Origin of the sequence: Desulfosporosinus meridiei DSM 13257, from assembly GCF_000231385.2 — a bacterium.
Taxonomy (GTDB): domain Bacteria; phylum Bacillota; class Desulfitobacteriia; order Desulfitobacteriales; family Desulfitobacteriaceae; genus Desulfosporosinus; species Desulfosporosinus meridiei.
Map to the genome: position 1 here is coordinate 892,229 of NC_018515.1, position 57,671 is coordinate 949,899.

44 protein-coding genes, 2 rRNA genes, 1 pseudogene and 1 other annotated feature (2 of these 48 running past the window's edge) are annotated in these 57,671 nt (G+C 42.0%); of the genes and pseudogenes, 44 read left to right on the top strand and 3 right to left on the bottom strand.

Annotation, left to right across the window (positions count from 1 at the left end):
* The 20 genes and pseudogenes from DESMER_RS04120 to DESMER_RS04215 all read left to right on the top strand — a co-directional run.
* Positions 1–780, top strand: partial view of an MBL fold metallo-hydrolase gene (locus tag DESMER_RS04120; RefSeq protein ID WP_014901807.1) — the 3' portion only. Its footprint begins 114 nt before the window's first position; the window shows 780 of its 894 coding nt (coding positions 115–894); its start codon lies off the left edge, out of view; its stop codon occupies positions 778–780.
* A 9-nt stretch (positions 781–789) separates the two neighbouring features.
* Positions 790–1,410 (top strand): nitroreductase family protein, encoded by a 621-nt coding sequence (locus DESMER_RS04125; RefSeq protein ID WP_242831048.1) that lies wholly within the window; start codon positions 790–792, stop codon positions 1,408–1,410.
* 21 nt (positions 1,411–1,431) lie between these two features.
* A pseudogene (locus DESMER_RS22835) lies at positions 1,432–1,554 on the top strand (3-hydroxyacyl-CoA dehydrogenase NAD-binding domain-containing protein); the annotation flags it as partial.
* Positions 1,555–2,092: 538 nt separating this feature from the next.
* Positions 2,093–3,241: an acyl-CoA dehydrogenase family protein gene (locus DESMER_RS04135; protein ID WP_014901809.1), complete on the top strand. Its 1,149-nt coding sequence runs from the start codon at positions 2,093–2,095 to the stop codon at positions 3,239–3,241.
* Between the two features lie 16 nt (positions 3,242–3,257).
* Positions 3,258–4,451, top strand: a complete 1,194-nt coding sequence (locus tag DESMER_RS04140) for a thiolase family protein (RefSeq protein WP_014901810.1) — start codon at positions 3,258–3,260, stop codon at positions 4,449–4,451.
* A gap of 684 nt (positions 4,452–5,135) precedes the next feature.
* Positions 5,136–5,789 (top strand): DUF6282 family protein, encoded by a 654-nt coding sequence (locus tag DESMER_RS04145; protein WP_014901811.1) that lies wholly within the window; start codon positions 5,136–5,138, stop codon positions 5,787–5,789.
* Positions 5,789–6,622, top strand: coding sequence for an ATP-binding protein (locus tag DESMER_RS04150; protein WP_014901812.1), 834 nt, complete (start codon positions 5,789–5,791; stop codon positions 6,620–6,622). Before DESMER_RS04145 ends, DESMER_RS04150 begins: the two co-directional genes overlap by 1 nt.
* Before the next feature lie 16 nt (positions 6,623–6,638).
* Entirely contained in the window at positions 6,639–6,941 is a 303-nt protein-coding gene (locus tag DESMER_RS04155; RefSeq protein ID WP_014901813.1) for a 4Fe-4S dicluster domain-containing protein, read from the top strand.
* 44 nt (positions 6,942–6,985) lie between these two features.
* Complete coding sequence (locus DESMER_RS04160) at positions 6,986–7,576, top strand: hypothetical protein (RefSeq protein ID WP_014901814.1); 591 nt, start codon at positions 6,986–6,988, stop codon at positions 7,574–7,576.
* A 12-nt stretch (positions 7,577–7,588) separates the two neighbouring features.
* On the top strand, positions 7,589–7,786 hold the full coding sequence (locus DESMER_RS04165) for a hypothetical protein (protein WP_014901815.1): 198 nt from the start codon (positions 7,589–7,591) through the stop codon (positions 7,784–7,786).
* 43 nt (positions 7,787–7,829) lie between these two features.
* The gene (locus tag DESMER_RS04170) at positions 7,830–8,228 is read left to right on the top strand and encodes an FAS1-like dehydratase domain-containing protein (protein WP_014901816.1); all 399 of its coding nucleotides are present in this window, start codon (positions 7,830–7,832) and stop codon (positions 8,226–8,228) included.
* On the top strand, positions 8,225–8,629 hold the full coding sequence (locus tag DESMER_RS04175) for a MaoC/PaaZ C-terminal domain-containing protein (RefSeq protein WP_014901817.1): 405 nt from the start codon (positions 8,225–8,227) through the stop codon (positions 8,627–8,629). The genes DESMER_RS04170 and DESMER_RS04175 overlap by 4 nt, the downstream gene beginning before the upstream one ends.
* A gap of 217 nt (positions 8,630–8,846) precedes the next feature.
* Positions 8,847–10,241, top strand: a complete 1,395-nt coding sequence (locus DESMER_RS04180; protein WP_014901818.1) for a sigma-54 interaction domain-containing protein — start codon at positions 8,847–8,849, stop codon at positions 10,239–10,241.
* Between the two features lie 374 nt (positions 10,242–10,615).
* Complete coding sequence (locus DESMER_RS04185; protein ID WP_014901819.1) at positions 10,616–11,395, top strand: enoyl-CoA hydratase/isomerase family protein; 780 nt, start codon at positions 10,616–10,618, stop codon at positions 11,393–11,395.
* 88 nt (positions 11,396–11,483) lie between these two features.
* Complete coding sequence (locus tag DESMER_RS04190) at positions 11,484–12,962, top strand: 4-hydroxyphenylacetate 3-hydroxylase family protein (protein ID WP_014901820.1); 1,479 nt, start codon at positions 11,484–11,486, stop codon at positions 12,960–12,962.
* A gap of 87 nt (positions 12,963–13,049) precedes the next feature.
* The gene (locus tag DESMER_RS04195) at positions 13,050–14,864 is read left to right on the top strand and encodes an acyl-CoA dehydrogenase family protein (RefSeq protein ID WP_014901821.1); all 1,815 of its coding nucleotides are present in this window, start codon (positions 13,050–13,052) and stop codon (positions 14,862–14,864) included.
* Positions 14,865–14,866: 2 nt separating this feature from the next.
* Complete coding sequence (locus DESMER_RS04200) at positions 14,867–15,733, top strand: 3-hydroxyacyl-CoA dehydrogenase family protein (RefSeq protein WP_014901822.1); 867 nt, start codon at positions 14,867–14,869, stop codon at positions 15,731–15,733.
* Between the two features lie 47 nt (positions 15,734–15,780).
* Positions 15,781–17,082, top strand: coding sequence for a DUF362 domain-containing protein (locus DESMER_RS04205; RefSeq protein WP_014901823.1), 1,302 nt, complete (start codon positions 15,781–15,783; stop codon positions 17,080–17,082).
* A gap of 65 nt (positions 17,083–17,147) precedes the next feature.
* A complete protein-coding gene (locus DESMER_RS04210) occupies positions 17,148–19,535 on the top strand; it encodes a 3-hydroxyacyl-CoA dehydrogenase/enoyl-CoA hydratase family protein (protein ID WP_014901824.1) in 2,388 nt (795 codons plus the stop codon).
* A 12-nt stretch (positions 19,536–19,547) separates the two neighbouring features.
* Positions 19,548–20,705 (top strand): acetyl-CoA C-acyltransferase, encoded by a 1,158-nt coding sequence (locus tag DESMER_RS04215; RefSeq protein ID WP_014901825.1) that lies wholly within the window; start codon positions 19,548–19,550, stop codon positions 20,703–20,705.
* Positions 20,706–21,080: 375 nt separating this feature from the next.
* Here the strand turns inward: DESMER_RS04215 and DESMER_RS22525 are convergent, their stop codons facing one another.
* Positions 21,081–21,488 (bottom strand): hypothetical protein, encoded by a 408-nt coding sequence (locus DESMER_RS22525; protein ID WP_148275256.1) that lies wholly within the window; start codon positions 21,486–21,488, stop codon positions 21,081–21,083.
* 20 nt (positions 21,489–21,508) lie between these two features.
* Positions 21,509–22,687, bottom strand: a complete 1,179-nt coding sequence (locus tag DESMER_RS04225; RefSeq protein ID WP_014901826.1) for a cell wall-binding repeat-containing protein — start codon at positions 22,685–22,687, stop codon at positions 21,509–21,511.
* 534 nt (positions 22,688–23,221) lie between these two features.
* On the opposite strand from DESMER_RS04225, the gene gltB reads away from it, so the two are divergent.
* From gltB to DESMER_RS04245, 4 genes are all read left to right on the top strand, one after another.
* Positions 23,222–27,796: a glutamate synthase large subunit gene (gene gltB, locus DESMER_RS04230; RefSeq protein ID WP_014901827.1), complete on the top strand. Its 4,575-nt coding sequence runs from the start codon at positions 23,222–23,224 to the stop codon at positions 27,794–27,796.
* An 18-nt stretch (positions 27,797–27,814) separates the two neighbouring features.
* A complete protein-coding gene (locus DESMER_RS04235) occupies positions 27,815–29,299 on the top strand; it encodes a glutamate synthase subunit beta (RefSeq protein ID WP_014901828.1) in 1,485 nt (494 codons plus the stop codon).
* 369 nt (positions 29,300–29,668) lie between these two features.
* On the top strand, positions 29,669–30,601 hold the full coding sequence (locus DESMER_RS04240; protein WP_014901829.1) for a magnesium transporter CorA family protein: 933 nt from the start codon (positions 29,669–29,671) through the stop codon (positions 30,599–30,601).
* 27 nt (positions 30,602–30,628) lie between these two features.
* Positions 30,629–33,013 (top strand): ATP-dependent DNA helicase, encoded by a 2,385-nt coding sequence (locus DESMER_RS04245; protein ID WP_014901830.1) that lies wholly within the window; start codon positions 30,629–30,631, stop codon positions 33,011–33,013.
* 22 nt (positions 33,014–33,035) lie between these two features.
* On the opposite strand, the gene DESMER_RS04250 is transcribed toward DESMER_RS04245, so the two are convergent.
* Positions 33,036–33,407, bottom strand: coding sequence for a hypothetical protein (locus DESMER_RS04250; protein WP_014901831.1), 372 nt, complete (start codon positions 33,405–33,407; stop codon positions 33,036–33,038).
* 194 nt (positions 33,408–33,601) lie between these two features.
* On the opposite strand from DESMER_RS04250, the gene DESMER_RS04255 reads away from it, so the two are divergent.
* The 20 genes from DESMER_RS04255 to DESMER_RS04350 form a co-directional block, all read left to right on the top strand.
* Positions 33,602–34,027 (top strand): EamA family transporter, encoded by a 426-nt coding sequence (locus DESMER_RS04255; RefSeq protein WP_014901832.1) that lies wholly within the window; start codon positions 33,602–33,604, stop codon positions 34,025–34,027.
* 35 nt (positions 34,028–34,062) lie between these two features.
* Positions 34,063–35,262: an A/G-specific adenine glycosylase gene (gene mutY, locus DESMER_RS04260; RefSeq protein ID WP_014901833.1), complete on the top strand. Its 1,200-nt coding sequence runs from the start codon at positions 34,063–34,065 to the stop codon at positions 35,260–35,262.
* A 390-nt stretch (positions 35,263–35,652) separates the two neighbouring features.
* Positions 35,653–36,981 carry a type I glutamate--ammonia ligase gene (gene glnA, locus DESMER_RS04265; RefSeq protein WP_014901834.1) on the top strand — a complete coding sequence of 443 codons (1,329 nt, stop codon included), beginning with the start codon at positions 35,653–35,655 and terminating at the stop codon, positions 36,979–36,981.
* Positions 36,982–37,013: 32 nt separating this feature from the next.
* Positions 37,014–37,586 (top strand): ANTAR domain-containing response regulator, encoded by a 573-nt coding sequence (locus tag DESMER_RS04270; protein WP_014901835.1) that lies wholly within the window; start codon positions 37,014–37,016, stop codon positions 37,584–37,586.
* 175 nt (positions 37,587–37,761) lie between these two features.
* Positions 37,762–38,319, top strand: a complete 558-nt coding sequence (locus tag DESMER_RS04275) for a UbiX family flavin prenyltransferase (RefSeq protein ID WP_014901836.1) — start codon at positions 37,762–37,764, stop codon at positions 38,317–38,319.
* 679 nt (positions 38,320–38,998) lie between these two features.
* Complete coding sequence (serC, locus tag DESMER_RS04280) at positions 38,999–40,081, top strand: 3-phosphoserine/phosphohydroxythreonine transaminase (RefSeq protein WP_014901837.1); 1,083 nt, start codon at positions 38,999–39,001, stop codon at positions 40,079–40,081.
* 48 nt (positions 40,082–40,129) lie between these two features.
* A complete protein-coding gene (locus DESMER_RS04285; RefSeq protein WP_014901838.1) occupies positions 40,130–41,293 on the top strand; it encodes a phosphoglycerate dehydrogenase in 1,164 nt (387 codons plus the stop codon).
* A gap of 238 nt (positions 41,294–41,531) precedes the next feature.
* Positions 41,532–42,770 (top strand): DUF1015 domain-containing protein, encoded by a 1,239-nt coding sequence (locus tag DESMER_RS04290; protein WP_014901840.1) that lies wholly within the window; start codon positions 41,532–41,534, stop codon positions 42,768–42,770.
* Between the two features lie 284 nt (positions 42,771–43,054).
* Positions 43,055–43,312, top strand: a binding site (T-box leader).
* A 198-nt stretch (positions 43,313–43,510) separates the two neighbouring features.
* Positions 43,511–44,659, top strand: coding sequence for a bifunctional 3-deoxy-7-phosphoheptulonate synthase/chorismate mutase (locus DESMER_RS04295; protein ID WP_014901841.1), 1,149 nt, complete (start codon positions 43,511–43,513; stop codon positions 44,657–44,659).
* Positions 44,660–44,899: 240 nt separating this feature from the next.
* Positions 44,900–45,205, top strand: coding sequence for a DNA-directed RNA polymerase subunit alpha C-terminal domain-containing protein (locus tag DESMER_RS04300; RefSeq protein ID WP_034598316.1), 306 nt, complete (start codon positions 44,900–44,902; stop codon positions 45,203–45,205).
* Between the two features lie 149 nt (positions 45,206–45,354).
* The gene (locus tag DESMER_RS04305) at positions 45,355–45,564 is read left to right on the top strand and encodes a hypothetical protein (protein ID WP_014901842.1); all 210 of its coding nucleotides are present in this window, start codon (positions 45,355–45,357) and stop codon (positions 45,562–45,564) included.
* 201 nt (positions 45,565–45,765) lie between these two features.
* Positions 45,766–46,446, top strand: a complete 681-nt coding sequence (locus DESMER_RS04310; RefSeq protein ID WP_014901843.1) for a GntR family transcriptional regulator — start codon at positions 45,766–45,768, stop codon at positions 46,444–46,446.
* 227 nt (positions 46,447–46,673) lie between these two features.
* Positions 46,674–47,201, top strand: a complete 528-nt coding sequence (locus DESMER_RS04315) for a chromate transporter (RefSeq protein WP_014901844.1) — start codon at positions 46,674–46,676, stop codon at positions 47,199–47,201.
* An 84-nt stretch (positions 47,202–47,285) separates the two neighbouring features.
* A complete protein-coding gene (locus DESMER_RS04320; RefSeq protein WP_014901845.1) occupies positions 47,286–47,831 on the top strand; it encodes a chromate transporter in 546 nt (181 codons plus the stop codon).
* Positions 47,832–47,979: 148 nt separating this feature from the next.
* Positions 47,980–48,321 (top strand): HIT family protein, encoded by a 342-nt coding sequence (locus DESMER_RS04325; RefSeq protein WP_014901846.1) that lies wholly within the window; start codon positions 47,980–47,982, stop codon positions 48,319–48,321.
* Between the two features lies 1 nt (position 48,322).
* Positions 48,323–49,453, top strand: a complete 1,131-nt coding sequence (locus DESMER_RS04330) for a M20/M25/M40 family metallo-hydrolase (protein ID WP_014901847.1) — start codon at positions 48,323–48,325, stop codon at positions 49,451–49,453.
* A gap of 282 nt (positions 49,454–49,735) precedes the next feature.
* Positions 49,736–50,434, top strand: a complete 699-nt coding sequence (locus tag DESMER_RS04335; RefSeq protein WP_242831049.1) for a protein-L-isoaspartate(D-aspartate) O-methyltransferase — start codon at positions 49,736–49,738, stop codon at positions 50,432–50,434.
* A gap of 78 nt (positions 50,435–50,512) precedes the next feature.
* Positions 50,513–52,693, top strand: coding sequence for a DNA helicase RecQ (gene recQ, locus DESMER_RS04340; RefSeq protein ID WP_014901849.1), 2,181 nt, complete (start codon positions 50,513–50,515; stop codon positions 52,691–52,693).
* Between the two features lie 457 nt (positions 52,694–53,150).
* Positions 53,151–54,717 (top strand): 16S ribosomal RNA (locus DESMER_RS04345).
* 363 nt (positions 54,718–55,080) lie between these two features.
* Positions 55,081–57,671 (top strand): 23S ribosomal RNA (locus DESMER_RS04350) (it continues 321 nt past the right edge of the window).
* Together the 16S and 23S rRNA genes form the textbook arrangement of a ribosomal RNA operon.

Here is a 57,671-nt window from a genome sequence, read left to right on the forward strand (position 1 = left end):
CTTGTTGATGCTGGGTTTGGACTTAGCCGCAGAGAGGAAATACTTAGAAACGGCGATGTGGATGTAATCATAAATACACACTTTCATCTGGATCATGCTTTTGGCAACAAATATTTCCCCAAAGCAGAAATATGGGCTCACGTCCTGGATGCACCTGCCCTGCGAAGTACAAAAGAATTTTTGGCCTATTCAGGACTAGATCATACACCGGATTTCCCAGAGGGATATCCCTTTCCCCATGGCATGCCAGGTCGAGCGGTAGGAAGAGAACTTGCAGAAGGGGAGATCTTGGACTTTGGAAATGTAGTCTTACAAGTGCTTCATACCCCGGGCCATACACCCGGGCATATCTCCCTCTATGAACCAAAGGAAGGCATATTGTTTTCCGGGGATATTGATTTGTCTCCGTTTGGGCCGTTTTATGGAAATACAAGTTCGAGTTTGGAGGAGTTTTCCAAGTCGATTAGACGACTAATTGATTTAAATCCCAAAGTACTGGTGACAAGTCATTCCCCGATCATTTCAGACAATATCCCCGAACGACTTAAAGAATACGCTGAGATAATTGACTTTCGAGCAACCAAAATATTACAAGCCTTGCGTGTTCCCAGGTCAAAACAAGAATTAATGGAGATGAAAATTATATATGATCACTATCCTGAACCTCAAAGCCTTTATAGATATTTTGAAGAGGTCATGATTGGAAAACACCTTCGGCACTTAATGGGGCTTGGAGAGGTCAAATTAATACCGAATCAAAAGTATAAGGCTTATGCCTGAAAGGTGGTAATGGGTTTGGATGTAAAAACAGCACTCATAGAGCGAAGAAGTATCCGTAAATACAAATCAGATCCTGTTCCAGAGGATTTACTGCAAGAATTGTTTGAGGCAGCTCGCTTGGCTCCTTCGGGTACCAATCATCAACCATGGCGTTTTGTTGTGGTTAAGAATCAGACGATTAAAGAACAAATCAGAGAGGCTGCCTTTAACCAAAAGTTTCTAAGTGAAGCTCCAATTTTGCTTGTTTGTTGTGCAGATCTTTCTTCCTATGCCAAGAACACCAGAAAAAGGGTACAAGAATTAGTTGATGCTGGAGTATTTGGACCTGAGGCTTTTGACAATTATCCGGGCATTGATCAAGAACTGGATGCTAACGCACTGAAGGGATTTATTCCACATGCCATGCTGAATGTTGCCCTTGCAATAGAGCATATTGCTCTGCGAGCTGTGTCCCTGGGTCTGGGTACCTGCTGGGTGCAATTAATGAAAGCAAAGAAAATTGCTCAGATTCTGGAATTGCCCGATAATTTGGTGATCACTGCCTTGATGCCGGTAGGTTTTCCTGATCAAAGCCCCCCTTTACGTCCAAGGATAAATATAGAAGAGATTGTATATAGAGTACTTGAATAATATTTTTGGAGGTGCTCACTACTGAAGGTTGAAGATATTAAGAAAATATGTATTATTGGGGCCGGCAACATGGGCCATCAAATATCTGTGTGTTGTGCTTTGGCAGGGTATAAAGTATCCTGCACAGATATTTGTCGAGAAATGTAATAAATTGGTGGTGGGCAAGGAATTGCCACTTTCTTGGAAAGAGTATAATGGTTTAGTAAGTATTAAAAAAAATCCCCTGATCTTAGAAAGATCAGGGGCCTTGCCTTGCTTGTTAGCAAAGACCAAAAAACATTAAGTTAGAAAATTACAGAAGAAAATGAATTCTGATTTGACAGTTCGGAATATTCTTGAATATATGCAGAAAATTATTATGCCAGATACTTTTTGGCAAGTGTGCCTGTCAAAATAATAAAGATAACCCCAATATTAAGAAATCAATTTATCTATGGGGTTGTCCTCCCAATTTAGGAATGAGTGCTGAAGAGCCGGCTAAAGAGGAGATGGAGTGCGATTATCAAGAATATGTCCACTTTCGTAACTACTTGTTCGATAGATATAAAATCGATGAAAGCTTTCGACTAAGTGATTGGACAATCGAATAGGAGCACAAAGAAAGTGTGCATCCGATAGTTGCACTTTCTTTGTGCTCTTATAGAAATTCATCATCTGCCAGTACACATGAGGAGGAGTAGCTTTGAAAATCACTGACGAAGAGCTAAATATTATTAAGCAGACTATTCGAAATTTCATCAAGAAAGAGGTAGAGCCTTTAGGTGAGCAGATGGAAGAAGAGAACCATGTTCCACGCACTTTGTTAGATAAAGCAGCTGGTATTGGTTTATTCGGCTTGAGCACGCCTGAAAAGTATGGTGGCTTAGGGGCTGGAATGGTCGGAAAAGTTATGGTTTACGAAGAGTTAGGTAAAGGCCCGAATTGTTTCTGTTCGATTATAGGCTGTCATAATGGGATTGGCAGTGTCGGTATTGTTGAGTGTGGCAATGCAGAACAAAAAGAGCGTTATCTGCCAAAAATAGCAAGCGGTGAACTGATCGGAGCTTTTGCACTAACGGAAGCATCTGCCGGCTCAGACCCAGGCAGTTTAAAGACGACGGCAGTGCTTAAGGGTGATCGTTATATTCTCAACGGTACTAAGCAGTTCATCACTAACAGTGACGTTGCAGGTGTTTTTACGGTGATGGCAGTAACTGATAAAAGCAAAGGAAGTAAAGGGATTACTTCTTTTATCGTAGAGCGGAACTTTAAAGGTTTTAATGTGGGGAAATTCGAGAAAAAAATGGGCTTGCATGGTTCTCAAACAGCAGAGCTAATCCTTGAGGATTGTGAAGTGCCGGTTGAAAATGTATTAGGCGAGTTGGGGCAAGGTTATGTTAATGCCTTGAAGATCTTAGCTAACGGGCGAGCCGGACTGGCAGCCAGGAACTTGGGTTCCTGTGAAAAACTATTGGAATTGAGTATGCAATACGCGTTACAGCGTGTGCAATTTGGTAAGCCAATTTTCGAGAACCAAATTATCCAGCATTATTTGGCTAACATGGCTATAGAAATAGAGGCCCTGCGAAGTTTGACTTATGACGTTGCCCGAAGAATAGATCAAGGTGAAAAGATCATAAAAGAGGCTGCTATTGTAAAAGCCTTTGGTTCGGAAGTCTTCGGTCGGGTAGCTGATTTGGCTGTTCAAATTCATGGCGGTATGGGGTATATGCGGGAATGTCAAGTGGAAAGATTCTATCGTGATGCAAGGATTGCCCGCATTTATGAAGGTACCTCGGAAATTCAACGTAATATTATTGCAGCCCAGCTGAAAAAGGAATATGCGTTATAGTTAAGGAGGTTACGAGATGCAGGAGGCAGTCATAGTATCAGGGGTGCGTACAGCGGTCGGAAGAGTAGGTGGTACTCTTAAGAATGTAGATGTAGACTATCTTGCAGCCCATGTGATCAGGGAAGTGCTCAAACGCAGCGGAATTCCAGACCCAGCGGTCGATGAAGTTATCTTTGGACATACCAAACAAAGTGCTGACAATCCCAACCTTGCTCGTTTAGCCCTTTTAAGGGCAGAGATGCCGGAAGAAATACCTGCTTACACGGTACACCGACAGTGTGGCTCAGCTCTGACAGCTTTAAATAATGCTGTCCAATCTATCTGGGCAGGCACTTCTGAAACGGTTATGGCCGGTGGAGCAGAAAGCATGAGTACAGCTCCTTACTATCTAAGGAACGCTCGGTACGGATATCGTATGGGAAATGCGGAGATTATTGATTCTAATACAGAGAGTCAGCCGCGCTGTCAGCCTCAGGAACGTTATGGATATCTGACAATGGGATTAACAGCGGAAAATTTGGCTGAGAAATATGAGATCAGCCGCCAGGAGCAGGATGAATTTGCCCTCTTAAGTCAAGAACGAGCCTTAAAGGCTATTGAGAAGGGATTGTTTAAAGAAGAGGTAGTTCCCTATGAAATCAAAGATAAAAAGAATACCGTGATCTTTGATAAGGATGAACATCCAAAGGGAACCAGCATGACTCAGTTGAGTAAATTAAAGCCAGTGTTTAAAGAGAATGGATCAGTAACCGCAGGGAATTCAAGTGGTCGAAATGATGGGGCAGCGGTATTGATGGTGACCACCCCAGACAAGGCCATAGAATTTGGATTAAAACCCTTGGCCCGAGTTGTTGGGATAGGGGCCAAGGGAGTTCCTCCCCAAATTATGGGTATCGGGCCAGTGCCAGCAACTCAAGCGGCTCTTAAGATGGCCGGGTTGTCCTTGAATCAGATCGACCTAATAGAATTAAATGAAGCTTTTGCCGCTCAGTCATTGGCAGTGATCAAAGAGCTTGGACTGGACCTCAACAAAACAAATGTTAATGGAGGAGCCATTGCGCTTGGGCATCCTTTAGGCGCAACAGGTGGAATTATTATGATAAAATTACTCAATCAATTAAGGCGTACGGGTAAGAGATATGGCTTAGCAACTATGTGCATAGGAGGAGGTCAGGGTATCTCTACAATCGTTGAAAACCTTTCAGTTTAAATCTTAACTAATGGAATCAGATATTTTCAGGAGATACTTATAAGTGAGTATCTATTATTCAACTGAGTTTTTACGTCAACTCTTAAGCTAAGCTATACATTGAGTTTCAGAACCAAGATTGCTGTCTCATAATGATGTCCGAGGACATCATTATGAGACAGATTTGTTCGGGGGATTCCAGCTAAAGACAATTAAGCATGTCCAACAATTCGACAGCGCTGTCGAATTGTTGGACATGCCTGGATTAGGTTTATTATTGTCAGCTTAACAAGAGTTATCATTGTAAAATTACTCCTAGGTTATAAACATCAAAGGTCGTCTCATAATGAATGTCTGAGGACACTCATTATAAGACGGCCCTTCTTTTTTGCACTTCTAAAGCTGATAGTACAAAAAAGGAAACATTGAATTAATAAAATGTACGTTAATAAAACATCTCAGGACATTAATAACCTTCTGGGAAAAATTATTTCAGAATTTTTAGATTTAATTAGGTAATATAAAATTCTATTAAAACGAACCAAGAAGGTGCATGGGGATTAGCAACTTTTATTAAGATAATATTCTCGGAATAGCCTATGCAAAACGTTGAGACTCGTCAGAGTTAAGATTGGCATGAAACTTGCTTATTGAGATGTAAAACCTTTCATTTAATTAAAAAGGGAGGATTTGAAGGAATCTAGTATGGAGTTTGATTTGCATACTCATACCAGTCAAGGTTCAGCTTGCAGTCGTATGAACATTTGGGACTTGATTCAAGCAGCGTGTCAGAAGGGTCTAGACGGCATTTGCGTTACAGAGCATGATTATTGTTGGGATTCAAGAGAATTGGCCAAATTTAGTGCTGAAAGTGGTATACAAATTTATGGTGGAATAGAACTAAGTACCTCAGTAGGGGAAATATTGGTATACGGAGTTCACCAATCATTATTAAATCTTCGCGATGACTTACCCAGGTTAGCACAATTTGTGCATGACTCGAAAGGCGTGATGGTTGCTGCTCATCCCTTTAGAGCTGATTTTGCCTATTCCGTATTTTCAAGGGAAGAACGTGGCTTGGAGTCAATCGAAGTGGAGGTGATGTGCCGGAGGCCAATATTTGACTTTGTAGATGCTTTAGAAGTTTACAATGGTAGAAGCAATTGGCAGGAAATCCGCGCCGCAAGAAATGCTGTGAGCATCTTAGGTAAGATTGGAACCGGAGGAAGCGACGCACACAATATCCTCAGTGTGGGATCTTGTATAAGCGTGTTTGAAGATTCAATTCGTAATGAGGCCCAATTGATAGCTCAGTTGCGAAAAGGACGTATTCGAGCAAAGAAAAAGGAGGTTACGTAATGTGTTGGGTATGTGATAAATATGGTAATGGGGAAAAGTGGTATCTTAACCCGGAAAACTATGCGCGGCGCCTGTATAAGGTGCGCAAAGAAGGCAAAGAAGCTGCTGGAGCGGATGCCGACCCACAGGCAGCAGGAATGGGTGCGGGTGTGGTGGCAGAGTTAGTCAAAGCCCGTATCAGTGGGGATTTGGAGTGGGAAAACGAGATCAAAAGAGATGCCCTAGAACATGCTTATCAGACTCACTTCGGACAAGTGGTTACACTTGATGAATATCTTCAAATTCTGGATATTGCCTATCCTTTAGCGAAAATGACCTGCGGATGTCGTCGAGTGCAAAGGGGTATGCCTGATGATGAGAACTTCACCTGTATGGGTATTGGACCCGGTATGTATAAATGGGAACGTTGGCCTGAGACTTATCATGGTGGGGTAGAGTTTGTCACACCGGAAGAAGCTAAAGAATGGGCTATGATGAACCACAAAGAAGGTCGAGTGCAAACTGTTGATGTGTTTGGTACTCCATATATCGGAGGGCTTTGTCAATGCGAGTATCCTGGATGTGTTGCAGTAAGAAATCGAATTGACTATGATTTTAAGTTTTTATTGAAAGGGCATTCAGTGGCTAAAGTCGATCGAGAGAAATGTGTTGGCTGTAAAAGCTGCCTAAGTCGTTGTCAGTTTAAAGCACTAAATCTTGAAGTCTATACGAGCAAAGCGTATATAGATTTGGATCAATGCTTTGGCTGTGGACTCTGTGTGACGGCATGCCCAAGTGAAGCTATTGAGTTAGTAGACAGACAAAGTTTGCCTGGATTAGCTGAGAACTGGTAAGGGGAGGGAACTGTTAATGATTGCTCAAATCGGCATTGACTATAACTTATGTAAAGATCCCTTGAACTGTCGAAAGTGTTTAAGTGTATGTCCATCAGTGGTCTTCGTTTGCGGACCTACAAAGGTTTGGAAGGGAAGAGAGAGTGATCCGAGTGAATATCGGATCGTAGGTCGATATTTTGACAAATGTTCAGGGTGTGGCGACTGTGTGAAGGCGTGTCCTATCGATGCTATACAGCTCAGTTTTGCCCCCCGTGATCAATTAGCTCAGAAATTCAAAGAAGAAAGGGCAGCTCAAATTAAAGAACGCAATTCTTAACATTCCGGGAACTGAAACTATGAATTTGAAGGGGAGTTTTTAGTATGGCTGTGGATTTTAAGGTTTTGCAAAAAATAAAAGGCAACCCTAGCACTGAGGTAGCCCCTGAGCGTAGGTTAAAGATTAACCCCGGACAGGATTATGTCTATGATTTGCCTAAGGAACTTATTTTTGCTGTAAATGCAGAATTTCCTGTGGAAAGTCTTTTTAACTCGGATAAAGAAATTGGCGCAGATCTTTTGGAAGAAAAGGGAAAGTATTTTATGGCAGTCCTGATAAAAAACACAGATTCAGAAGTCTTCCGAGATCGGACTGCGGATATGATCGAACGAGTTGCTGAGCAAACCGGAATTCGTTTTCCTCACGTCTTTGAAAGATATGTTGAGCATGCAATTTTGGCTCTGCGTCCCAGAGATGCTTGGACTGTCACTGAAGCGACTACAAAGCAATTAAAGGTTCGCAGTTTTAACTGCTCTTTAGGAAAAAGGTTTTCTGAAAAAGGAATTGATTGCCGGTCATTCTGCTTTGCGGCTTATCAAGCAGCAGCGGAAAAAGTCGGAGTTCCAGTCAATATAACTTGTAATAACGATGCTAACGACGGCGGGCTATGTGAACTCGCTTTTCAAAAGCAATAAGGAGGCCGAACTGTGCACATCGGACATAACGCAGATGATCTGGATCATGAAAGTTTGGCTATGAGGCATCTGGGTGAGGGGATTCTCAAGGAGCGTGCCGGTTATCTTTATGAAGCTTTAAACGAGTATATGTTAGCCGGTGCCCTTGACCCAGAATCTGAATTCATTAAAGAAAAGCTGAGTGAATTGAAAAGGAAAATGGGCCTTTAAAGAGAATGGTTATTACCTATTTGGCAAAGGTGGGCAGAGGAGTATGATTAGTAAAGAATTAATCGGCCGCGAAAGTGAAGCAATAGCTTTAAAAATTAGACTTGAAGACGTACGCAGGTTTGCTGAAGCCATTGGAGTGCGGTTCGATGGCCGAGTTCCTGCTACCTTTGTAGGAACATTGGTTCAAGCAAACATACCAGGAGTACAATTGCCGACTCCCGGTATGATTCACGGTGAACAAAGAATAACATACTATCGACCGCTCAATGTGGGGGATAGCCTAACGTATAAGAAGAGCATCAAAGACGTTTACGAAGGTCGCGGCAAGTTCGGGAAGAATACTTTTATTGTGCTTGAAACAACGGGGTATGATTTGACTGGGGAATTGGTGTTTTCCAGTAGTTCTGTCCTAATCCAGCCATCTAAGGAGGAAGGGGAATGAAAAGTCTATTAGATTATCAGGTTTCAGATCAACTTCCTGTCCGTGAATGGATCCCGAGCGATTTGCAAGTTCGCCAGTATGCCGAAGCTTCAGGGGATTTTAATCCTATTCATCTTGATGACGATTATGCACGCCAAGCAGGCTTGGAGGGAACAATTGTCCACGGAATGTTAACTATGGCCCAAATGGCGGCCATGGTAACAGATTGGATGGGTGAAGAAGGAATTATCAGTAAATTCAATGTGCGTTTTGAACAAATAGTACGACCAGGAGATATAATTACATGTTCTGGAAATATAAAAGTCCGCTCTGAAAACACCTTGGTTTGTAATTTAGAGGCCTTTAACAACCAACAGAAACGAGTTATGTCAGGACTAGCACATGTTTCACTCAGGCGATGAACGTTCATTCAAGATCCTTGTGTGCGGATTTATATACACTTTAACAAATTAATGCTCCAGAAACAAAAAAGACTTAGATTAGGTCTTTTTTGTGTTTCTGGGGCATTGATATAGTATAATATTAAGAATATTTAAACTATTACCAGAGATTTTCCTTTACTTCAATTGGCTTACTCCTATATAATGATTACAAAATAAGTTTAAATGGGGGATAATCATGAGTGTCGGAGCCCATGCAGTCACAACCAGCGATTTTCCACGATGGGATAGAGAACTTTTGTTCCAGATATTGGATAGTATTCATGATGTTGTGCTCGTTATTGATTCCGATACAACGATTGTTTATGCAAATGAGGCTTATGCAAAAATTCTTGGGGTACCTGTGGCCAAAGTATTAGGACGGAGATTAGATAAAATTGAGCCAAAAGCAGCAGCTATAGAGATATTACATACAGGTAAGGCAACCAGTGGCAGAGACTACTTAGAATCTTTAGGTATCGATGTAGTAGGCAGCTCCTTCCCTTTATATAATGGAGAAGTAATTATTGGTTGTGTTTCAACATTCAAGAATATAACAGAAGTTGTTCAATTAAACCGTGAACTTCAACAAACAAAAGGTTTGGCCGATTATTTAAAAGAGCAGTTAGAACAATGGGAACACCTGCCGCTTTCTTTTAAAGAATATGTAGGACAAAATAGAAATGTAAAAGAGACCTTAATCTTGGCAGCTAAGGTTGCCCGCACGGATAGTACAGTATTAATCCGTGGTGAAAGTGGTGTTGGTAAGGAAGTATTAGCTAGAGCAGTACATAATAGCAGCCGTCGTAAAGATAAACCTCTGATTAAAGTGAATTGTGCTGCAATCCCTGAAGATCTCATCGAGAGTGAACTGTTTGGCTATGAAGATGGAGCTTTTACCGGGGCCAAAAAAGGGGGAAAACTTGGTAAATTTGAGCTGGCCCATGGCGGTACAATCTTTTTAGACGAAATTGGGGATATGAGCTATACAATGCAAGCGAAATTACTAAGAGTCTTGCAAGAGAAAGAGTTTGAAAGAGTCGGGGGAACTAAAACTATCAAGGTTGATATTCGGGTGATCGCGGCCACCAACCGAGATTTGGAAAGTATGATTAAACAAGGTACTTTTAGACGAGATCTATATTATCGCTTAAATATTGTCCCTCTTAATCTAAATCCCTTACGAGAACGCAAAGATGATATTTTAGCTCTCGCTAAAACATTTTTAGATCAGTTTGCCCGTGAGGTTGGGCATGAGTTAACTCTCGCTCCCCAGGTTGTTGGTTTTTTCCAAGAGTATGATTGGCCGGGCAACATTCGAGAGCTGCAAAATGTTTTAGAGCACGCAAGTATAGTGTGCAGTGGCCTGACAATAGAGATGTATCATCTGCCAGGTCAAATATTACCGACGCATGAGGAGCAATTAAAACAGAAGAAACCTTCTTCGGTTAAAGAAATTGTTGCTTCCGTTGAAAAAGAACTAATCCTCTCAGCCTTAGTAACTCATAAAAACAACCGTACGAAGGCAATGAAGGCTCTGGGCTATTCAAGGAGAGTATTTTACGATAAGTTACACAGATATGGTATAGACTAACAATGATTTGTGCGTTTTACGCACGGTTTTAAAATCGAGAATTAAGCTTTGTACCAATTTCCATACAGATTGTAAACCTCCAGTCAGGCAAATTTGCTTGACTGGAGGTTTATTTTACACTTGGCAGAAATAACTTGATAGTGCTGGTTTTTTTAAGGGTAACTTTTCCCCGTTTTAAGTAACTAGGAACCCGACTATTGCTGGTTTTACTACTATGTAAGGATGCTAGCGCTAATGTCTCAATTATTCTAATTTGACCAGTTTGGGAGTTTGTTAAAATAAGTTTCTAATCAGGCATGATTTTTGCTAGTCTTGAATGCTGAGTCAGTATTCAGAAAATTTAAAGAAGTCTATTCTTGTAGGGAGGTAATGAAATGGCTTATGAAACAATCCTTGTAGAAATAGAGGACGGCATAGCAATGCTTACGCTTAATCGTCCTGCGGTACTTAATGCTCTTAATGATCAAGTTTTCAGCGAACTGGCAGAAGCCGCTGCGAAGATTGCCAATGACCCCTCGGTAAGGGTAATAATTATTACCGGTGGTGAGAAGGTGTTTGCGGCCGGTGCGGATATTGGGCAGATGGCTTCTGCTACCGCAGTTGAAGTGACAATTAGTAACAGACCTTCCCATCGAGCCCTCCAGATCATTGAAAATATGCCTCAGCCTGTCATTGCTGCCATTGCAGGATATGCTTTGGGAGGCGGGTGTGAACTGACCCTGGTAGCGGATGTGCGCATAGCAGCGGACAACGCCCAGTTTGGCTTACCGGAAATAAAGCTGGGCATTCTGCCGGGAGCAGGAGGAACCCAGCGTTTACCTCGTTTAATTGGTGCTGGTAGAGCAAAAGAACTTATATTCAGCGGGGATTTTATCAAAGCTGAAGAAGCCTTACGCATAGGTCTAGTCAATAAAGTCGTGCCTGCTGATCTGTTATTCTCTGAAGCTAAGAAAATGGCCAAGCGATTTGCAGATCGAGGGGCTGTGGCTTTACGTATGGCTAAATCCTCTGTGAATGAGGGGCTTAGAATGGATCTTGAAGCAGGGCTGCAGTATGAACATAAGTGTTTCAGCCTTCTTTTTGCAACTGAGGATCAAAAAGAAGGGATGAAAGCTTTTTTGGAAAAGAGACCGGCAAAATTTCTGGGCCGTTAGGAATCTATGAAGAAATACTTAATGGGTTAGATTGTTTAGAAAATCCTGTCGATTTTAAAACTAACCATAAATTGAAAGGGGTTTGAATATGAGGACTAGAGCTCAGTATATTGAGAGATTAGGAAAGATGAACAACAACCTCTATTGCAATGGACAGAAAATGGATAGGCTTGATGAGCGTCAAGAAGGAACGATTAATGTTATGGGCTTAACCTTTGATGCAGCTTGGGATCCGGCTAGTAAGGAACTATGTACTGTGACATCTCATCTTACCGGAGAAATTATTAATCGTTTCAACCATATTCATCAGAGCGTAGAGGATCTGCATAAAAAGCAAGATATGACACGATTTATGTGTAATAAGGTGGGGCAGTGTATTCAAAGGTGTATGGGAATAGATGCAGCTAATGCCATTAATGCCGTTTCTTACGAAGCACAAAAGTCACCAAAAGCTAAAACCGCTTATCATGATAACTGGCTTAAGTGGCTGGAAAGATTTCAAAGGGAGGATCTAGTCGCAAGCTGCGCCCAGACCGACGTTAAAGGTGCTCGTCTTAAACGGCCGGCTGAACAGGAAGATCCGGACATGTACGTGCATGTGGTGGAAGAAAGGAGCGACGGCATCATAGTTCGTGGTTCTAAAGTCCACATTTCTGAAGCCTCCATCTCTGATGAAATCCTGGTTGTTCCTAATCGGGCTCTCAAAAAGGGTGAAGAAGCTTATGCCTTGGCTTTTGCTGTACCATCTGATTACGAAGGAATAAAGCAGGTTGTTCATATACACAATCCTCGTAAGCGTGACCATTATGAGAGGGGAATTGAGTATGGCTATACCGATTCTTATATCATCTTTGAGGATTGTTTCATTCCTTGGGAAAGAGTTTTCCTATGTGGGGAAGTTCAGCACGGAGGTATTGCTGCTCTTTTGTTTGCCTTGTTCCATAGGCATTCCTACTCCGGATGTAAGCCGGCCATGCTCGATTATGTCATCGGTCTGAGCGGTCTGGCAGCAGAAATTAATGGTATTGAGAATACGCCCCATGTGCGTGAGATGTTATCGAAACTAATCATGACGGGTGAACTGGGTTATGCAGCAGGTTATACTGCTTCTGATTTAGGTAAGCCTGAAGTCTATATTCCAGGTGTGGGAGTTATGAAGTATGGGCCCGGTGGCTATATTCCCAATTCAATCTATGCCAACGTAGGCAGGTGTCTAACCGGGGAGGCAGTTTTCCATGAGCAAGAAATTCTCTGCAATATTGCTGGTGGTATGCCGGCAACCTTCCCTTATGAAAAAGACCTTGCAAATCCAGAAACTAAACAATTGTTGGAAAAATATCTGAACAGAAATCCGAAAATCCCCATTGAGGATCAAATCAAGTATTGGCTGAATTTTGTTGACTTTGGACTTTCCAGTTTTTCTGGGCCTACTCAATATGGTGCTTATCATGGCGGTGGATCGCCAATTATGGAGCAGATTGCCATTACATCCCAATATGATCTTGAATCAAAAAAGGATATTGTGCGGGCAATTGCAGGTATGTCAGCAAGGACTACAAAAAAATAACCGTAAGAAGAGGTATTCTTATACGAAAGATTTCAGAGTTTTATCAAGAAATGTAGTAATAATGGCTAAACAGAGAGGATGGTTGCCATGGCTAGTAATTTCCTTTTTAGCAATCGGGATCATAAATTTATCATCAAAGAGTGGCTGAATGGAGGGAAAATTCTCGGCTTAAAACGCTTTCAGGACTATCTGAGTATTGAGGATGTCGATGGAATTCTCGATCAGTCTTTAAAAGTGTGCAAAGAGGTTGTCGCTCCTACAAACGATGATGGGGACACAATAGGAGCAATTTTCAAGGATGGAAAAGTAACTGTTCCGCCATCCTTTCATAAGGCCTACAAGTATATCCAAGAAAACGGGTGGGGGGCCAGCAATAGTGACGTAGAAGGAGAGGGCGCACTTCCGGAGATCCTTAATCAAGCTGTACGGGAGTTTATTATTGGTGCTAACCCGTCAATGTCCCCTTATATTGGCTTGAGTGGTGGTATTGGTTCGGTGATTAAAGCCTTTGGATCACCGGAACAGATTGCCCTTTATACGCCAAAAATGTTCCAGGGGATTTGGGAAGGAACTATGTGTTTAACTGAACCCGGTGGGGGTTCTGATGTTGGAGATATGACCTCAAAAGCTTACGCGACAGAGAATCCCCTAATTTATAAGATGAAAGGCACAAAGTGTTTTATTACCGGCGGAGATCACGATCTGACTGAAAACATCATTCATTTAGTATTAGCTCGGGTCGATGGAGCGGCACCAGGCACAAAAGGTTTGTCCTTATTCATTGTACCCAAGATCTGGGTTAATGAAGACGGAAGTTTGGGAGAGTCCAACGACGTTTCTACAGTTGGAATTGAACACAAAATGGGTCTTAAGGGATCTTCGACGGCAGTGCTTAGTTTTGGAGAAGAAGGTCAATGTCGGGGTGTGTTATTAGGAAGCGCACCTGATGAGAGAGGTTTTGGACAGGGCATGGCCCAGATGTTTAAGATGATCAATGGATCACGGTTAGATACAGGACACAGCGCCCTGGCAGTGGCAACTGTAGCCTACAATAATTCTGTACATTACGCTAAAGAACGTGTTCAGGGTCGACCCATTCACAATCCCAAAGGGGATAGAGTTCCGATTATTCAACATGAAGACATCCGTCGTATGTTGCTGACTCAAAAGGCAACCTTGGAAGCAATGAGAGCGATGATTTTCCAAGGCTACTTCTTTCAGGATTTAATTGAATTTGGGGATGATCCTGCTGATGTAGCTAAGGCAAAACGTTTCATTGAAGTTATAACACCTCTTGTTAAAGCCTACTGCTCTGACCAAGGTTGGTTGATGATTACCGAAGCCATTCAGGTTTTAGGAGGGTATGGCTTCACAGAGGAGTACCCGGTGGCTCGTCAAGCAAGGGATGTCAAGATCTATTCAATCTGGGAAGGAACTAATTTCATTCAATCCATGGACTTAGTGGGACGCAAATGGAATTTGGATAAAGGAACCATCTTCAAAGAATGGATTATGGAAATAGCTGAGTTTGTGCAGGTGAACCAGAATCATGAAACCTTTGCCCGCGAGTTCCAGGTACTGGGCAAAGCATTGTTGGCATATCAAGACTTATTAGGTACAGTGTTAGGCTATTTCAAAGAAAATATCAGACTTGTTCCTTTGTACAGTACAAGAATTCTTAGGATTACTGCGGAACTGTATAGCGGTTATTTACTCATACAACAGGCAATTGTGGCGCAGACAAAACTAAACCAAGGCAATGAGGATAAAGACTTTTACCAAGGGAAAGTACAGAGTGCCAGATTTTATATTCTAAATATTTTGCCTGATGTTATGGCGACTGTGAAGATTATCAAGGAAGCAGATACTTCGGCTATTGATATTCCGGAAGGGGCATTTTAACAATGAGAATAGAGGATGTTAAGAAAATATGTGTCATTGGTGCAGGAAATATGGGGCATCAAATAGCTTTGAGTGCAGCATTAGCTGGCTTTAAGGTCAGCTGTACGGATATCAGCCTTCAAATGCTTGAAAAAGCCGAAGAATTTGCCCGCACTTATTTGCCAGAGCGAGTTAGCAAAGGTAAATTAACTCAACAAATGGCAGACCAAGGATTGTCCAATATTTCCTTTACCCAAAGCCTTGAAGAAGCAGCGGGAGATGCCGACTTTGTCATTGAGGCTGCAGTGGAAATGATTAACGTAAAGCGCAAGCTCTTTGCGGATTTAGACAGGATTACTCCTCCTCAGGCAATTTTGGCAACCAATAGTTCCTTTATTGTCAGTTCTAAGATAGCAGATGCCACAAAACGTCCGGATAAAGTATGCAATATGCATTTTTTCAATCCTGCCCTTGTCATGAAGCTTGTTGAGGTAGTACAAGGCCCGCATACTTCTACGGAAACTGCACAGTTAACAATGGATTTATGCGAAAAGATGGGCAAGAATGGTGTTTTACTTAAGAAGGAGATCTACGGATTTTTAGTTAATCGAATCCTTGCAGCACTTCACCATGAGGCTCAGTTTTTGGCTGATATGGGGATTGCCACACCTGAGGAGATTGATGTCGCAGTAACCAATGCCTTAGGTCATCCCATGGGCCCTTTCCGTTTGCTGGATTTCACGGGCATAGACCTAGCTTATTATATCGGTATGGAAAGGTATCAAGAAACTCAAGATCTTAAAGATAAGCCTTCGCCATTAATTGTAGAGAAGTTTGCTAAGGGAGAATGGGGTAGGAAGACGAAAAAGGGTTTTTACGCTTATGAGTGAACTCCGCCATCTCACCAATCAATCTTTCAAAGGAGAAGGTAGTTTCAATGATCAAAAAAGCAGTTTCACTTGTTAAAGTAACGGATGTTTATGAATCTCTTCAAAAATGTCTGAGATTGTGCGATGGACTTGCTGGTCTAAATACGAAGGATAAGATCCTAATTAAACCGAACATCGTCAGTTGGGACTTCGATTTGCCTTTTCCTCCTTACGGTGTCATTACCACTAGTGCAGTGATGGGTGCTTTGGTTCGTATTTTGGCGGAGCATGGTTTTAATGATTTGACAATTGGTGAAGGCGCAGTTCTTACGTCAAAGCCCCAGGGAGATGCTGTTTATGACAGGATTGGATATAAAAAGTTACAAGAACGTTTTGGTGTTAAACTTGTGGACTTTAACCAAGGAGAATTTAAAACTGTAGACTACGGAGAAGGTTTACTACTGGATGTAGCCAAATCTGCTTTGGAAGCAGACAAAATTATTAATGTACCCGTTTTAAAAACTCACAATCTAGCAAAAGTGTCTTTGGGCATCAAAAATCTCAAAGGGTGCCTCAATAAGAAGTCAAAACAGACTTGTCATGGTGTGGGCGATAAGGAACTAAGCAGCATGTTTCCTCGAATTATTGAAAAGTTACCCGTCACCTTGACTATCATAGATGGCCTTTATACCTTAGAAAAAGGTCCCGGACCAACTGGAAAGGCGTTTAGAAAAGATCTCTTGATAGCGTCACGCGATCCTTTTGCTTGTGATCTTGTAGGGTCGGCTGTCTTAGGTTATGAAGCGAAGGAGGTGATCCATCTAACCAATTATGCCCAACGTCATGGCTGTAGTTTAGAACTGTCAGATTATGAGGTCAGAGGGGAAAGTGTCAAAGATCATCGGGAATATGTGGACTACGATTGGGAATGGTCAGAAGATGATACCGGTCCCATCGGATTTCAAAAAAGGGGAATAACAGGACTGTCAATTCGCAAGTATGACAGCAGTTTGTGCACAGGCTGTTCAGTTCAGTATAATCCAATGCTGATACTTTTCGGATCAGCTTTTAATGGGGAGCCTTTCCCCAACGTAGAGCTAGTCAGCGGCAAGCAGAAGCTCGCCTCCAGCGGCTTTGACAAGACAGTTCTCTTTGGAAAGTGCGCTTGTCACTTGAATAAAGAGAATCCCAATATTAAGAAGGCTATCCCACTTTGGGGGTGTCCGCCTGATTTAGAAAAGTTCGTTGAGGCCTTGGATGAAGAGGGGATTAGGTGCGACTATAAAGAGTATGTGCGTTTTCGGCACTACTTGATAGGTCGTTACCAAGAGGAGGATGGTTTTAAGATTGGCGATTGGTCAATTGAATAATTATGAACATTAAGTAGAGAGTTAAAAAAATACCAAGAAACTCAAGAAATGAGAGGAGGATTTAAATGCAGATTCATAAAGTTGCGGTAATAGGATCAGGTGTTATGGGAAGTACGATTGCAGCACTTTTGGCAAATGCCGGGATCCCAAGCCTGTTACTGGATATTGTACCATCTAAGCTTTCAGCAAAGGATGAGGCTGCAGGATTGACCCTGGAAGACCCTAAGGTTCGAAATAGCATTGCCGAAGGGAATAAAAGCAAGCTCATAAAAATGAATCCCGCTCCACTTTTAGTGCCGGAGTTTGCAGATCGTATAGAGGTAGGAAACCTAAGCGATGATTTAGGACGCTTAAATGAAGTGGATTGGGTCATTGAAGTTGTGGTCGAGCGCCTCGATATAAAAATTGATCTTTTCCAAAAGATTGCTGCAATTGTTCGGCCGGGGACTATTGTTAGTTCAAATACTTCAGGGATTTCCCTAAAAGCAATGGTTGAGGGGCTTCCAGAGAGCTTTACGAATTATTTCTTGGGAACCCACTTTTTCAATCCTCCACGTTATATGAAACTTTTAGAGATCATACCTGGCCCCAATACTGATCCCGAGGTTGTCAAATTCATGGTCGAGTTTGGAGAACGTGTCTTAGGCAAAGGGGTGGTTATGTGCAAGGATACCCCTAACTTTATTGCTAATCGGATCGGTGCTATTGGTTCACCGGTTATACTTAAGGAAATGCTTCGAACAGGATTAACTGTAGAGGAAGTCGATGCCTTAACCGGACCGGTTATGGGCCGTCCAAAGAGTGCCTCATTCCGCACCATAGACCTTGTCGGGTTAGATACCTTTATTCATTCAAACAACAATGTTGCTGAAGGTGTACCTGGCGAAAAAGACAGTTTCATACTGCCCGAGTTTATTCATACTATGTTGAAAAGTGGTTGGTTAGGGGATAAGACCAAGCAGGGTTTTTACAAAAAAACTAAAGGGCCACAAGGTAAAGTCATTGAAGTCTTGGACATTAATACTTTGACCTATGGCCCGCAGAAAAAGGTTCAATTTGCTTCCTTAGATAAGGCCAAACAAGCTAAGGGGTTGCCGGAAAAGCTCCGCACTTTGGTTAATGGTGAAGATGTGGGAGCTGAGTTTGCTTGGAATATTTTGAAAGCATCCCTGCTTTATGCAGCTACCATTGTCAAGGATATTGCCGAGGATATTACAGCCATCGATCAAGCCATGCGTTGGGGATATAACTGGGAAATGGGCCCCTTTGAATTATGGGATGCTTTAGGAGTTAAAGCAATTGCTGATCGTATCCAAGCCGAAGGCGGCACCGTCCCACCACTTGTGGAAGAACTGCTTTCTAAAGGGTATACAAGTTTCTATCGGAAGACGGAAGATGGACAGACGGCATATTATAGCGATGGGAATTATCATCAAAAAACCGTAAGCCCTTATGCCTTTTCCTTTAAGCAAGCTCATAAAGCCGGTAAAGTTATTATGGGGAACGCCGGAGCAAGCTTAATTGATCTTGAAGATGGAGTCGCTTGCTTAGAATTTCATTCCCCTAACAATTCTATTGGCGAAGATATCGTAACCATGATCCAAAAATCACTTCAAGAAGTTGAAAAGAATTACCTGGGTATGGTTATCGGAAATCAAGGAAAGAACTTTTGCGTAGGTGCAAACCTGATGCTCATTCTCATGGAAGCGGAAGAAGAGAATTGGGATCAAATTGACGTAATGATTCGTGCCTTACAAGATCAGACAATGGCTTTGAAATATGCTAAGAAACCTATTGTTGCGGCTCCTTTTGGGATGACACTTGGTGGCGGCGCAGAAATTTGCTTGCATACTCACTCTATTCAAGCCTCTTCAGAAACCTATATGGGACTCGTGGAAATGGGGGTTGGCTTAATCCCCGGCGGCGGCGGGACCAAAGAAATGGCTGTAAGAGCAATGGACGGGATTCTTCCCGGTATTCAAGTGGCGCCAGATTATTTCTTTGCTAAGCGGTTTGAAGCAATTGCTATGGCCCAAGTTTCAACAAGTGCCGAAAAAGCTCGTCAGCTGGGTTACTTGCGTGATCATGATCGTTACAGTATGAATTCTGAACATATCATTTTAGATGCTAAGGCCAGAGTGATTGATTTGGCACGAAACTTCAGGCCGAATCTGCGGAAGAAGGTTAAAATTGCTGGTCCCGGTGTTCGTGGTACTTTGGAGCTGGGCTTATATGGCATGCGCCAAGGAAACTATATCTCGGATTATGACCAACATATGGGTAAAAAACTTGCTTATGCTATGACAGGTGGGGATCGACCTGCAGGAATGCTCGTTGATGAGCAATATCTCTTGGATCTTGAACGAGAAGCCTTTATGAGCTTACTAGGCGAAGCGAAGACTCAAGATCGTATTCGTCATATGCTCGCCAAAGGCAAGCCATTACGGAATTAGGGGGGGAGAAGAATGCAAGAAGCCTTTATTGTACAAGCTAAACGAACTGCTATTGCAAAATCGGGGAAAGGATCCTTGGCTCAAGTCAGACCCGACGATTTAGGCGCGTATGTTATCCAAGATATCCTTAAAAGTGTTCCGGCTCTTGATACCAAAGACATTGAAGACCTTGTTATTGGTTGTTCCTTTCCCGAAGCAGAACAGGGAATGAACGTTGCCAGGATTATGGCTTTGCGCACAGGTCTCCCAATTGATGTGTGCGGAGTAACAATTAATCGCTTTTGCTCATCAGGGCTGCAGGCTATTTCCATGGCAGCAGACCGAATTCGTTTGGGTGAAGCAGATGTTATGATTGGCGGAGGGATCGAGAGCATGTCGATGGTTCCCATGGGTGGCGCCAAACCTGCTCCTAATCCATATATGATTGTAAACTGCCCTGAAGCATATATTTCCATGGGCATTACTGCGGAGAATGTAGCGGAAAAGTATGAAGTGAGCCGTGAACAACAAGATGAGTTTGCCGCCGGTAGCCATAAGAAAGCCTGGGCTGCTCAAACCAGTGGGCGCTTTGATGATGAGATTGTGCCTGTTCCCTTGCCAACATGGGGAAAACCGGAAGAAAAATGGTTTGGCAAAGATGAGGGGATTCGCCCGGAAACTACGGTTGAGTCTTTGGCAAAATTAAGACCTGCTTTCAAGGCTGGTGGCTCAGTCACGGCTGGAAATTCTTCTCAGACCAGTGATGGAGCGGCAATGACGCTTTTAATGTCGGAACAGAAAGTTAAAGATTTAGGCATAACCCCGTTGGCTGTCTGGCGTGGATTTGCCATGGCAGGTGTGGAACCGGAGCTTATGGGTATTGGCCCGATTAAGGCTATTCCTAAAGTTCTAAAACAAGTTGGTTTGACCTTGGATCAAATTGATTTGTTCGAACTGAATGAAGCTTTTGCGTCTCAATCACTGGCAATCTTAAAGACTCTGGGGATAGACCCAGCAAAAGTAAATGTCAATGGAGGGGCGATTGCATTTGGGCATCCCCTCGGTTGTACTGGGGCTAAGCTTACCGCAACGCTGTTAAGTGAAATGACTAAGCGGAAGCTGAAATATGGTATGGTGACCATGTGTATCGGTGGCGGCATGGGGGCTGCTGGGGTTTACGAGTTACTATAGGGTCTTTGTGAAAGTAAGGGGTCTATGAAAGTAAGGGGCAAATTGCCCTGTTCACACACGTTGCGTTCACTGGCTCGTTGGATGCTGAAGGAATTGCGCCAACCTCTGGGTCGCTCAAGGGAGTGAACCTGGGCGCAATTGGCCCTTCAGCATCGGCACTCGCTATAGCGTGAACTTCACTAAAGTGTTCACTGTGCAATTGGCCCCTTAGTTTCTGGCGACTGGGCTGGGAACGTAGGAGTGTATAGTGAATGTTTAGGGTCTTGTGAAAGTAAGGAGCAAATTGCCCTGTTCACACACATCAAAAAACACCCCTATCCGTATAGTATAATTATACTATACGGATAGGGGAATTCTGCTTTTGTCTATATAGCGTTAATAATACATGAAAAACGCCATGCCATCAGTGTTTTGTGCTGGATCACCTGTAGTGCTTCGCACGTGGTAAACTTGACCTCCGAATGATCTCGATTGATTATCAACGATATAAGCATAATCATAATTTCCGGGATTAACCCAACCCATAAATGTATAAGTGTGGCTATACCCTTGAGTGAAAACAATATCACCGGGCTTTAGATTGCCAATGTCCGTATCTTTTTTAAAACCTAGTTTTGAGAGCAAATTACTAAATTGAATGGTATTAGCCATAGAATTGCTAATATTAAAGCCTATTCTCCTCAAGGCTTCAGCTTGAAAATAAACACAGTTATTACTGGTTATTCCGCCATGAAGAGCTAATGCCCTGTTGTGAACGGATACTTGGTTATCTGGATTTAGCATATAGTAATACAGATTGTATTCTACCGTCGAATGAAAACTGCTATAGGGATAGTTGTATTTGTAAGTGTTAATGTTGAACCAATAGTTTTATTAGGTAACAGATTGACAGGTAAACCGCCAAAATTCAACCTAGAGTCAACTGTCGTGATATTAAATAGCGGCGATTGGCTTTGGCCATTTAACAGGTTAACCACATTATTAATGACTTCATCTGGTACAACCACCGACCCGCCCAGAGCAGTAACGTTTGGGGTTGCACCATTTTTATAGAGCTGTGCTAAATACATAGCAATACTATCAGGTACCAATGGTGTGGACGGGTCAATTAGTAGAATGGGGTCGCCATTTAAAGCCGCCAGTATAGTACCTGATAAGGCATCAGGATAGTTTAATCCTGATGCAATGTAGATTGTTTTTGGGTTCGCAGCCAATTGGCTGTATGCTAATGAGGCTGTATCGAATCTAGTTTGTCCTGCGAATCGAGTGATTTTTGAATTAGGGGAAATCGATTTAATCTCATTTTCCACGGAGCCTGATACAACCGCAGTTCCCCCAGCGATATAAATGTTTTTTGGTTCATTGTTTGTTAGGTATTCTTGTGCCCCTTTTGGTAAGCCATTGGTTTGCGTTAATAGAATAGGTGAATTGGTTTGACTAGCAAAACTGGAAATAGCTAACGCATCGGGAAAATTTTGACCACTGGCTATATAAACAGTATCACTCGTCGAGTTTAACTCGTTTACAATTAACTCATTTGTGTCGTACAGGTCTGAGCCACCCAGTCGTTTTATTTGATGACCTTGATTAGAAAGCAAGCTCTCAAAATTGCTCCCTATTACGCTAGTACCGCCGGTTATATATACCGTGCCTTGCGGTCGCAGATGGGCTTGAATATAATCTAGAGCTGCTTTAGATGTTTGGGTATTACGATCAACCAATAAGATTGGAGCACTTAATTCATGGGCTAAAACACTGGCTGACAAAGCATCGGGAAAATCATTGCCGGAAGCCAGTACAACATTACTAACCGTTTGATTAGAAAACTGATTCGCAATGGCAGTTGAAGTTTCGTATCGATCCGAACCATAAAGGCGAGGATTAATGCTGCTACCAGCCAGAGATAAAGTTGCTGTTGTTGCGATAAAAGTTGCCACTAATATGGGTACAATAGCTAAACTAATCAATTTACGATGCTTCATCTCGGCCTCCTTTTTTCTTTAGTACATCGATGAAGTGCTTCAATGTAAAATTATTTGCCCTTTTTCGCATAGGGTTCTTCAAGTTTACCATAAACTTGGACGTTTCTAACCTCGTAATTTTTTCCATTCAATCGGCATAATAAGGAGACAAAAATGCCAAAAGTCATTGACTTGTCTTTTGAATTTCTTGGCAAAGCAAAATAACCTAGCAGGGATTTTATCCAGGCTAGGCTATAAGAAATTCACGCTATAATTTGTTGGCAATAATCTATTTGAATAGTTAAGACATGAAAAAGGGAACCTATACAATCGATTCGTAAAGTATACAGGATTCTTTACCGATTTTATGGTCAATCCATGTTATAAACGGTTGAATCGTAAGGGCACTTATGTTAAGTTTAAACAAACACACAAAGATGAATAATGTAGAGCAAAGGCGCTCAAAGAGATAATTGTACTTCGGGGTTGAGGTACATTCTTTTAGAGTCGCTTTTTTGCTTTATATATTTAAATTCGCAACGAAGGGTGAGTAATATGCAAAGTTATGGTTTGCCAATGAAACAAGGGCTTTACGATCCAGCATTAGAACATGATGCATGTGGAATGGGATTCGTTGTGAATATCAAGGGCGAAAAGTCTCATGGCATTATAGATGAGGCCTTAACTGTATTGGAAAACTTAAGCCACAGAGGGGCAAGCGGGGCGGATGAAAACACCGGTGATGGAGCCGGAATACTAATTCAAATACCTCACGATTTCTTCCAAAGAGAATGTGAAGTTTTGGGCTTTAAAATGCCGGAAAAAGGCAGCTACGGCGTAGGGATGATTTTTGCACATAAGTATGATGATTTCAGAAAAACACAGATGGAGACCTTTGAAAGAATCGTTCAGGAAGAAGGCCAGAAGATCCTCGGCTGGAGAGAAGTTCCCATCGATAAATCAACCATCGGCGAAGGTGCAAAAGCGGTAATGCCCAGATTTATTCAGGTTTTTATCGAAAAAGATCCTAGCATTACTGATGAGATGGACTTTGAAAGAAAGCTGTATATTATCAGAAAAAGGGCCGAACAAGTCATCGTCCCCATGTGTGAAGATAAGGGGGGAACATTCTATGTTGCCAGCCTTTCCTGCAAAACAATTGTCTATAAGGGCATGCTCACAGCTGAGCAACTAAGAAACTTTTATCTTGATCTTTCCGATCTTGATTTCGTATCGGCTTTAGCAATGGTTCATTCAAGGTTCAGCACAAACACCTTCCCAAGCTGGGAGAGGGCTCATCCCAACAGATATATTGTTCATAATGGTGAGATTAATACCATTCGAGGCAATGTAAACTGGATGAAAGCTAGACAAAAGTGTATCGCTTCCCCACTATTTGACGATCTCTCAAAAGTCTATCCTATTGTGGACGAGTCAGGCAGTGACTCCGCCATGTTCGACAACAGTTTAGAATTTCTTCACCTAACTGGCAGGTCGCTGCCGCACTCCGTAATGATGATGATTCCTGAACCCTGGGAAAAGAATGAGCAAATGTCTAAAGAAAAGAAGGACTTTTATCAATTCCATGACTTTCTAATGGAGCCTTGGGATGGTCCTGCTGCCATGGGATTTACTGACGGTGTGGTCATCGGTGGAGTATTAGACAGAAATGGACTCAGACCTTCTCGGTATTACGTTACAAAAGATGACAAAGTTGTCTTGGCCTCAGAGGTCGGGGTAATTGATATAAAACCTGAAAATGTAAAATATAAGGGCAGGCTGGAACCTGGCAAAATGCTGCTTATTGATACTCAAGCGCAAAGAATCATCTCAGATGAAGAGTTAAAGCAAAGTGTATCGATAATGCATCCTTATGAAGAATGGAACAACCGCCATATCGTCAAACTCAGCGATCTGCCTGTTGAGAAAGCAAAGGAAGAGAAGGTGAGCGAAGACCTAATTCAGCAACAGAAGGCTTTTGGTTATACCTTTGAGGATATTACTATGACTATTCAGCCTATGGCGACCCAAGGGGTTGATCCTATTGGCGCGATGGGTATGGATTCACCATTAGCTGTATTATCCGAGAAACCCCAGATGTTGTATCTGTACTTTAAACAGCTCTTTGCTCAAGTTACTAATCCTCCTATTGACGGAATAAGAGAAGAAATAGTTACATCAAGCAGCATGTTGCTGGGTGATACGGGAAACCTTCTTGATCCTGATCAAAGAAACTCAGCCAGTCTGTCCCTTGATTACCCCATACTAACTAATGAACAACTCGAAACCATTAAGCAGCTAAACAATGGCAGGCTCAAAGCTGCCACCCTTTCCATACTTTATAAGGCCTCGGAAGGGGTAAGCTCTATGGAAAAGGCTTTAGATAGAGTTTTCGCAGAAGCCGACAAGGCTATCAGTGCAGGTGCAAATATTATTATTCTCTCAGACCGGGGCGTCAATGAAGAACTTGCAGCAATTCCTGCGCTTCTGGCATCCTCAGGACTTCATCACCATCTTATTAGACGAGAAATTAGAACCAATTTAGGAATCGTCTTAGAATCTGGGGAGCCGAGAGAAGTCCACCATTTCTGTACTTTAATTGGTTATGGGGTCACTGCAATCAACCCGTATTTGGCCTATGAAACAATTCAAGACCTGGCTGAAAAAGACGTATTAAACGGGCTTAGTTATGCAGAGGCTAAAAAGAATTATATAAAAGCTGGGGTAAAAGGGGTTCTTAAGGTACTCACAAAAATGGGGATTTCCACGATGAGAAGTTATCATGGTGCCCAAATCTTTGAGGCGGTAGGGCTTAAAAAGGAGCTTATTGATAAGTACTTCACTTTTACCCCCTCCAGACTAGAGGGTATAGGACTTGAAGAAATTGCCCAAGAAAATCAAATGCGGCACGAAAGCGCATTCGATGAGAATTCACTCTACACTGATTCTCTTGAAGTAGGCGGACACTTCCAATGTAAGGATGATGGGGAAATCCATCTCTATAATCCTGAAACTATCTATATGCTGCAAAGGGCATGTAGGGAAGGAAACTACCACCTCTATAGAGAGTATTCTAAAAAGGTTAATGATGACGAACTCTACACCTTAAGAAATATCCTGGATTTTAAGGTTAATCCCGATGACATCATTCCCATTGAGGAAGTAGAGTCGGTTGATTCGATTGTCAAGCGATTTAAGACCGGAGCTATGTCCTATGGATCTATCAGCAAGGAGGCCCATGAGTGTCTGGCTATTGCCATGAACAGGCTTGGTGGTAAAAGTAACTCCGGTGAAGGCGGAGAAGACTGCGAACGCTTTAAAGTAATGGCCAACGGAGATACAAAAAACAGTGCGATTAAGCAAGTTGCTTCCGGGCGATTTGGCGTTACCAGCAACTACTTGGTAAATGCCCAGGAGATTCAAATTAAGATGGCCCAGGGTGCCAAGCCAGGTGAGGGTGGCCAGCTCCCGGGACGAAAGATTTACCCAAGCATAGCTAAGGTAAGGCATTCAACCCCAGGTGTAGACCTTATTTCACCTCCGCCCCATCATGATATTTATTCCATTGAAGATTTGGCAGAGCTAATATATGATCTAAAAAACGCCAACAGGGATGCACGGATTAACGTTAAACTGGTTTCCGAAGTTGGAGTAGGAACCATCGCTGCAGGAGTAGCAAAAGGAAAAGCAGACGTCATTCTTATCAGTGGATATGATGGAGGAACTGGAGCCTCACCAAGAACAAGTATCAAGAACTCAGGACTTCCATGGGAACTGGGACTTGCCGAGACTCATCAGACCTTGGTTCTAAACAAGTTGAGAGACAGAGTAGTTGTGGAAACTGATGGCAAATTGCTTTCAGGCCGAGACGTAGTTATTGCGGCCATGCTTGGGGCTGAAGAGTACGGATTTGCAACAACACCGCTGATTGCTCTGGGATGTGTGATGATGAGAGTTTGTAATCTTAACACATGCCCAGTAGGAATAGCCACTCAAGATGAGACTCTGAGGAAAAACTTCACAGGGAAGCCAGAGCATGTTGAAAACTTTATGAAATTTATTGCGCAGGAAATGCGTGAGCTTATGGCTAAGCTGGGCTTTAAAACCATCAATGAGATGGTTGGACGCTCGGATAAACTAAAAGCAAAAGAGAATGTAAAGCACTGGAAGGCTAAACACTTAGACCTATCCCAGATTCTTTATCAACCATATGCCGGCGCAGATATCAGTCGATTCAATACCCAGCCCCAGAACCATATGCTGGAACAAACCATGGATATCAAAAAACTTCTGAGAATTTGTAAACCTGCACTCGAAAATCAAACACCAATTCGGGCCAAACTCAAGATCAATAATGTGGACCGAGTTGTCGGCACAGTCATCGGAAGCGAAATTTCTAAGAGATACGCGGAAGCAGGACTTCCTGAAGATACAATTAAGCTTACCTTTGTGGGGTCAGCCGGACAAAGCTTTGGAGCATTTACTCCGAAAGGGTTGTCCCTCGAACTGGAAGGAGATTCTAACGACTATTTAGGAAAAGGTCTTTCAGGGGCAAAAATTTCAGTTTATCCTCCGAAAACCTCCAACTTTGAACCTGAGAAGAATATCCTAATCGGAAATGTTGCTTTCTACGGGGCAACTTCAGGGGAAGCTTATATCAATGGGATAGCAGGAGAAAGATTCTGTGTAAGAAACAGTGGGGTAAAAGCAGTTGTCGAAGGCGTAGGCGATCATGGCTGTGAATATATGACGGGGGGCAAAGTGGTTATTCTGGGCAAAACAGGAAGGAACTTTGCAGCCGGAATGTCTGGTGGAACAGCCTACCTGCTTGACTTTGACGAAGCATATTGCAACAAATCACTGGTTTTGCTGGAGAAAATTGAGTCTGAAGAAGAAATGAATGAAATTCGGGAAATGATCCAAAAGCATGTCGAGAATACCGGCAGTCCTCTGGGCAAGAAGGTTCTGGAGAGCTGGAAAAGCTATTCACTAAGATTCACTAAGGTCATTCCAAAGGATTACAAACGTATGCTTGAAAACATTGATAAAGCTCATAAGGCCGGCTTAGAAGGTGAAGAGGCCTTACTGGTTGCCTTTAAAGAGAATTTTAAAGATGTTTCCAGGACTTAAGTGTGAGGTGGGACTGAAATGGGAAAAGCGACTGGATTCTTAGAGTATAAGAGAGTTAAACCGAAAAAACGATCCCCGGAGGAAAGAATCAAAGACTGGAATGAGATAAGAATTTCACGGGATCCTGATGTTATAAAAACTCAGGGTGCACGATGTATGAACTGTGGAGTACCTTTCTGTCACGGCGGTGTGCTGTTAAATGGCATGGCCTCGGGCTGTCCTCTGCACAATTTAATTCCGGAGTGGAATGAACTGATCTTTAAGGGTCAGTGGGAAGATGCTTATAAAAGGCTGACCAGAACCAGCCCTTTCCCGGAATTTACGTCCAGAGTTTGCCCTGCACCCTGTGAAGGTGCCTGTACTGAAGGCTATATCATGGAGCCAGTTACCATCAACAGTCTGGAGTATGAGATCATTGAGAGAGCCTTTGCTGAAGGGTGGGTAAAGCCCCGAAAGGGTAAGGCCACAGGAAAGAGAATAGCAATTGTCGGTTCCGGTCCGGCAGGACTATCCGCCGCTTATTATTTAAATGCCGTAGGGCATGACGTAACTGTCTATGAGAGAAGCGACAGAGTCGGTGGTTTAATGATGTACGGGATTCCCAACATGAAGCTTGAGAAACAAATTGTTGAAAGACGGTTTGCGTTACTGAAGGAATCTGGAATTCAATTCGTTCTAAATACTGAAGTGGGTAAAGACATCAGTGCTCAGGAGCTGGTTGATCAGTATGATGCAGTAGTGTTGTGCGCAGGGGCAACCAAAGCACGAGGGCTTAACGTTGAAGGGAAAGATCTCAAAGGTGTTCACTTTGCTGTAGATTTTCTAAAGGCTAATACCAAGAGCCTATTGGATTCAAAGCTGCAAGATGGCAATTTCATTAGTGCTAAAGGCAAGAATGTTATTATTATCGGGGGAGGGGACACAGGAACAGACTGCGTAGCCACTTCGATACGGCATGGCTGTGAGAGCGTCTACCAGTTTGAGATCATGCCTGAACCACCCGCCGAGAGAAAAGAAGAGTCTAATCCATGGCCGGAATGGCCGAAGAAACTCAATGTGGATTATGGCCAGGAAGAAGCTATTAGCCTGTATGGAAAAGATCCCAGAAACTATCTTATTTCTACTAAAAAGATTGTCGGAAACGAGAATGGTGAGGTCAGTGAAGTACACACAGTAGAAATCAATTGGGTCAAGAGTCCCTCGGGAAGAATGGTGCCTCAGGAGGTACCCGGAACCGAAAAGATTTGGAAAGCAGATCTGGTTCTCTTGGCCATGGGATTTCTGGGTCCGGAAGATACGATTGCTAATGAGCTCAAGCTTGACAGAGACCCTCAAAGCAATGTAAAAGCTGAATACGAGGTTTTTAAGACCAACTTAGATAAGGTATTTACCGCTGGGGATATGAGAAGGGGACAGAGTCTCATTGTCTGGGCTCTTCAAGAAGGGAAACTTTCTGCCCGGGAAGTTGATAAATACCTCATGGGTAAGAGTGTTATAAAGTAAGTTTGCAGAATGATGATGATTGGTAGAGGGCCCGCAACAAGGAATTTTTGTTGCGGGCCCTCTGTATGACCAATGTGTTAATACTTTGAGTAATTCCAATTTCTATTCTTGACGACCAGTATTCTTTAACCTCTTATTCACTATTAGAATATCATACCTAAAGAAATTTGACTTCAAAGGTGAGATTTCTGCGGTTTACGAATCTTCTCTACATATTCGACTAATTATTACTTAGATGTAAAAACTAGTGGTAAAATTGTATAGTAAGCTAGTTTATGTTAACGTATATTGTGGAAATTTAAAGTGTCTGATTGAAGAGATCTATAGGAGCTATTCTGGTTTGATGATTTAGAAGTGGGGGGGCTCAAAATGATAGCGGTATATAATACAATCAACAATACTATTGTAAAAACTGACAAACCAGAGGTTAAGGGTTCCTGGGTAAATATGATAAATCCATCAGAAGAAGAAATTGCTTTAATAACAAAAGCATTAAAATTAGAAAATGAGTTTTCTATTAGAGACGCCTTAGATGATGAAGAGCGACCTAGGATTGAAGCGGAGAATGATCAAATTTTTGTGATAATTAACGTTCCGATTAGACAGGATGCCACCGTGATTTATGATACAATTCCTTTAGGGATTATATTGACAAAGGATCATTTTGTAACGGTGTGTTTACAAGAAGTCGATGTACTTAAAGATTTCGAATGCGGAAAAGTACGCGGCCTGGAAACCTATAAGAAGACCAGATTTCTCTTTCAAATTCTCTATAAAAGTGCCACATTATATTTGTCATTTCTTAGAGAGATTGAAAAGAAGACCGACGAGATTGAGCTCACCCTCCACAAATCCATGAAAAATCAAGAGTTAATCAGGTTGCTTAATCTTCAAAAAAGTCTTTTATATTTTACAACATCCTTAAAATCGAACGATAAAGTTATGCAGAAGCTTCTGAGAACAAAGGTTCTAAAAATCTATGAAGAGGATCAGGATTTATTGGAAGACGTTATTATTGAGAATAAACAGGCAGTTGAGATGGCAGAAACCTATAGTAACATTTCAAGTAGTATGATGGATGCTTTTGCCTCGATTATTTCCAATAACTTGAACATGGTAATGAAGTTCTTAGCGTCCATTACTATAATTTTAGCGCTGCCTACTATGCTGGCAAGTTTTTTTGGTATGAACGTAAATATACCCTTACAGACGTCAGAACATGGCTTTCTGATAATCGTTGGCATGTCCGTTGTTCTCTGCTGTGGTGGGGTTGTTTTTCTTGCTAAAAGAAAAATGTTTTAAAGAATAAAGAGAGGAATTTAATCTGCAGTGATAGTCAAGATTTCGGTGCGAAATTTAGTTGAGTTTGTACTAAGGCGTGGGGATCTTCAACCGGGTTCTATAGGTGCTTCCAGGGCCTTGGAGGGAATCAAAGCTCATCAGTATATCCAGAAAATCGGCGGATCCGACTATGTACCGGAAGTGTCTCTTAGCTACTCGTATCCTAATCTCGAACATCCATCAAGTTATAAAAGTAATATCTGTGAAAGCCTCACCTTAGAGGTTAATGGTCGTGCTGACGGAATAATTATTAAGGAAACAACTTCATGTATTGATGAAATCAAAACTACGTCCTTGGACTTAGATTTAATTGATGAATCTTTTAACGATTTGTACTGGGCTCAAGCCCAGTGTTATGCATTCATGTATGCGAGCCAAGAGGGTTTAGAGGAAATGGAGACACAGCTTACCTACGTTCAGCTGGATACGAATCAAATTAAAAGGTTTTCGCGGAAGTTTACTCTCATAGAACTCAATGAATTCTTCATTAATCTAGTTGAAGAGTACTTGGTTTGGGCATATCGACTGCAAGAGTGGATTGTAAAAAGAGACGAAAGCATTCGAACAATCCAATTTCCTTTCGGAACTTATAGGCCGGGCCAGCGAGAATTAGCTGTAGCTGTTTATCAAACAATTAAACAAACTCAAAAACTATTTGTCCAAGCTCCTACAGGTATTGGAAAGACAATCGGCACATTATTTCCAGCCTTAAAAGCTGTGGCTGAAGGGCATACAAAGCAGATTTTTTATCTTACCGCAAAAACCATTACTCGAACCGTTGCTGAAAAAGCTTTGCTGGATTTAGATACCCAAGGTCTAAAGGTTAAACGTTTGACCCTAACTGCGAAAAGTAAGATTTGCTTTCTGCCAGAAGAGTCATGTTTGCCTGAAGATTGTCGGTTTGCGCGAGGATATTACGATCGTTTAAGAGTGGCGGTCGATGAAATGTTCAATGAAGATGCTTGGACGAGGCAAACTGTTGAAAATCATGCACGAAGACATTCAATCTGTCCCTTTGAATTTTCTTTGGAATTGGCAAATTGGGCGGATGTGGTTATCTGTGATTATAACTATGTCTTTGATCCTCGGGTTTATTTGAAACATTTATTTCTAGAAGGGGGCGAGTACACCTTTCTGATAGATGAAGCCCATAACTTGGTGGATAGAGCAAGGGATATGTTCTCAGCTGAGTTGGGAAAAGAATCTTGGCTGAGCTTAAAAAGAAAGACCAAAGATGATAACAAACGGCTGACAAAAAGTCTGACCAAAGTTAACTCAGCCCTGGTTAATGAAAAAAAAGATTGTACTGAGACAACGGGAAATGGAGAGAGTGTACAAAAGGAGTCTCCAAATGGATTAATACAAGCTTTGAGGAATTTTATTAAAGAGGCTGAGTACTTTTTGAAGACAAATGATCAACCCTATTCCTGGCAAGAGCAACTCTTAGACCACTATTTCCAAGCTCTTAGCTTTACAAGAACGGCTGATAGTTATGATGAACGTTATATTACTTATAAGTATCTTACTAGAGATGATTTTCAGATAAAATTGTTTTGTCTAGATCCTGCAATGCGTCTTATGGAAGCCTTGGGAAGAGGTAGGTCTGCAGTTCTCTTTTCCGCCACATTGAGTCCGATGGATTATTTTATGAATATTCTGGGTGGGGAGGAAACCTCCTATAAGCTCAAGTTAGCATCTCCTTTTCCAGCAGAGAACCTATGTTTGCTTGTGAATGATCGGATTTCCACCAAGTATAAACAACGTAATTCAACCTACGATCAAGTTGCCGAAGCGATTCAGGCATTGGTACTAACCAGAATGGGTAATTATTTTGCCTTTTTTTCTTCGTATCACTATATGAAGGAAGTCTATTCAAGATTTAGGGAACTTGAACCACGGGTTGAGGTAATTTGCCAGTTTTCGGATATGGAGGAAGAAGAGCGGGAAACTTTTTTGAAAAGGTTCTCTCAAAATCCCAAGCAGACCTTAGTTGGCTTTGTTTTACTTGGAGGGATCTTTGGTGAAGGTATTGACCTTATTGGGGACAGGCTCTCGGGAGCGATTGTAGTAGGGGTAGGGTTACCCCAAGTTTGTATGGAGCGAGAGGTAATCCGTACGTATTTCGAAGCTTCATGTCAATTAGGTTTTGAATTTGCTTATATGTATCCTGGTATGAACAAAGTATTACAAGCAGTCGGAAGAGTAATTCGAACTGAGAAAGATCGCGGGGTAGTGTTGCTAATCGATGAACGTTTCTCAAAGACTGCTTACAAAAGGCTGTTTCCGGAGGAATGGAAAAGTATTACTTTCTGCAGAACCTGTGATAGTATTGTTTCATCTGCTGAACGTTTCTGGACAGTAAAAAATCTTTAAGAAAAAAGAGAGCTATGGCCCTCTAAACAAGACCATCTGCATCTTTTATAAACAGCATTGCTTGATCAAAAACTGTTTCATCAACAATTGTAGCTAAAAGGATGTCTCTGCCTGTTATAGGGTTATCCCCGCCATCGCTCATACCACTGGCACTAACATCTGCTGAAGCCAAAATTCCCGAATCACGATCGCCGCTTGCACCCAGGGTTAGTGTTGCTTGACTAGATATTTGACCACTTGTCGGATTTATCAATTTATCAGAGCTTCCTAAGGGATATTTACCAAAACGATTTACTTGAATATCTTCTTTAACCCCTAAGCTTTTAATCTGATCAGCGACTCTGTTAGCATCTTCAGGACTCTTGAAATAAGCAATTATACTTTTTTCACCCATTGTTGCCACACCCTTTTTTAATAATAATATTAAGCTTTACTAGACGGGCAACATTTATTCTAAGTTCTGATGTCTCTTACTAAACACCAAGAATTTCACAACCTTTATAAAGAGATTTAAGAAAGGTACTAGGCTTTAAGGTGGTTTCTATGGTTTAATATATTTTGGTTAGAAAAGTGAATAGAGGTTTTTTTATGTTTATGTACTTTTTTCCTATCTTCCTAATCGTAACATCAAATGTTATTTATAATGTCTGCCAAAAATCTACACCTCAGAGTGCTAACCCTTTTTCAGCTTTACTGGTTACTTACCTAACAGCAGCCGTTTTAACCCTGATTGCATTTCCGTTTTACAAGACAGACAAAAGCTTTTACCAGTCTTTCAGCGATTTGAATTGGACTAGCTATGCCCTTGGCGCAGCAATAATGGGGCTCGAATTAGGTTATTTGCTGGCTTATAGAGTAGGGTGGAATATAAGTGTCGGATCGTTGGTAGCCAATATTATTCTTGCGATTATGCTTATTCCAATAGGGATTTTGTTTTATAAAGAGGGTTTTGCTGTTAATCAAATTATTGGAGTAGTATTTTGCCTAGTAGGCTTAATACTTATAAACAAGTAGTGGATCTATTACTGCAACTATAGGAGCGACATAAGATGAAATTATCAACTCAATTGTTGGATTGGTACGCTACAGTAAAAAGAGATTTGCCCTGGCGAAAGACTGGGGATCCATATGCAATTTGGGTATCAGAGGTTATGCTGCAACAAACCCAAGTAAAAACGGTTATTCCATATTATGAACGATTTTTAGATCGCTTTCCTAGCGTTGAACATTTGGGAGTGTCTAACCTTGACGATGTATTAGCAATTTGGAGTGGACTGGGATACTATTCTCGAGCGCGTCGCTTGTGGGAAGGGGCGAGGTATCTGATTCAAAACCTTGGTGGAATAGTCCCCAAAGATTACGAGACACTTGTAAAGATTCCAGGGATCGGAGACTATACAGCAGGAGCTATTGCCAGCATCGCCTTTGGGCAAAGAGTTGCAGCTATTGATGGAAATGTTAAGAGGGTAGTGTCGCGCCTTTTAGCTTGGCCGGAACCAATAGAAACGACTCGCAGTCTGCGATACTTTAGAGAAAACTTGTTGAAATGGCAATCGGATCAAAACCCGGGGGATTTTAACCAAGCATTAATGGAGCTGGGTGCCATGGTTTGTAAACCCACAAAACCCCACTGCGAAGATTGTCCTCTAGCACAATTTTGTGAAGGATATTTCCAGGAAGATGTTCAACATTTTCCGGTCAAAAAGCCTAAAACCCAACGTCAGGAGGTCACTCGTCTGACCTTCATTCTGCGCAAGGGAAATAAGATCTATCTTCAAAAACGCCCTTCAAAGGGGCTATTGGCTGATTTATGGGAACTTCCGGGTGTGGAATTGAGTCAAGATGATCTTCAGAACTTTACTAACAGTCCTTCGACTATTTCAATAGATACGTACTTAAATCTTTTTCGACAGGCAATACCTGAAAGTGGGTATGAAAGGCAAGTGGAGGAAGACTTTAAGCACGGGATAGAATTTCATGGTCCAGTTTACTATACCTTCAGCCATCGTCGTTGGGAACTAATCTGGTTAATTATTGATCTTGATAAAAACTATGGAGTCGGCTGGGATGACCGAGAAGTTGAACTAACAAGATCCTCTCTTCTAAGGGAAAAACAAGGGAAATATCAGTTAGAAGCTTTGGAAACGAGGAAAAGTGATATGTGTAAATGGGTTTCTTCAGAGGATTTAAGATTAATTCCACTCCCTGTGGCATTTCAGTCCATTATCGAAGAGCTAGTGACCTTTTAACAAAGTGATGATTAATATTGTATACATGGGGAAAAACAGTTGAATCTAAGGTAGTCTCTATGGTACTTTAAGTGTATAAACTCCATATTGATGGTGAAGCAAAGGCGCTTTATAGGATTTTGTACTCGATTCAAGTACAATTTTCTAAAAGTGTCTCTTTTTTACCGTCAAGAAGATCATTAGGGTACTTGTATGATACCTGAACTCTTGGCGTCAGCCAAGGTTTTCTTGTTCTTTGTACATTGAATTACGAGGTGATGGACTAAAATCTTTTCCTAGGTATTTTTGCATAATGACCTATGAATACAAGAGGGACTTAGATGGGATATAATAAGTCTAAGCCGATATAATTAATCATAACTTTGGCTTTAGGAAAGGAGAGAATCTTAATTGAATTTATCAAAAGAGGAATGTCTCAAGTTTGTAAAAGAAAATGATGTTCGATTTATTCGACTTCAGTTCACAGATATTTATGGTCGGATGAAGAACATAGCTATCACAGATAAACAGCTTGCTAACGCTTTCCAAAATGGAGTCATGTTTGATGGCTCAGCAGTGGCCGGGTTTTCTGGAATTGAATCATCAGATATGTTCCTTTTTCCAGACCCGAGTACATTTTCGATCATTCCTTGGAGGCCACAACAAGGTAAAGTTGCCAGAATAATTTGCGATATCAAGAACCATGATGGTTCTCAGTTCGAGGGTGATCCGCGTTATATTCTTAAAAGAACCATAAAGAAAGCCCAAGATCTGGGATACACTTTTCAGGTTGGCCCGGAATGTGAGTTTTTTATGTTTTATAACGATGATGAAGGTCAACCTACTACGATTACCCATGATTCAGCCAGTTATTGTGATTTAGCACCCATTGACTTGGGTGAAAACACTCGTCGTGAAATTTGCATTGTTTTAGAGGAAATGGGATTTGAAATTGAGACTTCCCATCATGAAACTGCTGCGGGACAACATGAAATTGATTTTAGGTACACTGATGCCCTTACTGCAGCAGATAGCATTATGACTTTTAAAATGGTTGTTAAGATTATTGCTCAGCGTAATGGTCTCCATGCCACCTTTATGCCAAAACCACTTCCTGGTGTTAATGGTTCAGGAATGCATATTAATATGTCTTTGACTAAAGATGGCGTTAACCTTTTTAGTGGAGGTCAAACTGAATCAGATATATCCGTTTCAGCGAAGCAGTTTGCCGCCGGACTCCTAGACCATATCAAAGGGATTACTGCCATCGCTAATCCCCTCATTAACTCCTATAAACGTTTACAACCGGGTTTTGAAGCTCCAGTGCATATTGCCTGGTCTCATATGAACAGGAGCCCATTACTGAGAGTTCCTGCCCCTAGGGGTGAAGGAACCAGGCTCGAACTCAGAAGTCCAGACCCCAGCTGCAATCCATATTTTACTTTAGCATTGCTATTGGAAGCGGGGCTTGATGGATTAAACAGAAATTTATCCCTGCCTGATCCGGTTAATGTCAATATTTACACCCTGACAGCTGAACAGGAAGAAAATCTAAAGCTAGAGCGCTTACCCTCAAATTTGTTATTTGCTCTTGAAGAGATGAAGAAAGATCCTCTGATTCAATCGACACTGGGTTCACATGCGTTTAATAAATATCTAGCCGCAAAGGTCTTAGAATGGGAAGACTACGATAATTCAGTTCATGCATGGGAAATTGAAAAATATCTAAAAGCCTATTAGAAATAGTTTCCCTGCATAAAGGGGTGATTGTAGTGAGCGCAGGGAGTGTTTTAGTTGTTTGTGGAAAAGCTGAAATGGCGAGCAGCATACAGACAATGCTCGTAAAAGAAGGCTTTTATCCGGTTAGCTGCGCTCAATCAGCCAATGAAGCGCGCAGGAATTTTTTTAGCACGGGATTTGATTTAGTCATTATAAGCACTCCATTACCCGATGAACAGGGTACAGATTTAGTCTTTGATGCTCATGAGAAAACGTCTGCAGGTATAGTAGTCATTGCAAGGCCAGAACAGCTACTTGACATGCAATGTAGTCTTGAGAAAATAAATGCACTAATTTTGCCTAAGCCCATCAACCGATTGACACTGCTTCAAACTGCTCGGTTTGCACTCTCAGTACGAAATTCCATGACTCAGCTTATTAACGAGCGGGATAGTTTAAAGAAACGAATGGATGAACGTAAGATACTTGAGCAAGCTAAATGGCTGCTTGTAGAAAAGTTAAATATGAGCGAGCCGCAAGCTTTTCGCTTAATCCAGAAAAGGGCAATGGATTTGCGTCTTCCTCAGGCTCTGGTTGCGGAAGAGATTATTAAGAAATATGAATAGACTGGGATACCTAGTAGGATAGCTAGGTATTCTTTTTTTTGTGTTAATGATAACAATGGTTATTGAACAATGGAGAAAGAAACTAGGTATAAAGGATTTCAGTTAAATCAGGAATATGATATTCTTTAGTGGAAAATAGTAAAGCATAGAGCTACGTATGGGCAGGAGATGAAACATGGAAATTGTTGTAGGAGTTACAGGAGCAACGGGAACAATTTACGCGATAAATTTATTGAAAGCTCTTCAGGAAACTGGGAAAGTGAATGTTCATCTGATAATGAGCGATTGGGCTAAAGAAAACCTGAAAATAGAAACCGACTATTCCTTGAAGGATATGGAAAGCTTGGCTGCTGAAGTCTACGACAATAAGAACTTAGGAGCGAAAACCTCTAGTGGATCCTTTAGGACGGATGGAATGGTTATTGTGCCTTGCAGTATGAAGACGTTAAGTTCGATAGCCAATGGTTATGATGATAATCTTATAACTCGGACAGCGGGCGTGATGCTCAAAGAAGGCAGAAAGCTCATCTTGAGTCCAAGAGAGACACCTCTAAGCGCAATCCACATCGAAAACATGCTGAAGTTAGCCAGGACTGGGGTAAGGATTATACCTCCTATGCCTGCTTTCTATAATCATCCTCAAACCATACAAGACATAATAAATCATCATGTTATGAAGATACTGGATCAATTTGGGATAGATTTCGAGAAGGCTAAACGCTGGCAAGGGTAAGAATTTTATTTTACTGGATGGAGTGTATTCCCATATTGATTAGCGGCAGCTTCCTCCTTCATAAAGTTTTTCCTTTCTTGGATCATAAAATGGAAAATAAATACTTGACACGGAGCCGAGGATCGTTTAGAATCTAAATAATTCAAAACGCAAACAACTAACACAATGAAGGGAAGTCCCCAGCTCCTAGAGTTAAGAGAACTGACGGTTGGTGCAAGTCAGTCTACAGAGTTGAAGGATTCCATCCTGGAGTGGCCAATGATGAATTGTGACGGGTTCCGCCCGATATTGCGGACATAAGTTGGCCGTTTCGGCAACATGGGTGGCAACGCGGGAATAACCTCTCGTCCCTAATTGGGATGAGGGGTTTTGTTTATTTTTAAGCGTTTGTTTCCTGTTGTTACTAACGGCTGAAACTTGGGTGGCACCGCGGAATTCCCGCCCCAATCTTGGGGTGGGTTTTGTTTTTCTCTCACAAACCAATATTATACAAATTATTTATATATTTAAAAAGGAGGAATATTTTATAGATTAAATCTAATAAATGGTGATGAACCTCTAAGGTGCATGCACTTATAATATGCAAATGAATTTGATGAGAGGATACACCTAATCGAGATACTAGATAAGCTTTATATAGCGAAGAGTTACAGATATAAAAAATTGAGGAGGAATTTATATGGCAAGAATTTTTAATTTTTCTGCGGGACCTGCTGTATTACCTGAAGAGGTGCTAAAAGAGGCAGCAGAGGAGATGCTGGATTACAACGGAACGGGCATGTCTGTTATGGAAATGAGTCATCGCTCTAAAGCTTTTGAACAAATTATAACTGAGGCAGAAAAAGACCTTCGAGATCTACTGCAGATTCCGGATAATTACAAGGTCTTGTTTCTTCAAGGTGGTGCATCCCAACAATTTGCCATGATACCTATGAACTTAATGAAAAACAAAGTAGCCGATCACATTAACACTGGGCAATGGGCAAAAAAAGCAATCGCTGAAGGGAAATTATTTGGAAAGATCAATGTTATTGCTTCTTCTGAGGATAAGACCTTCACTTATATACCAGACTTGAACAACTTAAAGATTTCGGATGACGCTGATTATGTTTATATTTGCCATAACAACACAATATACGGAACTAAGTATCATCAATTACCCGACACTGGGGATAAGGTTCTAGTTGCTGACATGTCTTCGGACATATTATCTGAACCTGTGGATGTTACGAAATATGGACTGATTTTTGCAGGAGTTCAAAAAAATATTGGCCCTGCCGGTGTAGTAGTTGTCATTATCCGTGAAGACTTAATTACTGAGGATGTCCTGCCGGGAACGCCAACCATGCTGCGCTATAAGGTGCATGCTGATAACAAATCACTGTACAATACCCCTCCGGCTTATGGTATTTATATTTGCGGTAAAGTGTTTAAGTGGATTCAAAAACTAGGCGGACTCGAGGCCATGAAGAAAATTAATCTAGAAAAGGCTTCGATTTTATATGACTATCTTGATTCCAGTAAGCTGTTTCGCGGGACGGTTGTAAAGCAGGATCGCTCATTAATGAATGTTCCCTTTGTCACAGGTTCTGATGAGTTGGATGCTAAATTTATTAAGGAAGCTAAGGCTGCCGGATTTGAAAACCTGAAAGGACATAGAACTGTAGGTGGTATGAGAGCAAGTATTTACAACGCCATGCCCATCGACGGAGTTAAGGCTCTAGTTGCGTTTATGAAAAAGTTTGAAGAAGAAAATTGTTAAAAGCAAATCGGTGCTTGGATAAGTAAATAAAATTATGAGGTGAAAGAAATGTTTAACGTTAATTGTATCAATAAAATAGCTAATGTTGGTCTAGACCTGTTTACAGATAATTATCAAATGGTGGAGCAATTCAACGATGCCGATGCAGTACTCGTAAGAAGTTCAAGTCTTCATGAATTGGAATTACCGAAGACCCTAGAAGCTATCGCCAGAGCAGGTGCCGGTGTAAATAACATTCCGTTGGAGAAATGTGCTGAAAACGGAACTGTAGTCTTTAACACTCCGGGTGCAAATGCTAATGGAGTAAAAGAAATTGTCATTGCCTCGCTAATCATTGCCTCAAGGGATATTTTTGGGGGAGTCAACTGGGTGAATTCCTGCAAGGACGATCCAGAGGTAGCTAAACTTGTCGAGAAGAATAAGGCCAAGTTTGCTGGAACAGAAATTAAAGGAAAAAAGCTAGGTGTTATAGGATTAGGTGCTATAGGAATTTTAGTTGCTAATGCCTTGAATAAGCTGGACATGGAGGTTTATGGATATGACCCATTCATTTCTGTGGATGCAGCTTGGAACCTTTCAAAATATATCAAACAAGCGAAGTCTTTAGAAGAGATCTACAGAGAATGCGATTTTATTACCGTTCATGTGCCTCTAACCGATTCAACCAAGGGAATGTTTAATAAAGAAACCTTTGCCATGATGAAAGATGGTGTTAAACTATTAAACTTTTCCAGGGATACCTTAGTTATTGATGATGACATTGTTGAAGCCTTGGAGTCGGGAAAGGTTGGCCGCTATGTCACAGATTTTCCAAATCCCAAGGTGTGTGGAGTTAATGGTGTAATTACGGTTCCTCATTTAGGTGCTTCAACGAGTGAATCAGAAGATAACTGTGCAGTTATGGCAGTAAGGCAGATAATGGACTACCTGGAAAATGGAAATATCAAGAATTCAGTTAATTATCCCAATTGTGATATGGGAGTATGCAACCACGTTGGACGTATCGCCATTAATCACAGAAACATACCTAACATGCTCAGCCAATTTACCTCAACCGTTGCTAGAGAAAATATCAATATCCCGGACATGATTAATAAAAGCAAAGGAAAGTATGCCTATACTATTCTGGATATTGAATCTCCTGCGACCCCAGAACTAGCAAATAAGATTAAGCAAATTGACGGAGTTTTAAAGGTTAGAATCATTAAGTAGTAAATTGAGTCAATGATTAATTAAATAAATAAGAACAAGTAAACAAAGGTATTGAATTGACTTAGATTGTTAATTGTCAAAAACTAAGTAACAGGACTGAATAAGTTTGATTCCTTTAGCAAGGAGGCAGGTGCTTGGTTCGCAGGTTAAACACAAATCATAGACATGCTCCTGTCTCTCTTTTTGGTAACAAGTTTATTATTCATGTTTTAGAAGTTTATGAATTGGAGGTTAAGCTTTGGCAACAGTCAGACCATTTAAAGCCCTTAGGCCTAAAGAAGAAGTGGCAAGCAAAGTAGCGGCACTGCCCTATGATGTATATAATCGAGAAGAGGCTTTGCAGGAAGTATTAAAGGAGCCTTTATCCTTTTTGAAAGTTGATAGAGCTGAGACCCAATTTCATGAGAGTTTTAACCCTTACGATATCCAGGTTTATGAGAAAGCCAGAGATATTCTTCAAGACATGATAAGTCAAGGTGTCTTAATTAAGGAAGCCCAGAATTGTTATTATGCCTACGAACTAACTATGGCTGGACGTTCCCAAACTGGTTTAGTGGGATGTGCCTCCATAGATGACTACCTTACTAATGTTATAAAAAAACATGAGAAAACCAGAGAAGACAAAGAGATAGATCGAATAAACCATGTAGATATTTGTGCTGCCCATACCGGACCTATCTTCTTAGCCTATCGTGCTCAAGAAACTATAAACACTGTAATTGAGAGAATCAAACAGGAAAAATCCATCTATGATTTTGTTGCAAGCGATGGAGTTAGGCATAAAGTGTGGAGTATTGCGAAGCAAGACGACATAGAAATAATCTCCACAAAGTTTAAAAACATAGAAAGTATTTATATAGCAGATGGACACCACAGAACAGCTTCAGCAGTGAAAGTTGGCTTGAAAAGACGGGCCGAGAATCCTAACTATACAGGAGACGAAGAATTCAACTATTTCCTTTCTGTTCTTTTTCCCCACGACCAATTAATGATTTTAGATTATAATCGAGTTGTGAAAGATTTAAACGGTCTTAGTAAAGAAGAGTTTTTAACTAAGGTGGCGAAAAACTTCAACGTTGAAGAGCTTGGAACAGAACCCTATAAGCCAGAGACAAAGGCTGTATTTGGAATGTACCTAGAAGGAGTATGGTATAAGCTGACGGCAAAGGATGAGATCCGCTCTGTCAATCCTGTCGAGGGACTAGATGTGGCAATACTTCAAAATTATTTATTAATTCCCATTCTTAATATTAAAGACATAAGAACCGACAAAAGAATTGACTTTGTCGGTGGAATAAGAGGACTTGAAGAACTTGAGAAACGAGTAAGCACTGATATGAAGATTGCCTTTGCCATGTTTCCAACTTCAATTAATGAATTGTTTGAAGTATCCGATGCTGGTGAGTTAATGCCGCCAAAATCTACTTGGTTTGAGCCAAAGCTTAGAAGCGGATTGTTCATTCATGAGCTGAGGTAAGTATATAATTGGCCGAGGAAAAGTATTTTCAATCCATGTATAAACCTTCATTTAATTGGATATGCTAGTTGTTGAGATGAAATTCATGGCAAATTCAGACTGATAGACAAGTTTTATTACTGCCTTGGCATTGTTACAACGCTACAGCCTTATTGGCTTGATCCAAATCCTAAGTAGAACGTGAATAAGTCATCTGACAGAGTCCGATAAATGGGCTCTGTTTTTTATTTAATAACTAGTTGACAAAACTAGTCAGCGTGTTATAATTAGTTTTAACTAAATCATTAAAGGCTATGACGGAGTAAAGTAACCTATTTATTACCTTTCAGGGAGGAAGAGTCTCGACTGTAAACTCTTCTACGTGTAGTGATAGATGAAGTTCCCTCCCGAGCTGCCGGCTGAACGTTTTATATAGTAGGCTTGGACGGTTCTTCACCGTTAACAAGAAGGGGGTATCGGATATCAATTCCCGTACCTTTGTCGAGTGGCCTTTTTTGGCTTAAGTTGGGTGGTAACGCGAGATACAGCATCTCGTCCCTTCAAAGGGATGAGGTGTTTTTTATTTTGCTAGCCTTGCATATTCGACAAACACGAGTTTTTGATAGACCTGTACCTTTTGATGAGTGGGCCAATTAATTTTGGTCAAAATGGGTGGTAACGCGGAAGTCCACGGCTTTCGTCCCTGTGGAAGGGATGTGCCGTGGACTTTTTTAATTTAAATATTTAGGAGGCTTTTTATTATGAAAGATTTAAGATTAGCAGGGTTAAAGGCAGAGCGCAGCACTATAGAGATTAATGGAGTGACCATAGGTGGCAAAGAAATAATCCTGATTGGTGGACCATGTGCTGTAGAATCAAGCATCCAAATGAGTCAATCGGCGGAGACGGTAAAAAAGGCGGGAGGGAAAATCCTGCGTGGTGGAGTATTCAAACCTCGTACTTCTCCCTATAGTTTCCAAGGCCTGGGACGGGAGGGGCTTAATTATCTAGTACAAGCAGCTAGGGAACAAAGCTTGCTCTGTGTAACAGAAGTAATAGATGCTCCAAGTCTTGAATTAGTAGTCAATGATATTGATATTATCCAAATAGGCGCTCGTAATATGCAAAACTTTGAGCTGTTGAAAATGGCGGGTAAAATTAGTAAACCAATAATCTTGAAACGGGGATTATCAGCAACAATTGAGGAATGGCTGTATGCAGCTGAATATATCCTATCCTCAGGTAACCCTAATGTCATCCTTTGTGAAAGAGGAATTCGAACCTATGAACCCAGTACACGGAACACCCTTGATCTCAGTGCTGTTGGAGTTGCTAAGGAGCTTTCTCATCTTCCGGTGATTGTTGATCCAAGCCATGCAGCAGGGAGAAGAGATTTGATTGCTTCCTTGTCTAAGGCAGCGATTGCTTCTGGAGCAGACGGTCTATTGATTGAGATGCATCCAAATCCTGCAGAGGCTGTCAGTGATGGGCCCCAATCCCTACACCCCGAGCAACTCATCCAACTAGCTGGAGAATTAGGAGCTGTGGCGGAATCGGTTAATAGAATCTTTGCTTGTGAAAGAAATTGTGTTGAAGAGACTCTTGAAACTTTGCGAGGACAAATTGACAACATTGATCAAGAAATTATCGAGCGTTTAGCCGCTCGCATGGAGATAGTAAGTAAAGTCGCAGATCAAAAACGTTTGGATAGAGTGAAAGATAGTTCTCGAGAGAAGGAAGTGATTCAAAGACTGACTGCTCTTGGCAATGAATTAAAACTTCCGTCGGAACTTGTTAAGAAGATCTACCCAATAATTTTTGATGTAGCAGTGCAATCTCAAATTAGACAAAAATTGGTTAGAGAGAAGGAAGGAGACCTTTCGCTTGTTTCCCCTTTAGTGAGCAAATAGTCCTTTGCTAAGCTTAAAAAACCTTTAGAAACATTAGATTTCTAAAGGTTTTTTAATTGGCAATTGTAGTTTGGCCAGGGTACAGCTTTGGAATAAAAATAATTGATTGTGTCAATATGTATTACCTATAGACATAGTATAAGGGCAATGCTAGACTTTAAGTGTCTAGAGAATCCTAAAAGGATGTGAGTGCTAAAGTTGGTAAGAAGTAAAGTTATTAAAAAGAGGGGAGGATGTAACATGATTCTAGAAACGCAGATTACAATATATGTCTGTTCTCTTTGTCAGAGAACTTACAAACTGAAGGAAGATGCTAAAAAATGTGAATATCTCTGTTCTAAACTACTTGAGTCCCCTGATATATCTGTATTAGGCTTAACCTCTAGGACCTACAATCTTCTTAAAATTGCTGGCATAGATACACTCGATGAGTTACGTGAGACAACAGACAGTCAATTACTGAATTTAAAACGCTTTGGACAAGGTGCATTAAATGAGTTGCATCAAAAGCTGCAACGTTATGAGGCAAAACTTAAGAATCATTGAGCGGGTTCAGTTAAATGAAAATTACTCAATCACAACTATTATTGAATAATACCACTGCCTGTTGGTGAGTGAAATATTTTGTGAGGAAAATTGCTGTTTTTAGCTTTATGACCTTCTACAACACTGATTCATGGAAATGGGGGATGACTATGAACAAACAATATTATGAAGTTCAAACGGATTATTCGCCTTTTCACAAACAACGATTTCAGGTTGGTGACCGAGTGGAGACTTGTAGTCATTGCCTTGGAACCGTGATACGAATTGAATGCGATGAAATGGGACTCTTTATAATAGTTCGCTTAGATATTCTACAGGAAGAATTTGCTTATGATCCCTATGATTTGGAAATAATTTAATAACAATATCGCTATTGGAAAGGCTGAAATGAAAGTTGGAAAAATAGCATGCTTGAGCAGATAAGCAAACTGTGTCATTCAAGATACAGTTTGCTTTATTGTTGGTGCTTGGCATTTGGTATACCATTTAACTTGCGTCTTAGGTGTCTATAGAATTATAATTGCCTTAACTGGCAGTATAAACATAAGGGGAGAAGGAAAGTGGCGTATCATTTTTCACCCATTAAGTTGGATGATAAAGGTCATATAAGAGATTCGGTGTTTGCGATTTTGAGGAATGCAATCTTAGATAAGAAACTAGAACCGGGTCAGAAATTGGTAGAACGTACTATAGCTGAACAACTGGGGATTAGCAGAACTCCTGTTCGCGAGGCAATTAACCAGCTTGTCCTAGAAAGGTTGGTAACACATATCCCCCGTAAAGGGGTTGTAGTTTCAGGTTTCTCCAAAGCAGATATTATTGAGATTCTCGCTATAAGGACTTCTTTAGAAGCGCTTATTTGTAGTATTGCAGCTACAAAGATTAAACCCCGGGATTTAAAACGATTAGAATCTTTAGCAAAGCAAATTACGGAAGAACATGGTAAGGGTAATTACAAAAAATCCAACCAATTGAATGATAAATTTCATGAGATAATTTATAAAGCGGCTGAGAGTCCAAGGGTTTACAGTTTTCTTTATACTTTGCACGAGTATATTACCAAGTTCACTCAAGTGGCATATTCAAAACCTGGTCGATCTGAAGAAGTATGGGTGGAACATAATGAAATTATTGAGGCTCTAAGCAGACATGATAGTTCTCAGGCTGAGGTCGTAGCGAAAAGACATGCTGAGAATTCGAGTAAAGCATTTCTAAAAATGGCTTACTGGGAAAAAGATTAGTTGATCCAATTATGCGTATAAACCCTCTAGGAAAATTGTGCTTAGAAGTTGTTTTAGAATAGTTAAATTAAATTATGCCTGGATAATTTGGTATACAAAAATTAATGATTTGGTATACCAAACCTATTGAATTTGAGAAGTTGAGGTAATATACTTACCTTAAGAAAGCTCATGATATCTGTCTGTGAGAGATTTAAGACTAGACCGAAGAAAGAAGGGGGAGCACAATGTTATCACAACTTTGGGATCTTTTAATTGCCTTTGCCAGAGCCAGCAACTTGGGCTTCGGAGGCGGTCCGGCAGTCATTCCACTTATTAAAATCGAAGTCGTGGAAAGGTACCACTGGATGACTAATTCGGAATTCACGGACGCTCTTGCCGTTGGAAATGCATTGCCGGGACCGATCGCTACAAAACTGGCAGGTTATGTTGGTTACCAAGAGGCCGGATGGTTAGGAGCCTTGGTGGCAAATATTGGTGTGATTCTACCGACTTCACTGGCTGTAATTTTGCTGGCCCGTTTCTTGATGAAATATTCCAATTCTCCAGTTTTAAAAGGAATGCTCAAGGGTGTTCGCCCGGTTGTCGTAGTTTTGATAGCTCAAACCGCATTAGATATGGGTATAGGCTCTTTTCCTAACATGACGACTTGGGGGATTGCTTTAGCTACAGTTGTCTCATTATTCTGGTTGAAGCTACACCCTGCCCTAATCATTGTAATTTCTATGATATTTGGATTAGTTGTTTTTCGCTAAATTCTGTTGGTTTAATCTACAGCAATTATTTTACATTGTAACGTAATACTTAGCTAAAAATCTGGAATACAAGGTGGTGCTTTCATGCTTAGAAAACTATGGGACCTATTTATTGGTTTTACTCGTGCTTCAAACTTGGGGTTTGGAGGAGGTCCTTCACTAATACCGCTGGTTAAAGCGGAGGCAGTTGATCGTTATCATTGGATGGATAACCAAGAATTTGCGGATGCACTCGCTATTGGCAATGCGTTGCCAGGACCAATCGCTACAAAAATGGCAGCTTATACCGGTTATAAGGTTGCAGGTTGGTTAGGTGCTTTAGCGGCAACAATTGGGACGGTTGCTCCTACGGTAATAGTAGTAGTTCTTTTGGGAAGTCTGATTATGAAATACTCCCATTCTTCTGAGCTGCAGGCTATGCTTATGGCAGTTCGCCCTGTGGTAGTTGTTCTTGTTGCAGAAACTGCCTATGACATGGGAAAGAGGGCTTTTCCATCAAGCAGTACTTGGGGAGTCGCTGTTGTTACTATAGCCCTGCTATATTTAGTGAATATCCATCCTGCCTTTATTATCGTAGCTTCGATGCTTTTTGGCTGGCTGGTGTATGGAAAAGCGAAAAAGACAAACTAGTAAGTCCAAGCAGTCATAGGGACTTTGACACCCACTTTGAGTGGGTGTTTTGCATATAATTGAAAGTTCCCTTGACTTTAAGCGGAAAACTGGCAAAATTAACATAATAGACCTTTAGCGAAGGGACGTAGAAATAGGGGGGATATTAATGAATGAATGTGTATTTTGCACATTGCCAGCCGAAGTTAATCTTGTTGAGAACGACCTTGTGCGGGCATTTTATGACAAATACCCTGTAAGTGAAGGACATGTGTTAATCGTTCCCAAAAATCATGCTTCAAGTTTCTTTGATGCTACTGCTGAGGAAATGGCAAGTGTCGGTGAACTCCTTAAGAGAGTAAAAGACTTGTTAGATGAGCGCTTTCAGCCTGATGGTTATAATATTGGAGCAAATATAGGAAGTACGGCGGGACAAACCGTGTTTCATTGGCATATACATGTAATCCCTAGATATAATGGAGATATTGGTACTGTGAGGTGGCATACATAAAATGGTTAATCGTGAAAGATTGTTGGCAGAGTTTTTCGAACTCATAAAAATTGATTCTCCAACTAAGAATGAACGCCAAATAGCCGATATACTTAAAAGTCGCCTGGTTGGTTTAGGTATGGAAGTAACTGAAGATGAGGCAGGTCAAAAATTTGGAGGCAACTGCGGCAATGTCTTGGCCTACCTAAAGGGTAATCTGCCAAAAGCACCAGTGATTTTGTTGTCTGCCCATATGGACACAGTGGCTCCCTGCCTTAACATTAAGCCCATAATGAAAGATGGACTAATCAGCTCAGCCGGAGCAACAATCTTAGGAGCCGATGACAAATCTGGGATAGCGCCTATTTTGGAAGTTCTAAGGATGATCCAAGAGCAAAATATTCCCCATGGCGATATTCAGGTTATTTTTAGTGTTGCTGAAGAAGGGGGGCTCAACGGGGCCAAATATTTGGATAGAACCCTCTTGAAAGCTGACCTGGGATTTGTCATGGATTGTGTCGGAGGGCCGGGAGAAATAGTTCTTGCAGCTCCAGGGCAAGATCGTATTAATGTGGTAATCAAAGGAAGATCTGCTCATGCTGGTTTTGCTCCTGAAGAGGGGATAAGCTCAATCGTAGTTGCTGCTAAGGCCATCGCTGGCATGACTACTGGCAGGATCGATGAGGAAACAACAGCGAATATTGGAACTATTGAGGGTGGCAGAGCAACGAATATAGTTCCAGACGAAGTGGTTATTACCTGTGAAGCTAGAAGTAGAGACCTGACAAAGTTAGAGATCCAAACTAATAGAATGTGTAATACCTTTCAACGTTGCGCCGAAGAAATGGGTGCTGTTGCTGAAATTGAAGTTATCCGATTATATGAACCATTTACATTAACTGAGGAATCTCAAGTAGTGGTTATAGCCAGTCAGGCTGCTAAGTCTGCAGGATTAAAAGTCGTCACGGGGGTAACGGGTGGCGGCAGTGATGCTAATTACTATAACCGTTATGGTGTACCTTGTGCTGTTTTAGGGACGGGGATGCAAAAGCCTCATACCACCGAGGAGTCAATTAAAGAAGAAGATTTGTATAGAACAGCGGATCTGCTGATTGAAATTATTAAGATTGTGGGAACTACTGAAAAGTCCTAGAATAAATGTTTAATATAAATGCGATATTAGTTTTAGAGAGATGAAAATTAACTATTTGAAATCAAAAGGTTTACTGACAAAAAGGCTTATCCTTGATAGGCCTTTTTGTTTTGGAATAAAACAGGATTATTCGGGTTATTTGATTTGAAATATGTCCTAACTGTTTTCCGCACTGAAAGGAAGAAATGAGGAGAAAATTCAACGGGGAATATCCTTGAGTTTCATTCGGATTTTATAATTTATGACACTCATCTTGGATAGAATAACAAAAACAGAAAGAAGGTGAGTAATTTGAATAAAGAATATAGTATAGATGCTTATTCAGAGCGTCGGGCTGAACGTGAGTGGATGGTTCATACGCAGCTCGTAAGTCGAGACATAACAGATGAGACTGTTATTAATAGCATGTCTTTGGTTCCAAGGCACAAATTTGTCAGAGAGGATAAACAAGACTTAGCCTATTATGATACTCCACTGGAAATAGATTCTGGACAGACAATTAGTCAGCCGTATATGGTTGCTCTGATGGCTCAGGCCTTAAGCTTAAAAGCAAGTGACCGAGTTTTGGAAATAGGAACCGGTTCTGGTTATTCAGCAGCGATTTTATCTCGAATTGCCTTGAGGGTTTATACAATAGAACGACATCAAGTACTTGCTAGCTTGGCGGAGGAACGATTTAGAAAACAAGGGTATAAAAATATTGAAGTAAGAGTTGGGGATGGAACTCTGGGGTGGCAAGAGAAGGCACCCTTTGATGCAATCTTAGTTACTGCAGGAGGGCCTGTTATTCCGGATCCTTTACTGGATCAACTAGCTGTCGGAGGCCGCTTGGTGATTCCGGTTGGGGAGAGGGGAGAGCAGAGTTTATTGCGTTTAAAGAAAACAATGTCCGGTAAATTGATAACTGAAAATCTGGGAGGAGTGCGTTTTGTTCCGCTAATTGGAATGAGGGGATGGGATGAAAGAATAAAGAATAGTTAGTCCCCCCTCTAGGCTTAAATTTTTGTTATAATGAGGACAGCTTATAAAGTAGATAACTTTAAGGAGATGTTCATTATTATGATTAAGAAGGCCTTGGAGGTATTGCAAAGGTATTTCGGGTTTACTCAATTTCGAGATGGCCAGCAAAAAGTGATTGGAAGTTTACTCCAGGGCTTAGATACTTTAGCCATTATGCCGACAGGAGCGGGAAAGTCACTTGCTTATCAGATACCAGCCCTATTGTTCAAAGGGACGACTCTGGTAATCTCTCCTCTGATTTCTCTAATGAAAGATCAGGTGGATGCCCTTTTACAATATGGAGTTCCCGCGACGTTTATTAATAGTTCACTTTCTCTTAATGAAGTAAGGTCACGAATTGACGGGGTAACACGCGGTAAATATAAGCTTTTGTATATTGCCCCTGAACGATTAGAGTCAGAAAGTTTTCGGGGTCTTTTAGAATCATTGCAGGTTTCTTTCCTTGTGATCGATGAGGCTCATTGTGTTTCCCAGTGGGGCCATGATTTTAGGCCTAGCTACCTTCATTTAGGACCATTCCTTAAGTCCCTCCCCCAAAAACCGATCATTGGGGCTTTTACGGCAACAGCAACTGAGGAAGTTCAGGCAGATATTGTCCGATTATTAGAGCTAGACAAACCTAGCATATTTGTTACAGGATTTGATCGTCCAAATCTGATGTTCTCTACCTTTAGAGGAGAAAACAAGAAGGAATTTGTGCTTGGTTATACCAAAGCGCATGTTAACCAACCTGGGATTATTTATGCCGCGACACGCAAAGAGGTGGATAATCTTCAAAGCTTTTTGACAAGAAGCGGTTTGAAGGTGGGAAAATATCATGCAGGCATGAGTGACCCAGACCGCCAAAAAACCCAGGAGGATTTCCTCTTTGATGAGATAACCGTTATGGTGGCTACAAACGCCTTTGGAATGGGAATTGACAAATCTAATGTTCGATATGTAATTCACTACAATATGCCTAAAAACATGGAAGCATACTATCAAGAGGCAGGGCGGGCAGGGCGAGATGGAGAACCAGGAGAGTGCCTTTTATTGTTTTCTCCTCAGGATGTTGTATTGCAACGATTCTTAATTGAGCAGACCGTTTTACAACCAGAACGAAAAATGAATGAGTTAAAGAAGCTCCAAGGTATGGTTGATTACTGCCATTCCCCTCGGTGTCTGCGCAAAACAATTCTAGAGTATTTTGGAGAAGAAAATGTACAAGCTAAATGTAACAATTGCAGTAATTGTAATGATGAGCGTGAAATTGTAGACATTACGTTGGAAGCTCAAAAAATATTCTCTTGCATTTATCGAATGCGAGAACGGTTTGGTATAGGAATGGTTGCTGATGTTTTGAAAGGCTCACGAAAAGCTAAGATACGAGAACTTCGCTTTGATGAACTATCAACCTATGGCATTATGCATAATGTTCCCTTGCAAGATATTAAGGATCTCATCAACTATTTAGTTGCAGAGGGGTATTTGCAATTAGCTAATGGAGAATACCCAGTCGTAAAACTTCAGCCTAATGCAGCTTCGGTCTTAAAAGGGGAAGCGAAAGTATCTCGAAAAATAACGCAAAAACCGTCACGTGTTGAAAGCGAAGAGGTTAGTCTGTTTGAAAAACTACGTGAACTCCGCAGAGAACTAGCTATTCGAGAAAACCTCCCCCCGTATTTGATTTTCGCAGACAGTACCTTAAGAGAAATGGCTCAAATTTGTCCAATGGATCACGGGGCAATGATTAGTGTTAGTGGAGTTGGGGAACGGAAATTAGAAAAATACGGGAACGAATTTTTGGAAGTGATCAAGAGGTTCTTAGAAAATGCAGCAATTGATAAGAAAGAAAACTCTTCTGAAAAATGTGTTAGCGCTAAGTGTTTGGCTCAACAAGATAAGACTGGCCCTGAGGTCATTGCTAATTCAAAGGCCTCCAGTCATCTTCAGACATTTCAAATGTATAAAGAAGGGCATTCTTTGGCAGCTATTGCGAAAATCAGGAAAGTTACTCCCATTACAGTTCAGAATCATTTTGTGCGCTGCAGTATGGATGGACATGCTGTGCCCTGGGATGATTTTATCCCTAAAGAACAAGAAGTGCATATCTTAGAAGCAATCCGACAAGTAGGCGGAGAAAAGTTACGACCTATCAAAGATCTCCTTCCTGATGAGGTGGAGTGGTTTACAATTCGGGCAGTCTTAGAAAAGTATAAAATAATTGATAGCAAAGAATAGGCGGGAGAGATTTCATTTGGGTTAATTCGACATTGTTTATTATCAACGTCTCTGCTCCATTAAGGTAGTGGGTTCTTGAAAACAGTAATAAATGTCGAAAAAAGCGTTGACCCTTACTTCTAAATATGGTAGTATAACTAATGTCGCTCACGAGAGTTAAATTTTAGGTGAGGAGACAGTGAAAAAAGAGAGAAAATACTTGTTGACAGCGATTGCTGAAAATGGTATTATAACTGAGTGCCACAACGAAGGGTTATCAACAACGGGTAAGCTCGTAATTGTAACTCCAAACAATGGTGCTAACAACGTATGTTGGGAGTGCTGGTTATAAGTTATGGCCAAATCCATGGTCTTTGAAAACTAAACAACAAGGACAGCCAATGAGAGAAACTCTTAGGAGTTTCAAAATAAATCATGAGTCAATCATCTTCTTCTAATGAGAAGTTTGAAATAACTTTTTTTGGAGAGTTTGATCCTGGCTCAGGACGAACGCTGGCGGCGTGCCTAACACATGCAAGTCGAACGGAGAATTTGATAAGCTTGCTTAGAAAAATTCTTAGTGGCGGACGGGTGAGTAACGCGTGGGTAACCTACCCATAAATCCGGGACAACCCTTGGAAACGAGGGCTAATACCGGATAATCTTAAGTCTTGGCATCAAGACTTAAGGAAAGATGGCCTCTGTATATGCTATCGATTATGGATGGACCCGCGTCTGATTAGCTAGTTGGTGGGGTAAAGGCCTACCAAGGCGACGATCAGTAGCCGGCCTGAGAGGGTGAACGGCCACACTGGGACTGAGACACGGCCCAGACTCCTACGGGAGGCAGCAGTGGGGAATCTTCCGCAATGGACGAAAGTCTGACGGAGCAACGCCGCGTGTATGATGAAGGTCTTCGGATTGTAAAGTACTGTCTTTGGGGAAGAACGGTCGATTTGAGAATATTGAGTCGACATGACGGTACCCAAGGAGGAAGCCCCGGCTAACTACGTGCCAGCAGCCGCGGTAATACGTAGGGGGCAAGCGTTGTCCGGAATTATTGGGCGTAAAGGGCGCGTAGGCGGATTTTTAAGTCCGGTGTGAAAGATCAGGGCTCAACCCTGAGAGTGCATCGGAAACTGGGAATCTTGAGGACAGGAGAGGAAAGTGGAATTCCACGTGTAGCGGTGAAATGCGTAGATATGTGGAGGAACACCGGTGGCGAAGGCGACTTTCTGGACTGTAACTGACGCTGAGGCGCGAAAGCGTGGGGAGCAAACAGGATTAGATACCCTGGTAGTCCACGCCGTAAACGATGAGTGCTAGGTGTAGAGGGTATCGACCCCTTCTGTGCCGCAGTTAACACAATAAGCACTCCGCCTGGGGAGTACGGCCGCAAGGTTGAAACTCAAAGGAATTGACGGGGGCCCGCACAAGCGGTGGAGCATGTGGTTTAATTCGACGCAACGCGAAGAACCTTACCAAGGCTTGACATCCTACGAATCTTTAGGAAACTAGAGAGTGCCCTTCGGGGAGCGTAGAGACAGGTGGTGCATGGTTGTCGTCAGCTCGTGTCGTGAGATGTTGGGTTAAGTCCCGCAACGAGCGCAACCCCTGTATTTAGTTGCTAACAAGTAAGGTTGAGCACTCTAGATAGACTGCCGGTGATAAACCGGAGGAAGGTGGGGATGACGTCAAATCATCATGCCCCTTATGTCTTGGGCTACACACGTGCTACAATGGCCGGTACAGACGGAAGCGAAGCCGCGAGGTGAAGCAAATCCGAGAAAGCCGGTCTCAGTTCGGATTGCAGGCTGCAACTCGCCTGCATGAAGTCGGAATCGCTAGTAATCGCAGGTCAGCATACTGCGGTGAATACGTTCCCGGGCCTTGTACACACCGCCCGTCACACCACGAAAGTCTGCAACACCCGAAGCCGGTGAGGTAACCCGCAAGGGAGCTAGCCGTCGAAGGTGGGGCCGATAATTGGGGTGAAGTCGTAACAAGGTAGCCGTATCGGAAGGTGCGGCTGGATCACCTCCTTTCTAAGGAGAACGGTTTAGAGCTTAGGCTTTAGACGAACATCCTATTGGTCGATTCTCACGAAGAACATCGGTTGAAAGACTTAAGTTCGACGAGAGATCAATAACGAGTCGCAAGACTCACGCCGAGGGATCGGCAACTCATTGGAAACAGCTGTTGTTTAGTTTTGAGAGACCAGGAAACATCGAAGGAATTCGATGAATTATGGAACCTCACTCACAAAGGATTGAGGAAAGGCAGTTATGCTTGACTAATATCCTATATTTTTGACTGTTCTTTGAAAACTGCATAGAGAAAACTAGTAAAGTCGAACGAATTCACATCAATACGAAAGTATTGAGTAAACCTAAAAGTAGCGACCAATAGGTCAAGCTATTAAGGGCGTACGGTGGATGCCTAGGCGCTAAGAGTCGAAGAAGGGCGCGGTTAACAGCGAAATGCCATGGGGAGTCGTAAGCAGGCTTTGATCCATGGATACCCGAATGGGGCAACCCAACCGGAGTCATGTCCGGTTATCCTCAACTGAATACATAGGTTGAAGAAGACAACCCGGGGAACTGAAACATCTAAGTACCCGGAGGAAAAGAAAGAATCATCGATTCCCTGAGTAGCGGCGAGCGAAACGGGAAGAGCCCAAACCGAATCCTTCGGGATTCGGGGTTGTAGGACCCTCTTTTAAGAATGAATCTCTAGCTGAAGAAGACTGGAAAGTCTCGGCAAAGAAGGTAACACCCCTGTAAACGAAAGGGAGACATTCTGTGAGGGAATCCTGAGTACCGCGGGACACGTGAAACCCCGTGGGAAGCAGGGAGGACCACCTCCCAAGGCTAAATACTACTTAGCGACCGATAGCGAACCAGTACCGTGAGGGAAAGGTGAAAAGCACCTCGGAAGAGGAGTGAAAAAGAACCTGAAACCGTACGCTTACAAGCAGTTACAGCACAGTTATGTGTAGTAGCGTGCCTTTTGTAGAATGAACCGGCGAGTTACGGTATGTAGCAAGGTTAAGGTGAGAAGCCGGAGCCGAAGCGAAAGCGAGTCTGAAGAGGGCGCAAGTTACATGCTGTAGACCCGAAACCGTGTGATCTACCCATGGCCAGGGTGAAGGTGGGGTAAAACCCACTGGAGGCCCGAACTCACTGTCGTTGAAAAGGCAGGGGATGAGCTGTGGGTAGGGGTGAAATGCCAATCGAACACGGAGATAGCTGGTTCTCCCCGAAATAGCTTTAGGGCTAGCCTCAATTGATGATCGATGGCGGTAGAGCACTGAATAGGCTAGGGGCCTTACCAGGTTACCGAACCTTATCAAACTCCGAATGCCATCAGATTTAGATTGGGAGTCAGACTGTGGGGGATAAGCTTCATAGTCGAAAGGGAAACAGCCCAGACCATCAGCTAAGGTCCCCAAGTATACACTAAGTGGGAAAGGATGTGGAATTGCACAGACAACCAGGATGTTGGCTCAGAAGCAGCCACCATTTAAAGAGTGCGTAATAGCTCACTGGTCGAGTGGTTCTGCGCCGAAAATGTAACGGGGCTCAAGTGTATCACCGAAGCTATGGCTTGCAAGAATACTTGCAGGGGTAGGGGAGCGTTCTATCAGCCGAGAAGTCAGACTGTAAGGTCTGGTGGAGTGGATAGAAGTGAGAATGCCGGTATGAGTATGCGAAAAGGAAGGTGAGAATCCTTCCCGCCGAAAATCTAAGGATTCCTGGGGAAGGCTCGTCCGCCCAGGGTAAGTCGGGACCTAAGCCGAGGCCGAAAGGCGTAGGTGATGGACAACTGGTTGAGATTCCAGTACCACCTAGAAATGTTTGAGCAATGGGGTGACACAGAAGGATAGGTTAAGCGTGCCGTTGGTTGAGCACGCCCAAGCGAGTAGGAGGTAGGGTAGGCAAATCCGCCCTGCGAAACTCTGAGACGTGATGGGGAGCGAAAATTAGTAGCGAAGTAACCGACTCCAAGCTGTCAAGAAAAACCTCTAGTGAGTGACTAGGTGCCCGTACCGTAAACCGACACAGGTAGATGGGGTGAGAATCCTAAGGCGCGCGAGAAAACCCTCGTTAAGGAACTCGGCAAAATAGCCCCGTAACTTCGGGAGAAGGGGCGCTCTTAGCAATAAGAGCCGCAGAGAAATGGTCCAGGCGACTGTTTAACAAAAACACAGGTCCCTGCTAATCCGAAAGGAGATGTATAGGGGCTGACACCTGCCCGGTGCTGGAAGGTTAAGAGGAGAGGTTAGGGGCAACCCGAAGCTTTGAATTGAAGCCCCAGTAAACGGCGGCCGTAACTATAACGGTCCTAAGGTAGCGAAATTCCTTGTCAGGTAAGTTCTGACCCGCACGAAAGGTGTAACGATCTGGACACTGTCTCAACGAGGGACTCGGCGAAATTGTAATACCCGTGAAGATGCGGGTTACCTGCGACAGGACAGAAAGACCCCATGGAGCTTTACTGTAGCTTGACATTGGATTTTGGTATAAAATGTACAGGATAGGTGGGAGACTAAGAAGCTAGGGCGCCAGCCTTGGTGGAGTCAACGGTGGGATACCACTCTTTTTGTACTGAAATTCTAACTAGGTCCCCTGAATCGGGGATTAGGACAGTATCAGGTGGGCAGTTTGACTGGGGCGGTCGCCTCCTAAAGAGTAACGGAGGCGCCCAAAGGTTCCCTCAGCGCGGTTGGAAATCGCGCGAAGAGTGTAAAGGCAAAAGGGAGCTTGACTGCGAGACCTACAAGTCGAGCAGGGACGAAAGTCGGGCTTAGTGATCCGGTGGTACCGAGTGGAAGGGCCATCGCTCAACGGATAAAAGCTACCCTGGGGATAACAGGCTTATCTCCCCCAAGAGTCCATATCGACGGGGAGGTTTGGCACCTCGATGTCGGCTCATCGCATCCTGGGGCTGTAGTAGGTCCCAAGGGTTGGGCTGTTCGCCCATTAAAGCGGTACGTGAG

Excerpts from the sequence above, each read along its gene's own strand:
- DESMER_RS04305 (WP_014901842.1), top strand. The coding sequence starts at position 45,355 with ATGAACAAACAATATTATGAAGTTCAAACGGATTATTCGCCTTTTCAC.
- DESMER_RS04185 (WP_014901819.1), top strand. The coding sequence starts at position 10,616 with ATGGCTTATGAAACAATCCTTGTAGAAATAGAGGACGGCATAGCAATG.
- DESMER_RS04210 (WP_014901824.1), top strand. The coding sequence starts at position 17,148 with ATGCAGATTCATAAAGTTGCGGTAATAGGATCAGGTGTTATGGGAAGT.
- DESMER_RS04225 (WP_014901826.1), bottom strand. The coding sequence starts at position 22,687 with ATGAAGCATCGTAAATTGATTAGTTTAGCTATTGTACCCATATTAGTG.
- DESMER_RS04300 (WP_034598316.1), top strand. The coding sequence starts at position 44,900 with ATGATTCTAGAAACGCAGATTACAATATATGTCTGTTCTCTTTGTCAG.
- DESMER_RS04320 (WP_014901845.1), top strand. The coding sequence starts at position 47,286 with ATGCTTAGAAAACTATGGGACCTATTTATTGGTTTTACTCGTGCTTCA.
- DESMER_RS04205 (WP_014901823.1), top strand. The coding sequence starts at position 15,781 with ATGATCAAAAAAGCAGTTTCACTTGTTAAAGTAACGGATGTTTATGAA.
- DESMER_RS04160 (WP_014901814.1), top strand. The coding sequence starts at position 6,986 with ATGGCTGTGGATTTTAAGGTTTTGCAAAAAATAAAAGGCAACCCTAGC.
- DESMER_RS04215 (WP_014901825.1), top strand. The coding sequence starts at position 19,548 with ATGCAAGAAGCCTTTATTGTACAAGCTAAACGAACTGCTATTGCAAAA.
- DESMER_RS04295 (WP_014901841.1), top strand. The coding sequence starts at position 43,511 with ATGAAAGATTTAAGATTAGCAGGGTTAAAGGCAGAGCGCAGCACTATA.
- DESMER_RS04240 (WP_014901829.1), top strand. The coding sequence starts at position 29,669 with ATGATAGCGGTATATAATACAATCAACAATACTATTGTAAAAACTGAC.
- DESMER_RS04325 (WP_014901846.1), top strand. The coding sequence starts at position 47,980 with ATGAATGAATGTGTATTTTGCACATTGCCAGCCGAAGTTAATCTTGTT.
- DESMER_RS04330 (WP_014901847.1), top strand. The coding sequence starts at position 48,323 with ATGGTTAATCGTGAAAGATTGTTGGCAGAGTTTTTCGAACTCATAAAA.
- DESMER_RS04250 (WP_014901831.1), bottom strand. The coding sequence starts at position 33,407 with ATGGGTGAAAAAAGTATAATTGCTTATTTCAAGAGTCCTGAAGATGCT.
- DESMER_RS04315 (WP_014901844.1), top strand. The coding sequence starts at position 46,674 with ATGTTATCACAACTTTGGGATCTTTTAATTGCCTTTGCCAGAGCCAGC.
- serC (WP_014901837.1), top strand. The coding sequence starts at position 38,999 with ATGGCAAGAATTTTTAATTTTTCTGCGGGACCTGCTGTATTACCTGAA.
- DESMER_RS04285 (WP_014901838.1), top strand. The coding sequence starts at position 40,130 with ATGTTTAACGTTAATTGTATCAATAAAATAGCTAATGTTGGTCTAGAC.
- gltB (WP_014901827.1), top strand. The coding sequence starts at position 23,222 with ATGCAAAGTTATGGTTTGCCAATGAAACAAGGGCTTTACGATCCAGCA.
- DESMER_RS04275 (WP_014901836.1), top strand. The coding sequence starts at position 37,762 with ATGGAAATTGTTGTAGGAGTTACAGGAGCAACGGGAACAATTTACGCG.
- DESMER_RS04175 (WP_014901817.1), top strand. The coding sequence starts at position 8,225 with ATGAAAAGTCTATTAGATTATCAGGTTTCAGATCAACTTCCTGTCCGT.
- DESMER_RS04235 (WP_014901828.1), top strand. The coding sequence starts at position 27,815 with ATGGGAAAAGCGACTGGATTCTTAGAGTATAAGAGAGTTAAACCGAAA.
- DESMER_RS04150 (WP_014901812.1), top strand. The coding sequence starts at position 5,789 with ATGTGTTGGGTATGTGATAAATATGGTAATGGGGAAAAGTGGTATCTT.
- DESMER_RS04145 (WP_014901811.1), top strand. The coding sequence starts at position 5,136 with ATGGAGTTTGATTTGCATACTCATACCAGTCAAGGTTCAGCTTGCAGT.
- DESMER_RS22525 (WP_148275256.1), bottom strand. The coding sequence starts at position 21,488 with ATGCTAAATCCAGATAACCAAGTATCCGTTCACAACAGGGCATTAGCT.
- DESMER_RS04195 (WP_014901821.1), top strand. The coding sequence starts at position 13,050 with ATGGCTAGTAATTTCCTTTTTAGCAATCGGGATCATAAATTTATCATC.
- recQ (WP_014901849.1), top strand. The coding sequence starts at position 50,513 with ATGATTAAGAAGGCCTTGGAGGTATTGCAAAGGTATTTCGGGTTTACT.
- DESMER_RS04255 (WP_014901832.1), top strand. The coding sequence starts at position 33,602 with ATGTTTATGTACTTTTTTCCTATCTTCCTAATCGTAACATCAAATGTT.
- DESMER_RS04180 (WP_014901818.1), top strand. The coding sequence starts at position 8,847 with ATGAGTGTCGGAGCCCATGCAGTCACAACCAGCGATTTTCCACGATGG.
- DESMER_RS04125 (WP_242831048.1), top strand. The coding sequence starts at position 790 with ATGGGTTTGGATGTAAAAACAGCACTCATAGAGCGAAGAAGTATCCGT.
- mutY (WP_014901833.1), top strand. The coding sequence starts at position 34,063 with ATGAAATTATCAACTCAATTGTTGGATTGGTACGCTACAGTAAAAAGA.
- DESMER_RS04155 (WP_014901813.1), top strand. The coding sequence starts at position 6,639 with ATGATTGCTCAAATCGGCATTGACTATAACTTATGTAAAGATCCCTTG.
- DESMER_RS04200 (WP_014901822.1), top strand. The coding sequence starts at position 14,867 with ATGAGAATAGAGGATGTTAAGAAAATATGTGTCATTGGTGCAGGAAAT.
- DESMER_RS04170 (WP_014901816.1), top strand. The coding sequence starts at position 7,830 with ATGATTAGTAAAGAATTAATCGGCCGCGAAAGTGAAGCAATAGCTTTA.
- DESMER_RS04190 (WP_014901820.1), top strand. The coding sequence starts at position 11,484 with ATGAGGACTAGAGCTCAGTATATTGAGAGATTAGGAAAGATGAACAAC.
- DESMER_RS04140 (WP_014901810.1), top strand. The coding sequence starts at position 3,258 with ATGCAGGAGGCAGTCATAGTATCAGGGGTGCGTACAGCGGTCGGAAGA.